Annotated in this window: 63 protein-coding genes (2 of these 63 only partly in view); 21 read left to right on the top strand and 42 right to left on the bottom strand. The window is 60.8% G+C overall.

Annotation, left to right across the window (positions count from 1 at the left end; all coding sequences use genetic code 11):
- The 6 genes from C7H85_RS11875 to C7H85_RS11850 all read left to right on the top strand — a co-directional run.
- A protein-coding gene (locus C7H85_RS11875; protein ID WP_106729913.1) for an SPOR domain-containing protein crosses the window boundary here: on the top strand, positions 1-516 show its 3' portion. 66 nt of this gene lie to the left of the window's left edge; the window shows 516 of its 582 coding nt (coding positions 67-582); its start codon lies beyond the left edge, outside the window; it ends in the stop codon at positions 514-516.
- 81 nt (positions 517-597) lie between these two features.
- Positions 598-1,128 carry an ATP-dependent protease subunit HslV gene (hslV, locus tag C7H85_RS11870; RefSeq protein WP_106729912.1) on the top strand — a complete coding sequence of 177 codons (531 nt, stop codon included), beginning with the start codon at positions 598-600 and terminating at the stop codon, positions 1,126-1,128.
- A gap of 49 nt (positions 1,129-1,177) precedes the next feature.
- Positions 1,178-2,506: an ATP-dependent protease ATPase subunit HslU gene (hslU, locus tag C7H85_RS11865; RefSeq protein WP_106729911.1), complete on the top strand. Its 1,329-nt coding sequence runs from the start codon at positions 1,178-1,180 to the stop codon at positions 2,504-2,506.
- A gap of 96 nt (positions 2,507-2,602) precedes the next feature.
- The gene (gene rraA, locus C7H85_RS11860; protein ID WP_106729910.1) at positions 2,603-3,088 is read left to right on the top strand and encodes a ribonuclease E activity regulator RraA; all 486 of its coding nucleotides are present in this window, start codon (positions 2,603-2,605) and stop codon (positions 3,086-3,088) included.
- Between the two features lie 132 nt (positions 3,089-3,220).
- Positions 3,221-4,012, top strand: coding sequence for a threonine/serine exporter family protein (locus C7H85_RS11855; protein WP_106729909.1), 792 nt, complete (start codon positions 3,221-3,223; stop codon positions 4,010-4,012).
- Positions 4,009-4,476: a threonine/serine exporter family protein gene (locus tag C7H85_RS11850; protein ID WP_425445069.1), complete on the top strand. Its 468-nt coding sequence runs from the start codon at positions 4,009-4,011 to the stop codon at positions 4,474-4,476. Before C7H85_RS11855 ends, C7H85_RS11850 begins: the two co-directional genes overlap by 4 nt.
- Positions 4,477-4,509: 33 nt before the next feature.
- On the opposite strand, the gene C7H85_RS11845 is transcribed toward C7H85_RS11850, so the two are convergent.
- The 11 genes from C7H85_RS11845 to C7H85_RS11795 form a co-directional block, all read right to left on the bottom strand.
- Positions 4,510-4,719: a cell division protein ZapB gene (locus C7H85_RS11845; RefSeq protein WP_106729907.1), complete on the bottom strand. Its 210-nt coding sequence runs from the start codon at positions 4,717-4,719 to the stop codon at positions 4,510-4,512.
- Positions 4,720-4,860: 141 nt separating this feature from the next.
- A complete protein-coding gene (gene cysE / locus C7H85_RS11840; RefSeq protein WP_106729906.1) occupies positions 4,861-5,643 on the bottom strand; it encodes a serine O-acetyltransferase in 783 nt (260 codons plus the stop codon).
- A 3-nt stretch (positions 5,644-5,646) separates the two neighbouring features.
- Positions 5,647-6,582: a cation efflux pump FieF gene (fieF, locus tag C7H85_RS11835; protein WP_106729905.1), complete on the bottom strand. Its 936-nt coding sequence runs from the start codon at positions 6,580-6,582 to the stop codon at positions 5,647-5,649.
- 154 nt (positions 6,583-6,736) lie between these two features.
- Entirely contained in the window at positions 6,737-7,039 is a 303-nt protein-coding gene (locus C7H85_RS11830) for a hypothetical protein (RefSeq protein ID WP_106729904.1), read from the bottom strand.
- 121 nt (positions 7,040-7,160) lie between these two features.
- The gene (locus C7H85_RS11825; protein WP_106729903.1) at positions 7,161-7,625 is read right to left on the bottom strand and encodes a tRNA (cytidine(34)-2'-O)-methyltransferase; all 465 of its coding nucleotides are present in this window, start codon (positions 7,623-7,625) and stop codon (positions 7,161-7,163) included.
- Positions 7,618-8,991: an MATE family efflux transporter DinF gene (gene dinF, locus C7H85_RS11820; protein ID WP_106729902.1), complete on the bottom strand. Its 1,374-nt coding sequence runs from the start codon at positions 8,989-8,991 to the stop codon at positions 7,618-7,620. The genes C7H85_RS11825 and dinF overlap by 8 nt, the downstream gene beginning before the upstream one ends.
- Before the next feature lie 33 nt (positions 8,992-9,024).
- On the bottom strand, positions 9,025-9,672 hold the full coding sequence (locus C7H85_RS11815; RefSeq protein WP_106729901.1) for an SCO family protein: 648 nt from the start codon (positions 9,670-9,672) through the stop codon (positions 9,025-9,027).
- Positions 9,665-10,561 carry a heme o synthase gene (gene cyoE, locus C7H85_RS11810; RefSeq protein ID WP_106729900.1) on the bottom strand — a complete coding sequence of 299 codons (897 nt, stop codon included), beginning with the start codon at positions 10,559-10,561 and terminating at the stop codon, positions 9,665-9,667. The genes C7H85_RS11815 and cyoE overlap by 8 nt, the downstream gene beginning before the upstream one ends.
- Complete coding sequence (locus tag C7H85_RS11805; protein WP_106729899.1) at positions 10,522-11,529, bottom strand: COX15/CtaA family protein; 1,008 nt, start codon at positions 11,527-11,529, stop codon at positions 10,522-10,524. Before C7H85_RS11805 ends, cyoE begins: the two co-directional genes overlap by 40 nt.
- An 8-nt stretch (positions 11,530-11,537) precedes the next feature.
- Positions 11,538-11,969, bottom strand: coding sequence for a hypothetical protein (locus C7H85_RS11800; RefSeq protein ID WP_106729898.1), 432 nt, complete (start codon positions 11,967-11,969; stop codon positions 11,538-11,540).
- Positions 11,959-12,636 carry an SURF1 family protein gene (locus C7H85_RS11795; protein ID WP_106729897.1) on the bottom strand — a complete coding sequence of 226 codons (678 nt, stop codon included), beginning with the start codon at positions 12,634-12,636 and terminating at the stop codon, positions 11,959-11,961. The genes C7H85_RS11800 and C7H85_RS11795 overlap by 11 nt, the downstream gene beginning before the upstream one ends.
- A 26-nt stretch (positions 12,637-12,662) precedes the next feature.
- Here C7H85_RS11795 and C7H85_RS11790 point away from each other — a divergent pair, with 26 nt between their 5' ends.
- Positions 12,663-12,866 carry a DUF2909 family protein gene (locus C7H85_RS11790; RefSeq protein WP_106729896.1) on the top strand — a complete coding sequence of 68 codons (204 nt, stop codon included), beginning with the start codon at positions 12,663-12,665 and terminating at the stop codon, positions 12,864-12,866.
- Between the two features lie 18 nt (positions 12,867-12,884).
- On the opposite strand, the gene C7H85_RS11785 is transcribed toward C7H85_RS11790, so the two are convergent.
- The 7 genes from C7H85_RS11785 to C7H85_RS11755 all read right to left on the bottom strand — a co-directional run bounded on the left by C7H85_RS11785 (position 12,885) and on the right by C7H85_RS11755 (position 19,502).
- Complete coding sequence (locus tag C7H85_RS11785; protein WP_106729895.1) at positions 12,885-13,754, bottom strand: cytochrome c oxidase subunit 3; 870 nt, start codon at positions 13,752-13,754, stop codon at positions 12,885-12,887.
- Positions 13,755-13,767: 13 nt separating this feature from the next.
- The gene (locus C7H85_RS11780) at positions 13,768-14,295 is read right to left on the bottom strand and encodes a cytochrome c oxidase assembly protein (RefSeq protein ID WP_106729894.1); all 528 of its coding nucleotides are present in this window, start codon (positions 14,293-14,295) and stop codon (positions 13,768-13,770) included.
- Positions 14,282-15,907 (bottom strand): cytochrome c oxidase subunit I, encoded by a 1,626-nt coding sequence (gene ctaD / locus C7H85_RS11775; protein WP_106729893.1) that lies wholly within the window; start codon positions 15,905-15,907, stop codon positions 14,282-14,284. Before ctaD ends, C7H85_RS11780 begins: the two co-directional genes overlap by 14 nt.
- 9 nt (positions 15,908-15,916) lie before the next feature.
- Positions 15,917-17,041 carry a cytochrome c oxidase subunit II gene (gene coxB / locus C7H85_RS11770; RefSeq protein WP_342749338.1) on the bottom strand — a complete coding sequence of 375 codons (1,125 nt, stop codon included), beginning with the start codon at positions 17,039-17,041 and terminating at the stop codon, positions 15,917-15,919.
- Positions 17,042-17,288: 247 nt separating this feature from the next.
- A complete protein-coding gene (lexA, locus tag C7H85_RS11765; RefSeq protein WP_106729892.1) occupies positions 17,289-17,906 on the bottom strand; it encodes a transcriptional repressor LexA in 618 nt (205 codons plus the stop codon).
- A gap of 175 nt (positions 17,907-18,081) precedes the next feature.
- Positions 18,082-18,948, bottom strand: a complete 867-nt coding sequence (gene ubiA, locus C7H85_RS11760; protein WP_425445068.1) for a 4-hydroxybenzoate octaprenyltransferase — start codon at positions 18,946-18,948, stop codon at positions 18,082-18,084.
- A gap of 5 nt (positions 18,949-18,953) precedes the next feature.
- On the bottom strand, positions 18,954-19,502 hold the full coding sequence (locus C7H85_RS11755) for a chorismate--pyruvate lyase family protein (RefSeq protein ID WP_245879655.1): 549 nt from the start codon (positions 19,500-19,502) through the stop codon (positions 18,954-18,956).
- Positions 19,503-19,634: 132 nt separating this feature from the next.
- Here C7H85_RS11755 and C7H85_RS11750 point away from each other — a divergent pair, with 132 nt between their 5' ends.
- A complete protein-coding gene (locus C7H85_RS11750) occupies positions 19,635-20,036 on the top strand; it encodes a flagellar basal body-associated FliL family protein (protein ID WP_106729890.1) in 402 nt (133 codons plus the stop codon).
- On the opposite strand, the gene glpG is transcribed toward C7H85_RS11750, so the two are convergent.
- The 7 genes from glpG to C7H85_RS11715 form a co-directional block, all read right to left on the bottom strand.
- Entirely contained in the window at positions 20,030-20,863 is an 834-nt protein-coding gene (gene glpG, locus C7H85_RS11745; RefSeq protein ID WP_106729889.1) for a rhomboid family intramembrane serine protease GlpG, read from the bottom strand. The two genes, C7H85_RS11750 and glpG, sit on opposite strands and share 7 nt — an antisense overlap.
- Positions 20,863-21,180 (bottom strand): thiosulfate sulfurtransferase GlpE, encoded by a 318-nt coding sequence (gene glpE, locus C7H85_RS11740; protein ID WP_106729888.1) that lies wholly within the window; start codon positions 21,178-21,180, stop codon positions 20,863-20,865. The genes glpG and glpE overlap by 1 nt, the downstream gene beginning before the upstream one ends.
- A 55-nt stretch (positions 21,181-21,235) precedes the next feature.
- A complete protein-coding gene (locus C7H85_RS11735) occupies positions 21,236-21,940 on the bottom strand; it encodes an ABC transporter ATP-binding protein (protein WP_106729887.1) in 705 nt (234 codons plus the stop codon).
- A 2-nt stretch (positions 21,941-21,942) separates the two neighbouring features.
- Positions 21,943-22,707, bottom strand: a complete 765-nt coding sequence (gene livG / locus C7H85_RS11730; RefSeq protein ID WP_106729886.1) for a high-affinity branched-chain amino acid ABC transporter ATP-binding protein LivG — start codon at positions 22,705-22,707, stop codon at positions 21,943-21,945.
- On the bottom strand, positions 22,704-23,945 hold the full coding sequence (locus C7H85_RS11725) for a high-affinity branched-chain amino acid ABC transporter permease LivM (RefSeq protein WP_106729885.1): 1,242 nt from the start codon (positions 23,943-23,945) through the stop codon (positions 22,704-22,706). The genes livG and C7H85_RS11725 overlap by 4 nt, the downstream gene beginning before the upstream one ends.
- Positions 23,942-24,865, bottom strand: a complete 924-nt coding sequence (livH, locus tag C7H85_RS11720) for a high-affinity branched-chain amino acid ABC transporter permease LivH (RefSeq protein ID WP_106729884.1) — start codon at positions 24,863-24,865, stop codon at positions 23,942-23,944. Before livH ends, C7H85_RS11725 begins: the two co-directional genes overlap by 4 nt.
- A gap of 97 nt (positions 24,866-24,962) precedes the next feature.
- Entirely contained in the window at positions 24,963-26,078 is a 1,116-nt protein-coding gene (locus C7H85_RS11715) for a branched-chain amino acid ABC transporter substrate-binding protein (protein ID WP_106729883.1), read from the bottom strand.
- Between the two features lie 285 nt (positions 26,079-26,363).
- On the opposite strand from C7H85_RS11715, the gene C7H85_RS11710 reads away from it, so the two are divergent.
- A complete protein-coding gene (locus C7H85_RS11710; RefSeq protein WP_106729882.1) occupies positions 26,364-27,392 on the top strand; it encodes a substrate-binding domain-containing protein in 1,029 nt (342 codons plus the stop codon).
- Between the two features lie 200 nt (positions 27,393-27,592).
- Here C7H85_RS11710 and tdh read toward each other — a convergent pair whose 3' ends face one another.
- The 3 genes from tdh to C7H85_RS11695 all read right to left on the bottom strand — a co-directional run bounded on the left by tdh (position 27,593) and on the right by C7H85_RS11695 (position 30,581).
- Positions 27,593-28,618 carry an L-threonine 3-dehydrogenase gene (gene tdh, locus C7H85_RS11705; protein ID WP_210433636.1) on the bottom strand — a complete coding sequence of 342 codons (1,026 nt, stop codon included), beginning with the start codon at positions 28,616-28,618 and terminating at the stop codon, positions 27,593-27,595.
- 13 nt (positions 28,619-28,631) lie between these two features.
- Complete coding sequence (locus C7H85_RS11700) at positions 28,632-29,822, bottom strand: glycine C-acetyltransferase (RefSeq protein ID WP_106729880.1); 1,191 nt, start codon at positions 29,820-29,822, stop codon at positions 28,632-28,634.
- A gap of 96 nt (positions 29,823-29,918) precedes the next feature.
- Positions 29,919-30,581: a TetR/AcrR family transcriptional regulator gene (locus tag C7H85_RS11695; RefSeq protein WP_106729879.1), complete on the bottom strand. Its 663-nt coding sequence runs from the start codon at positions 30,579-30,581 to the stop codon at positions 29,919-29,921.
- Between the two features lie 143 nt (positions 30,582-30,724).
- On the opposite strand from C7H85_RS11695, the gene rfaD reads away from it, so the two are divergent.
- From rfaD to C7H85_RS19580, 3 genes are all read left to right on the top strand, one after another.
- Entirely contained in the window at positions 30,725-31,678 is a 954-nt protein-coding gene (gene rfaD, locus C7H85_RS11690) for an ADP-glyceromanno-heptose 6-epimerase (RefSeq protein WP_106729878.1), read from the top strand.
- Positions 31,679-31,692: 14 nt separating this feature from the next.
- Entirely contained in the window at positions 31,693-33,459 is a 1,767-nt protein-coding gene (locus C7H85_RS11685; RefSeq protein WP_106729877.1) for a bifunctional glycosyltransferase family 4 protein/polysaccharide deacetylase, read from the top strand.
- Between the two features lie 108 nt (positions 33,460-33,567).
- Complete coding sequence (locus C7H85_RS19580; protein WP_146140452.1) at positions 33,568-34,437, top strand: polysialyltransferase family glycosyltransferase; 870 nt, start codon at positions 33,568-33,570, stop codon at positions 34,435-34,437.
- A gap of 25 nt (positions 34,438-34,462) precedes the next feature.
- On the opposite strand, the gene C7H85_RS11680 is transcribed toward C7H85_RS19580, so the two are convergent.
- The 8 genes from C7H85_RS11680 to C7H85_RS11645 form a co-directional block, all read right to left on the bottom strand.
- Positions 34,463-35,152 (bottom strand): acylneuraminate cytidylyltransferase family protein, encoded by a 690-nt coding sequence (locus C7H85_RS11680; protein ID WP_106729876.1) that lies wholly within the window; start codon positions 35,150-35,152, stop codon positions 34,463-34,465.
- Complete coding sequence (locus tag C7H85_RS11675) at positions 35,149-36,201, bottom strand: nucleotidyltransferase family protein (RefSeq protein WP_245879654.1); 1,053 nt, start codon at positions 36,199-36,201, stop codon at positions 35,149-35,151. The genes C7H85_RS11680 and C7H85_RS11675 overlap by 4 nt, the downstream gene beginning before the upstream one ends.
- 12 nt (positions 36,202-36,213) lie before the next feature.
- On the bottom strand, positions 36,214-36,858 hold the full coding sequence (locus C7H85_RS11670) for an acetyltransferase (protein ID WP_106729874.1): 645 nt from the start codon (positions 36,856-36,858) through the stop codon (positions 36,214-36,216).
- Positions 36,851-37,924, bottom strand: a complete 1,074-nt coding sequence (gene neuB / locus C7H85_RS11665; protein ID WP_106729873.1) for an N-acetylneuraminate synthase — start codon at positions 37,922-37,924, stop codon at positions 36,851-36,853. The genes C7H85_RS11670 and neuB overlap by 8 nt, the downstream gene beginning before the upstream one ends.
- Positions 37,921-39,090 carry a UDP-N-acetylglucosamine 2-epimerase gene (gene neuC / locus C7H85_RS11660; protein WP_106729872.1) on the bottom strand — a complete coding sequence of 390 codons (1,170 nt, stop codon included), beginning with the start codon at positions 39,088-39,090 and terminating at the stop codon, positions 37,921-37,923. Before neuC ends, neuB begins: the two co-directional genes overlap by 4 nt.
- 5 nt (positions 39,091-39,095) lie before the next feature.
- Positions 39,096-40,244, bottom strand: coding sequence for a LegC family aminotransferase (locus C7H85_RS11655; RefSeq protein ID WP_106729871.1), 1,149 nt, complete (start codon positions 40,242-40,244; stop codon positions 39,096-39,098).
- An 8-nt stretch (positions 40,245-40,252) separates the two neighbouring features.
- Positions 40,253-41,434 (bottom strand): UDP-N-acetylglucosamine 4,6-dehydratase, encoded by a 1,182-nt coding sequence (locus tag C7H85_RS11650; RefSeq protein ID WP_106729870.1) that lies wholly within the window; start codon positions 41,432-41,434, stop codon positions 40,253-40,255.
- A gap of 125 nt (positions 41,435-41,559) precedes the next feature.
- The gene (locus C7H85_RS11645; RefSeq protein WP_210433635.1) at positions 41,560-42,033 is read right to left on the bottom strand and encodes a serine O-acetyltransferase; all 474 of its coding nucleotides are present in this window, start codon (positions 42,031-42,033) and stop codon (positions 41,560-41,562) included.
- A 148-nt stretch (positions 42,034-42,181) separates the two neighbouring features.
- On the opposite strand from C7H85_RS11645, the gene waaF reads away from it, so the two are divergent.
- A complete protein-coding gene (gene waaF, locus C7H85_RS11640; RefSeq protein ID WP_106729868.1) occupies positions 42,182-43,234 on the top strand; it encodes a lipopolysaccharide heptosyltransferase II in 1,053 nt (350 codons plus the stop codon).
- Between the two features lie 4 nt (positions 43,235-43,238).
- Complete coding sequence (gene waaA, locus C7H85_RS11635) at positions 43,239-44,507, top strand: lipid IV(A) 3-deoxy-D-manno-octulosonic acid transferase (protein ID WP_106729867.1); 1,269 nt, start codon at positions 43,239-43,241, stop codon at positions 44,505-44,507.
- On the opposite strand, the gene C7H85_RS11630 is transcribed toward waaA, so the two are convergent.
- Complete coding sequence (locus tag C7H85_RS11630) at positions 44,492-45,199, bottom strand: 3-deoxy-D-manno-octulosonic acid kinase (protein ID WP_106729866.1); 708 nt, start codon at positions 45,197-45,199, stop codon at positions 44,492-44,494. The two genes, waaA and C7H85_RS11630, sit on opposite strands and share 16 nt — an antisense overlap.
- A gap of 85 nt (positions 45,200-45,284) precedes the next feature.
- Between C7H85_RS11630 and C7H85_RS11625 the strand changes: the two genes are divergently transcribed.
- On the top strand, positions 45,285-46,346 hold the full coding sequence (locus C7H85_RS11625; protein WP_106729865.1) for a glycosyltransferase family 9 protein: 1,062 nt from the start codon (positions 45,285-45,287) through the stop codon (positions 46,344-46,346).
- Positions 46,343-47,122: a glycosyltransferase family 2 protein gene (locus C7H85_RS11620; protein WP_106729864.1), complete on the top strand. Its 780-nt coding sequence runs from the start codon at positions 46,343-46,345 to the stop codon at positions 47,120-47,122. The genes C7H85_RS11625 and C7H85_RS11620 overlap by 4 nt, the downstream gene beginning before the upstream one ends.
- Here the strand turns inward: C7H85_RS11620 and C7H85_RS11615 are convergent.
- Entirely contained in the window at positions 47,091-48,116 is a 1,026-nt protein-coding gene (locus C7H85_RS11615; RefSeq protein WP_106729863.1) for a glycosyltransferase family 9 protein, read from the bottom strand. The genes C7H85_RS11620 and C7H85_RS11615 overlap by 32 nt on opposite strands.
- A gap of 78 nt (positions 48,117-48,194) precedes the next feature.
- On the opposite strand from C7H85_RS11615, the gene coaD reads away from it, so the two are divergent.
- Entirely contained in the window at positions 48,195-48,674 is a 480-nt protein-coding gene (coaD, locus tag C7H85_RS11610; RefSeq protein WP_106729862.1) for a pantetheine-phosphate adenylyltransferase, read from the top strand.
- Between the two features lie 3 nt (positions 48,675-48,677).
- On the opposite strand, the gene mutM is transcribed toward coaD, so the two are convergent.
- The 4 genes from mutM to radC form a co-directional block, all read right to left on the bottom strand.
- Entirely contained in the window at positions 48,678-49,490 is an 813-nt protein-coding gene (gene mutM, locus C7H85_RS11605) for a bifunctional DNA-formamidopyrimidine glycosylase/DNA-(apurinic or apyrimidinic site) lyase (protein ID WP_106729861.1), read from the bottom strand.
- A gap of 93 nt (positions 49,491-49,583) precedes the next feature.
- Positions 49,584-49,751, bottom strand: a complete 168-nt coding sequence (gene rpmG, locus C7H85_RS11600; protein WP_094040656.1) for a 50S ribosomal protein L33 — start codon at positions 49,749-49,751, stop codon at positions 49,584-49,586.
- Between the two features lie 11 nt (positions 49,752-49,762).
- Positions 49,763-49,999 carry a 50S ribosomal protein L28 gene (rpmB, locus tag C7H85_RS11595; protein WP_014291125.1) on the bottom strand — a complete coding sequence of 79 codons (237 nt, stop codon included), beginning with the start codon at positions 49,997-49,999 and terminating at the stop codon, positions 49,763-49,765.
- 131 nt (positions 50,000-50,130) lie between these two features.
- The gene (radC, locus tag C7H85_RS11590; protein WP_106729860.1) at positions 50,131-50,805 is read right to left on the bottom strand and encodes a RadC family protein; all 675 of its coding nucleotides are present in this window, start codon (positions 50,803-50,805) and stop codon (positions 50,131-50,133) included.
- 112 nt (positions 50,806-50,917) lie between these two features.
- On the opposite strand from radC, the gene coaBC reads away from it, so the two are divergent.
- The 4 genes from coaBC to mscS all read left to right on the top strand — a co-directional run.
- Complete coding sequence (gene coaBC, locus C7H85_RS11585; protein ID WP_106729859.1) at positions 50,918-52,126, top strand: bifunctional phosphopantothenoylcysteine decarboxylase/phosphopantothenate--cysteine ligase CoaBC; 1,209 nt, start codon at positions 50,918-50,920, stop codon at positions 52,124-52,126.
- Positions 52,110-52,568, top strand: coding sequence for a dUTP diphosphatase (gene dut, locus C7H85_RS11580; RefSeq protein WP_106729937.1), 459 nt, complete (start codon positions 52,110-52,112; stop codon positions 52,566-52,568). Before coaBC ends, dut begins: the two co-directional genes overlap by 17 nt.
- Before the next feature lie 17 nt (positions 52,569-52,585).
- Positions 52,586-53,182: a nucleoid occlusion factor SlmA gene (gene slmA / locus C7H85_RS11575; protein WP_106729858.1), complete on the top strand. Its 597-nt coding sequence runs from the start codon at positions 52,586-52,588 to the stop codon at positions 53,180-53,182.
- A 101-nt stretch (positions 53,183-53,283) separates the two neighbouring features.
- Positions 53,284-54,066 carry the 5' portion of a small-conductance mechanosensitive channel MscS gene (mscS, locus tag C7H85_RS11570; RefSeq protein WP_106729857.1) on the top strand. Its footprint extends 93 nt past the window's final position, so 783 of the gene's 876 nt are visible here — the first part of the coding sequence; its start codon is at positions 53,284-53,286; the stop codon falls past the right edge of the window.

Raw genomic sequence — 54,066 nt, 5'->3', positions numbered from 1 at the left:
CGGACTCGCGCGCCCGAACCGCGGGTCCCCTGGCTGGCCGTAATCCTGGTACTGGTACTGCTGGCCGGCTTCGGCTACCTGATTTACCTGATCAAGGGTTCAGCGGACTCGCGCACTGTCGAACCGCCGGCCGCCGCCCGGACTCCGCCGCCCGCGGCGCCGGTGAATCCCATCGATCAGAAACCGGTGGAAAAGTGGCGCTACATCGAGCAGCTCGAAAACAAAGAGATCGTCGTCGATGTGCCGGAAACCGCCGCCCAGCGTGCCAAGCCCGAGGATGCCCCGGACAAGCGCTACATCATGCAGTGCGGCTCCTTCCGCTCCGCCGAGCAGGCCGAACAGCTCAAGGCGCGCATCGCCTTCCAGGGACTGGGGTCGGAAGTCCGCCGTTCCGAAGGCAGCAACGGAGTCTGGTACCGCGTCATCATGGGACCCTACCCCAGCCAGCGCGTGGCCGAGCAGGACAAGCACAAGATGAGCCGGCTCAATACCGATTGTGTCGTCAGACAGGGTTGAACTCTCCCGGCTCAGCCCCCATTTCTGTGATCATGACATTTCTGCCAGTCCCGCTGGCTACACCGTCAAGTGAGGTTCACAGTGACAACAATCGTTTCAGTTCGCCGTAACGGCAAAGTGGTCATCGGCGGCGACGGCCAGGTTTCCCTGGGCAATACCGTGATGAAAGGCAATGCCCGCAAGGTACACCGCCTGTTCAACGGCAAGGTGCTGGCCGGATTCGCCGGCGGCACCGCCGATGCCTTTACCCTGCTGGAACGCTTCGAAGCCAAGCTGCAGGCCCACCAGGGCAACCTCGAGCGTGCCGCCGTGGCCCTGGCCAAGGACTGGCGAACCGATCGCATGCTGCGCCGGCTCGAAGCCCTGCTGGCCGTCGCCGACGACAAACACTCCTTTATCATCACCGGCAGCGGCGACGTGGTGCAGCCCGAGCAGGATCTGATCGCCATCGGCTCCGGTGGCGCCTTCGCCCAGTCCGCCGCCCGCGCCCTGCTGGAAAATACCGAGCTGGAAGCCCGCGACATCGTCGAAAAGGCGTTGACCATCGCCGGTGACATCTGCGTCTATACCAACAGCAACCAGACCATCGAAGAGCTCGACTACAGTCACTGATTTTGTCCCGGGGCGGCCAGCCCCCGCGCCCGTACTACAGGAATTGATTATGTCTGAAATGACCCCGAGAGAAATCGTCCACGAGCTGGACCGCCATATCGTCGGCCAGTCCGAGGCCAAGCGCGCCGTGGCCATCGCCCTGCGCAACCGCTGGCGCCGCATGCAGCTCACTCCGGAGCTGCGCCAGGAAGTCACCCCCAAGAACATCCTGATGATAGGTCCGACCGGGGTGGGCAAGACCGAAATTGCCCGCCGCCTGGCCAAGCTGGCCAACGCGCCCTTCATCAAGGTCGAGGCGACCAAATTCACCGAAGTGGGCTATGTCGGCAAGGAAGTAGACACCATCATTCGCGATCTTACCGATATCGCGATGAAGATGACCCGCGAACAGCAGATGGAGAAATTCCGTCATCGGGCCGAAGAGGCGGCCGAAGAACGGGTGCTGGACGCGCTGTTGCCCAACCCGCGCAATACCTGGGGCGAAGAGGAAAAGGCCGACAACAGCAACAGCCGGCAGATCTTCCGCAAGAAGCTGCGCGAAGGCCAGCTTGACGACAAAGAGATTGAAATCAACGTCTCCGCCCCGCAGATGGGGGTCGAAATCATGGCGCCACCCGGCATGGAAGAGATGACCAGCCAGCTGCAAAGCATGTTCCAGAATTTGTCCGGCAATACCAGCAAGCAGCGCAAAATGAAGATCCGGGATGCGCTCAAGCTGCTGGTGGAAGAAGAAGCCGCCAAGCTGCTGAACCCGGAAGAGCTGAAGGAACAGGCCATCGCCGCGGTGGAAAACCAGGGCATCGTGTTTATCGATGAAATCGACAAGATCTGCAAACGTGGCGAAAGTTCGGGCCCGGACGTGTCCCGGGAAGGGGTGCAACGGGATCTGCTGCCGCTGGTGGAAGGTTGTACCGTCAACACCAAGCACGGCATGGTGCGCACCGATCATATGCTGTTTGTTGCCTCCGGCGCCTTCCAGGTGGCCAGGCCATCGGATCTGATCCCCGAGTTGCAGGGCCGGTTGCCAATCCGGGTGGAGCTGAACTCGCTGACCACCGATGATTTCGAGCGCATCCTCACCGAGCCCAGCGCCTCGCTCACCGAGCAGTACAAGGCGCTGCTGGCCACCGAAAACGTCACCGTCGATTTTACCAAGGAAGGCATTCGCCGGCTGGCTGAGGCCGCCTGGCGGGTCAACGAAACCACCGAGAACATCGGTGCCCGCCGCCTGCACACCGTGATGGAGCGGTTGCTCGACGAGCTGTCCTACGAGGCCACCGACAAGTCGGGCGAGACCATAGTGATCGACGAAAACTATGTGGATCGTTACCTCAAGAACCTGGTCGAAGACGAAGATCTGAGCCGTTTTATCCTCTGATCCGGCCAATAACGGGAGCGGTCACATTATTGTGATTGAAAACCGCTCCCGCCTCTTTATACTGAGGTTACCTTGTTTCCAGATGTGGCTGATTCCATGGAATACAATACTTCTGAACTGTGCGATACCTACATTGACATGGTGGACGTGGTCGAGCCCATGTTCTCCAGTTTCGGCGGCCGAAGCTCCTTCGGCGGCACCGTTTCCACCATCAAGTGCTTCGAGGCCAACGGCCTGATCATGGAAGCGGTCAAGGCCAACGGTGTCGGCCGGGTGTTGCTGATCGACGGCGGTGGCTCGTTGCGCCGGGCGCTGATCGACGCCGAGATAGCCGAAGTCGCGGCGGAAAACGGTTGGGAAGGTATCGTCTGCTATGGTTGCGTACGCGAAGTGGACGCCCTGGAAGAGCTGGACATCGGTATTCAGGCGCTGGCCTCCATTCCGGTCGGGGCCGACGACAGCGAGATCGGTGAACAGGATATCCCGGTCAACTTCGGCGGGGTCACCTTTCTACCCGAGGATCACCTCTACGCCGACACCACCGGTATCATCCTTTCTCCCGAGCCGCTGGACATCGAATAAGCCCTGCTCCCCATTTCAGCCCAAGGCCTGTCACGCGACAGGCCTTTTTGTTTTATTACCTACAAATTGATGACGGACAAGATAAACTGGGGAAGAATGGAGTAAAAGTACACCATAAAGCGGAGGCGTTTTATGCAGCAGAGTACCGAGTCTTCTTGTTCTTCCCCCTTCCCGCAGCGGGAGCTCACCCGGATCACCATCAGGATCGGTCAGCTGCTGATGCAGCACGGCGCCGAAAGCGCGCTGATTGAGACCCTGACCCGCCGCGTCGGCCTGGCCCTGGGCGTGGGCAGCGTCGAGGTCAGCCTGGCCAACGATGCGCTTATCGTCACCACCCTGTATCGGGAACACTGTGTGACCACCACCCGCCGCTGCCCCGATCGGGGCATCAACATGCAGATGGTGTCGGAGCTGCAGCGCATCTGCATCATGACCGAAAAGGGGCTGCTCGACGGCCGGGGCGTCCGCCGGCGGCTCGATCGCCTGCAGCCCCTGCATTACCCACGTCCCCTGGTGATCCTGATGGTGGGGCTGTCCTGCGCTTCCTTCGCCCGGCTGGCCGGCGCCGACTGGCCGGTGTTTGCCCTCACCTTCGTCGCTGCCGCCTGCGGCATCGGAGTGCGCCAGGAGCTGGCCTTACGCCATTTCAATCCCCTGCTCAATTTCGCCGTGACCGCCTTCGTCACCACTCTGATTTCCAGCCTGGGGTTGCTGTACCAATGGGGGGAACAGCCCTTTCTGGCGGTGCCTTCCGCGGTGCTGATGCTGGTGCCCGGCTTTCCCCTGATCAATGCCGCCGCCGATATGGTCAAGGGCTACATCAATACCGGCCTGGCCCGCTGGACCCTGGCCACCCTGCTGACCATGGCCACCAGCATCGGCATTATTTCGGCGATGAATCTGCTTGGTGTCCGGGGGTGGTGATGACGCTGATGACAGGGCTGGCCAACGACATGCTGTTTGCCACTGTGCCGGCACTGGGCTTTGCCCTGCTGTTCAATGTACCGTCCAGGGCGCTGAAATATTGCGCCCTGGGGGGAGCGCTCGGCCACGGCAGCCGCTACCTGCTACTGGATGCGGGCATGCCGATCGAGTGGGCCACCTTTTTCGCCGCCACGCTGATCGGCCTGCTGGGCTGGCACTGGGCGCGCCGCTTTCTGGCCCATCCCAAGGTATTTACGGTGGCGGCGGTGGTCCCCATGATACCGGGGGTTTACGCCTACAAGGCGATGATCGCCCTGGTGGAGATCAGCCAGCACGGCTATACCCCGGAGCTGTGGGGCAGCCTGGTGGCCAACGTGATCAAAGCGATGTTTATCGTGGCCGGACTGGCCATCGGGCTGGCGATGCCGGGATTGCTGTTCTACCGGCGGCGTCCCCTGGTGTAAAAAGATAACGCCGGCATGGCCGGCGTTCAGTACTCAGGCGTTTTCTTCTACCTGATCGATCTTGCCCAGCAACACCCGCAGGCGTTCCTGCCAGGCATCGTGTTGCTGCTTCAACTGCTGGTTTTCCTCACCCAGTTTGCCGTTCTGCTCTTTCAACTCTTCCACTTCCATTTGCAGCAAAGAAATGGTGTCAACCGCAGCCTGGATTTTGGACTCCAGTTTTTCCAATACATCAAAAGACATGCACTAACCCCTAATCATCATCAATCGGCCCGCAGGCCCCTCAGCGCCCGAGGATACCCCGGGCAATGTCAGACAACAAGCGGCCCCGGCGATGCACTCGCCATTTACCGCAAATTTATGTCGGGCACGTCAAGAAAAGTCTCAGATATTCTGGCTCATATCCAGCGACGGTTTGTCCGAACCGGGACGCCCCACCACCCTGGCCGGCACCCCGGCCACTGTGGTATGCGGCGGCACCGGCTCCAGCACCACGCTGCCGGCGCCAATTTTGGCGCCTTCGCCCACTTCGATATTGCCCAGGATCTTGGCCCCGGCGCCAATCATCACCCCTTCCCGGATCTTGGGATGGCGATCACCGCCTTCCTTGCCGGTGCCGCCCAGGGTCACGTTCTGCAGAATGGACACGTCGTCCTCGATCACCGCCGTCTCGCCCACCACGATACCGGTGGCGTGATCGAACATGATCCCCTTGCCGATCCTGGCCGCCGGGTGCACATCAACCCCGAACACCACCGAGATCTGGTTCTGCAGATAGGTCGCCAGCGAGCGGCGTCCGTGGCGCCACAGCCAGTTGGAAATCCGGTAGCCCTGCAACGCATGGAATCCCTTCAGGTAAAGCAGGGGCGTAGAAAACAGCTCGACCGCCGGATCCCGCTCCTGCACCGCACAAATATCCATGGCCACCATGTCCAGGATAGCGGGCTCTTCGTCCAGCGCCACCTCGATGACCTCTCGCAGGCTGATCGCCGGCATCACCGAGCTCTCCAGCTTGTTGGCCAGGATAAAACTCAGGGCACACTTCAGGCTGTCATGGTTGAGGATGGTGGAGTAGAAAAAGCTGCCGAGCATCGGCTCTTCGGTAATCATCCGCTGCGCTTCTTGGCGGATACGTGACCAGGTGCTGGATTGAATGCCGTCTTCCATGGATTAAACCTTGTTTTCTAGAAATTGATGTTCACTCATATCCTGAGAATGGGCCTCACGAGGCAGTACCGAAATGGGGTCCATATGAATAATGATGTCGGTATCGGGAAACAGCGACCGCAGTTCCCGCTCTGCTTTATCGGCGATGCGATGGGCCCGTACCAGGGGCAGCTGATCGTCAAGTTCCAGATGCAGCTGAATAAAACGGGTCTGGCCCGACTGCCGGGTACGCAGTTCATGCAAGCCGTGCACCCCTTCCACCGCCAAACAGGTATCAATAATGCGCTTTTGCTCTTCTTCCGGCAACTGCCGGTCCAGCAACATCTGCACCGAGTCATAACCGATTTTCAAGGCGCCCTTGAGAATGTAGCCGCCGAGCAGCACCGCAAAGACGCCATCGGCCCAGTGCCAGCCGTACCAGGCCAGGACGATGGCCAGCAGCACCCCGACATTGAGCAGGATGTCCGAACGATAGTGCAACTGATCGGCGCGGATCGCCACCGAGTGGGTGCGTTTGATCACATAGCTCTGATACAGCACCAGGCCGGCAGTCAGCACCAGTGAAAACAGCATCACCCAGATCCCCATGGCTGCATGGGTGACCTCTTGAGCATTCAGCAGCCGGGAAATGCCGTTGATGACCAGGAAGATCGCCGAGCCGCTGATAAAGGCCGACTGGGCCAGCCCCGCCAGGGATTCGGCCTTGCCGTGGCCGAAGCGGTGTTCCTGATCCGGCGGCACCAGGGCATAACGAATGGCCATCAGGTTGATCAGCGAAGCGCTGATGTCCAGCAGGGAGTCGGTCAGCGAGGCCAGCATACTGGCCGAACCGGTATAGAACCAGGCCAGCAGCTTGCCCAGGATCATCAGGCCGGCCACCACCGCGGCGGCGATGGCGGCGGAGGTGACCAAACGGGAATAAGCAGAGGTGTGCGTCATGGGTGAGCCGGGTCGGAAGCGTTATCCTAGTATACCGCCGCCGCCGTCCGAATGTGACCCCGGGTGTAACTCCCGTGGCCGAGCGTAAAAAAGCCCCGTGCGCACACGGGGCTTTGCAGTACGGCTATGGCACTCCGGCCGTGGGCCATACCGGCTATAAATCACACAGCAGGCATTCCAGTTCCTGCTTGGCATCATCGATCATCTGATACAGTTCGAACGCATCCTGCCGCTGCAGGTTGAGGCTGACTTCTTCTTCGGGAGCGTTGTCGCAGTGCTCGCAGATCACCTGCATGCCCTGCCCGTCCCCCTTGAAATGAACATGTTCGAAGTCACTGGTGAAATGCTGATCGCGCTCGATGATATCGACTTCCAGCAAACCCGTGGGGTTGACCACTATGTGGGCATGAAGTGGTTCCGCCCCCGAAAGGGTATAGCTGCATTGCTTGGCTAACATCTCCGTCTCCTTCTGCCTGTTCAGTCCCACCACCATTGTAGAACAGCGTCGATGAGGTCAATAAATAATCAATGCAAGCTAATTACTATGCCTCAAATAACCACGGCATCTAACCGCAGGGTCAAACGGCCCCGGAAAAACCCTGCTGCCGCCAGGCCTCGTAACTGATAATGGCCACCGCGTTGGACAGGTTCAGGCTGCGGCTGTCCGGCTGCATGGGGATGCGGATACGGTACTCGGGGGCCACCGCCTCCAGCACCGCCATCGGCAGGCCACGGGTTTCGGGTCCGAACAGCAGCACGTCCCCGGGCCGATAGGCCGGTTCGTGGTGATGCCGGCTGCCCTTGGTGGTGCAGGCAAACAGCCGCCGCCCGGCCATGGCCGCCAGAAACTCCACATAGTGGGAGTGCAGTTGGATCCGACCAAAATCGGCGTAATCCAGCCCGGCACGGCGCAGTTTCTTCTCTTCCAGGTCGAAGCCGAGCGGTTCTATCAGGTGCAGGCGACAGCCGTTGTTGCGCACCAGCCGCATGATGTTACCGGTATTGGGGGCGATTTCCGGCTCATAGAGCGCAATTTCAAACATCTTGTTTCTCCGTCATTGCGTGGTCTTCGGCGATAAACCGCTGCCGCCGTTCGAGCCGCCACCAGGCCCAGCCCAGGGTCAGGCCCCGGGCCAGCATAAAGCACAACATGGCCAGCCAGAGGCCATGATTGTCCAGCTCCCGGACCAGCCACCACACCGGAAAAAACACCCCGAAGGTCGACAACAGCATCATGTCGCGCATTTCCCGGCCCCGAGTGGTGCCGATAAAAATGCCGTCCAGGATAAAGCACCAGCAGGCGGCCAGCGGCATCAGCACCAGCCAGGGCAAATAGGCCGCCGCCTGGCTGCGCACCGCCGGGATATCGGTGATCAGGGCGATCAGGCTCTCGCCGCCCAGGGCGAACACCAGGGTGAACAGCACCGCCACCAGGGCGCCCCAGAACAGATTGAGGCCGCAGGCCAGGCGGAAACAGGCCCGGCTACGCTCCCCCACCGCCTTGCCCACCATGGCCTCCACCGCATAGGCGAAGCCGTCTAGGCCGTAGGAAATGAACATCAGGAAGTTCATCAGCACCGCATTGGCCGCCACCACCGCATCCCCCAGGCGGGCGCCCTGGAAGGTCATGAAGGCGAAGGTCAGCTGCAGGCAGAGCGCACGGAGAAAAATATCCCGGTTGAGGCCGAGCAGGCGCCGGAAGGCGGTGCGGTTCAGGGCCCGATCCCAGAAGCCGGTCGCCGGCCTGAGCCCCCGCGCCGCCAGGGTGCGCCACACCAGCCAGGCGCCCAGCAGCATGGCCAGATAATCGGCCAGCACCGAGGCCGCCGCCGCCCCCTTCACTTGCCAGCCCAGACCCAGCACGAACCAGATATCGAGCAGAATATTGACACCGTTGCCCAGGATCAGCAGCCACATGGGCGCCCGGGCGTTCTGGTTGCCGAGCAGCCAGCCCAGCAACACCAGGTTGGTCAGCGCCGCCGGGGCACTCCAGATGCGGATGGCCACATACTGGCGGCCGTAAAGCTGGACTTCGGCGCTGCCGCCGGCCAGCCAGAACGCCAGCTCCAGCAGCGGCCGCTGCAGTACCAGCACCGCCAGCGCCAGCGCCCAGGCCAGCAGCAGGGCTCGCGCCAGCACCTGCAACAGCCGTTCACCGTCGCCGGCGCCGAAGGCCTGGGCGCTGAGCCCGGTGGTCGACATGCGCAGGAAGCCGAGCAGCCAGAAGATCAGGCTGATGATGGTGGCGCCCACCGCCACTCCGCCCAGGTAATAGGCCTGCTCCAGATGGCCGATGACGATGGTGTCCACCAGGCCGAGCAGGGGCACGGTAATGTTGGACAGCACCATGGGCAGGGCCAGGGCAAACACCTGCCGGTGCCTGGCCCCGTTAAAGAAGGATGACCGCATGATGGGCTCTGATTGGAAACAGCAAGATGGGGGTTATCTTTCCCAGTGTTTGAGGATGCGGGCGAAATCCCGGACCAGCTCGTCGCCGTTGACCATGGGCACCTGGCTCTGTTCATCGAAGCCGGGGCGGAAGGAGGCGTGCAGCCGGCCCTCGGGATTGACCAGGGCGATGGAGGCGGAGTGGTCCACCAGATAGTCGCTGGTTTCCCGCTCGTGGATGCCGTAAATCAGCCCCAACTGCTGTACCGCCGGCATCAATGCCTCGTGCCCGGCGGTCACCGCCACGAACTCGGGATGGAAGTAGGCGGTATAGGCCTTGAGCCGCTCGGGGGTGTCCCGCCCCGGATCCACCGAGACGAACACCACCTGTACCCTGTCGCTCAGTTGCTTGAGCTCGGGATAGATACGCGCCAGATCCGCCAGGGTGGTGGGACAGATATCCGGGCAGAAGGTGTAGCCGACGAACACCAGGCTCCAGCTGCCGGCAAAGCGCCGTTCGGTAAAGGCCTCGTCATCGGCATCGCGCAGCACGATGTCCCGCAGCGGCCGGGGCTCGGGATAGACCACCACCGCTTCGGTCAGGCTGTTTTCCCTGTCGTTATACCAGGCGATCCCGCTCAGGGTTCCCGCCACCAGCAACATTGCCGCAAACACCCATATCAGCTTGTTCGTATTAGCCATAGTCTATCCAGTGATCCGCCAGTATCAGCACGAACAGCCACATCAGGTGGCTGATTGAAAAGCGGAAACATTGTAGTGCGGTTTGCGGCCCAGGTCTAAACTTCAGCCGCCAGGCCCACTGGATGAAGCGCAGGTTGAGCGCCATCGCCCCCAGCAGGTAGAGCGGACCCGACATGCCCACCACCCAGGGCAGCAGGCATACCAGGGTCAGCAGCAGAGTATAGAGCAGCACGCAGGTCTTGGTGAACTCGATGCCGTGGGTCACCGGCAGCATGGGAATATCCGCCTTGGCGTAGTCGTCGCGCCGGTGGATGGCCAGCGCCCAGAAATGGGGTGGCGTCCAGGCGAAGATGATCATCACCAGCAGCAGCGCATGGCCGTGGAACTCCCCGGTGATGGCGGTCCAGCCCAGCAGCGGCGGCATGGCGCCGGCCAGGCCGCCGATCACGATGTTCTGCGGCGTGGCCCGTTTCAGCCAGACCGTGTACACCACCGCATAGCCCAGCAGGGACGCCAGGGTCAGCCAGGCGGTCAGCGCATTGACCCACAACAGCAGTATCGCCAGCCCCGTCGCCGACAGCAGAAAGGCGAAGGCCAGCGCCGCCCCGGTGTGCACCCGCCCCTGTGCCACCGGCCGGTGGTAGGTGCGCGCCATCTTGATGTCGATACGCCGATCCAGCACATGGTTGATGGCGGCCGCGCCACCGGCCATCAGCCCGATGCCGGCGGTGGCCGCCACCGCCACCTGCGGCGCGGGCAGGCTGCCGGTGAGCAACATGCCGACCACGGCAGTCAGCAGGATCAGCAACACCACCTTGGGCTTGGTGAGCGCAAAATAGTCCCGCCAGCTCAGTTCCCAGGTTCTGGGCAATAACGCGCTTCTTGCCATCTTTCCTCCCTGTAACGCCACAGGCGTTCACCCGTTCCAGTCAACATCAACAACAGCACCGCCGCTCCGGCGTTGTGGGCCACCGCCACCGCCAGCGGCAGGTGCAGCACCACGTTGGCCATGCCCAGCGCCAACTGCACCATCACCCCCAGCGCCAGCGCCAGACCCCAGCCCCGCATCGGCGGATGGCGCCACAGGCGCCCGGCCAGCCACAACAGCAGCAGGACGGTCACCACGGCCCACAACCGGTGGGCGGCGTGAATGGTCACCCGCTCCTCCTGGCTCAGCACCCCGTACTGGTAAGTCTCGGCCGATACCCCATGGGGATGAAAGGCGCTCCACTGCCACTGGGCCGGCCAGTCGCCCTGGCACACCGGCAGTTCGAGACAGGCCATGGCCGCGTAGTTGGCCGCGGTCCAGCCGCCCAGGGCGATCTGCAGCACCAGGGCACCCAGGGCCACCCGGTAACAGCGGCCCAGGCCGCTAATCCGGGGCGATTCGAGCAAGGGAGGACGCCCCCTGCAGAGCAGTAAAAAGAGCAGCGCCAGTATGGTAAAACCGCCCAGCAGGTGCCCCATCACCACCAAGGGCAGCAGGTTGAGGGTGACCGTCAGCATGCCCAGGGTGGCCTGGCCGGCCACCAGTGCCAGCAGCAGCCAGGCGGGAAAACGGTAGGCCCGGTGCGCCGCCTTCAGCGACCACAGCGCCATCAGCAGTATGGTGACGCCCAGGGTGCCCGCCGCGTAGCGATGCACCATTTCATTGCGCGCCTTCACCGGCTCCAGCGGGTTGTCGGGAAAGCGCTCCGCCGCCAGCCGCTGGGCCTGTTCCGAGTTGGGAATGCCGTGAAAGCCGTAGCAGCCGGGCCAGTCGGGGCAGCCCAGCCCGGCATCGGTCAGCCGGGTATAGGCGCCCAGCACCACCACCACCAGGGTCAGGGCAAAGGCAAAGAGACCGAGTCGATGCATGGCGCCTCCTACCCGGCCCGGGAAAACTTGAGCAGGCGGCGCAGGTCGCCGAGCAGCGCCTTGCCGGTCAGCCGATCCCGCTGCTCGTCGCCGCTCAGCGGATAGCGCATGATCAGCAGGCCCGGTGGATCCGCGATATAGACGAACCCGGCCTCGAGCTCGGCGCTGGCCGGCAGCCGCACCACCGTAACCCGTTCCGAATCCCGCCCCAGGGCGGTGTCGATATTCTCCAGCAGTTGCCCGGCCACGGCGCAGGAGGCGCACTCCGGGACGACCGGCAGCACCAGCCGCCACTGCTCGTCTCCGGCGATATGCCCTTCGACCCACTCTCCCCGGGCCTTGACCCCGGGGGTAAACCAGCCCTGCTGCAGGGTGAGCCAGGCCAGAGCCACCGGCAACAGAAACACCCCCAACAACGCCAATACCGGTTTATGCTTCATGCCGCCTCCGATAAAACACCAATGCCGCCAGCCACACCGCCAGTGCCATGGCAAACCATTGCACCGCATAACCAATATGGCGCTCCGGTCCCATCACCACCGGCACCTCGTCGGTGCCCCCGCCGCCGGCCTTGAGCACGAACGGCAACACCCCTTGCCCCCAGGCGCTGGCCAGCCGTTCCGGATCCAGAGCGGCAATGCGCCGGCGCTGCGGATCCTCCCCCGCCCCCCCGAAAGACAGGGGCGGCAGGTAAGGCCGGACCAGATTGCCGCTCAGCCGGACCAGCCCGTCCGGCAACGCTACCTCCGGCAGCCGGCGCCGATCCGCGTCGGCCGGCCACCAGCCGGTATCCACCGCCAGCAGGCCGTAAGGGGTCTGCAGCGGGCGGATAAGGCGATAGCCCGCCCTGCCCCCTTCAATCTGGTTGTCGAGGAAGAGATCGCCCCCGGCCAGGTAGACCCCGCTCACCTCCAGCCGGTAGCCGAAGGGCGCGCTGATGGACAGGGCTTCCTCCAGCGCCAGGCTGATCCCACTGCGTTGCCGCCATTCCTGCTGCAGCTGACGTTTTTCGTCGGCCCGGGACAACTGCCACACCCCCATGAAGATCATCAGGAGGGTCATCAGCGCCGTCAGTGCCAGCAGCCCCCAACTTTTTCCTATACTCAAGAGCCAGTCTCTCCAGGAAACGAGTAATGCTGCTCAAACTGTTGATTGTGTTGTTGTTGCTGATGATGATCGGCAACCTGCTGCTGGGCCTGAAAGCCATGCTCTCCAACCGGGATCCGCTGCTGATGAGCCGTTACATCGGCCGCCGGCTGCTGTTTGCCGCCATTATCCTGCTGATTCTGATCCTGGCGATGGCCACCGGCCTGCTGGTGCCCAACCCCACCCCATGACAGACTCATACGAACTCACTACAAAATATAGACAAACACGAACAGGCAGAGCCAGACCACGTCCACGAAATGCCAGTACCAGCTGCTGGCCTGAAAGCCGAAATGCTGGGCCGGGGTGAAATGCCCCTTATTGACCCGCAGCCACATGATCAGCAGCATCAGGGTGCCCAGGGTGACGTGGGCCCCGTGAAAACCGGTGAGCAGGAAGAAGGTGTTGCCGTAGATGCCGGAGTCCAGCCGCAGGCCCAGGTCCTGGTAGGCGTGCACGTATTCCCAGGCCTGCAGCGCCAGGAACAGCACCCCCAGCAGCACGGTGCCACCCAGCCACTGCTTCAGCCGGGCCCGCTGCTCCTGCAGCAACGCCAGATGGGCGAGATGGGCGGTCACGGAAGAGGTCAGCAGGATGACGGTGTTGATCAGCGGCAGGCCGAACCAGCCCATGGCGGTGGTTTCCATCCCGCCCGGGGTCAGCAGCAGGGGCCAGCTGGCGTTGAAGTCGGGCCACAGCACCTCATTGGTCATGGCGTTGTTGCCGGCCCCGCCCAGCCAGGGCACGGACAGCACCCGGGCATAGAACAGGGCGCCGAAAAAGGCGCCGAAGAACATCACCTCCGAGAAGATGAACCAGCTCATGCCCTGGCGGAAGGAGCGGTCCATCTGTTCGCTGTACAGCCCGGAATGGGACTCGTCGATCACGTTGCCGAACCAGCCGAACAGCATGAAGGTCATCACCAGGGTGCCGGCGGTAAACACCAGAGGACCGGTGATGCCGGCGATGCCCGCCGCCCACATGCCGGCCCCCGAGGCCAGCAGAAACAAACCGATGGCACCGACTATCGGCCAGGGACTCTGGGCCGGCACATAATACTGTTGGGTCTTGACCGCCATGACTGCCTCCTTGCTAGCTGCGTTTGGCAACCTGCTCGCTGATGTCGTAAAGGGTGTAGGACAGGGTGAACACCTCGATGTCCGCCGGCAGGCCCTGATCCACGTAGAAGCGCATCGGCATCACCGCCTCGGCCCGGGCCGCCATGGGCTGCTCCCGGAAGCAGAAACATTCGGTCTTGCGCAGGTAGCCCGCCGCCACCCCGGGGGACACCGAGGGAATGGCCCGCCATACCCGTTCCTCGGCGTCGTGGCTGGTGACCACGAAGTCCACCTGATGCATTTCGCCCGGATGCACCTGCAGCCGCCGCACCGAGGATTCGAAGTCGCCGTTGAGACCCTTGGCCTTGTAGGTGACGAACTCCACGGTGACCAGCCGGTTTTCGTCCAGGCTCTGCGAGGCCGCCGCCGCGCTGTTTTCGGTCTTGCCGTTGAGGCCGGTGAGGTCGCAGAACACGTCATACAGCGGCACCAGGGCGAAGCCGAAGCCGAACATGGCGACCGCCATCAGGGCAAGCCTGAGTGCTTTTTTACCGTGATCCATTGCCTTCGATCTCCGGAGGGGTGCTGAAGGTGTGGTAGGGCGCCGGCGACGGCACCGTCCACTCCAGGCCGTGCGCTCCTTCCCAGGGACAGGCCGCCGCCTGTTCGCCGCCGCGGATGCACTTCACCAGTACCGCCACGAAGATCAGCTGGGACAGGCCGAAGGCGAAACCACCGATGCTGACCAGGGCGTTGATGTCGGCAAACTGCAGCGAGTAGTCGGGAATGCGCCGGGGCATGCCGCCCAGGCCGAGGAAGTGCATGGGAAAGAACAGGATGTTGACCGAGACCACAGAGCACCAGAAGTGCCATTTGGCCAGCCGTTCGTCAAACATGTGGCCGGTCCATTTCGGCATCCAGTAGTAGGCCGCCGCCATGATCGAGAAGATGGCGCCGGACACCAGCACATAATGGAAATGGGCCACCACGAAATAGGTGTCGTGATACTGGAAGTCGGCCGGAGTGATGGCCAGCATCAGGCCGCTGAAGCCGCCGATGGTGAACAGCACGATAAAGGCCAGGGCAAACAGCATGGGCACCTCGAAACTGATGGAGCCACGCCACATGGTGGCCACCCAGTTGAATACCTTGACCCCGGTAGGCACCGAGATCAGCATGGTGCAGTACATGAAGAACAGCTCCGCGGCCACCGGCATGCCCACGGTAAACATGTGGTGCGCCCACACCAGGAAGCTCAGGCCGGCGATGGAAGCGGTGGCGTACACCATGGAGGCGTAGCCGAACAGCTGCTTGCGGCTGAAGGTGGGCACGATGGCCGAGATGATGCCGAAGCTCGGCAAGATCATGATGTACACCTCGGGGTGACCGAAGAACCAGAAGATGTGCTGGAACAGCACCGGGTCGCCGCCGCCGGCCGCCTCGAAGAAGCTAGTGCCGAAATACTTGTCGGTGAGCACCATGGTCACCGCCCCCGCCAGCACCGGCATCACCGCGATCAGCAGGAAAGCGGTGATCAGCCAGGTCCAGCAGAACAGGGGCAGTTTCATCCAGGTCATGCCCGGCGCCCGCAGGTTCCAGATGGTAACGATGACGTTGATGGCCCCCATGATCGAGCTGATGCCCATGATATGGATGGCGAACACGAACAGGGCGGTGCTGTCCGGGGCATAGGTGGTGGACAGGGGGGCGTAGAAGGTCCAGCCGAAGTTGGGGCCGCCGCCGGGCATGAACAACGAACTCAGCATCAGCAGGAAGGCGAAGGGCAGGATCCAGAAGCTCCAGTTGTTCATCCGCGGCAGCGCCATGTCGGGAGCGCCGATCATCATCGGGATCATCCAGTTGGCCAGGCCGACGAAGGCGGGCATGACAGCACCGAACACCATGATGAGGCCGTGCATGGTGGTCATCTGGTTGAAGAAGTTGGGATCCACCAACTGCAACCCAGGCTGGAACAGCTCGGCGCGGATCACCATGGCCATGCTGCCACCCAGCAGGAACATGGCCAGACTGAACAGCAGGTAGAGGCTGCCGATGTCCTTGTGGTTGGTAGTCAACAGCCACCGCATGATGCCCCTGGCCGGGCCGTGGTGGTGATGGTCGTCCGCCACGCCCAACTGGTCGTCCACGGTCTGAGTACGGTCTAACTGCGTCATCCCTGCCCCCTATTGTTGTCCCTGCCTGGCTTGATGGATGTCCCTGGGCTGCACCAGATCACCGGTGTCGTTGCCCCAGGCGTTGCGCTCGTAGGTGATCACGGCGGCCAGCTCCTTCAGCGCCAGCTGCCGGTCGAAGCTCTGCATGGCGGTGCCCGCCTTGCCGTAGAGCACGATGTCGATATGGGCCGCCCTGTCGTTCAGCACCATGGCGCTGCCCCTGAGTGCGGGGAAGGCGCCGGGTATCCCCTCGCCATTGGCCTGGTGGCAGGCGGCGCAACTGCGCTGATACACCTGCTCGCCCAGCGTCATCATCTCTTCCATGGTCATTTCCATCGCCAGCAATTCCTGCTCGGCGGCCCTGGCCTCGGCCTGCTCCACCTTGACCCGGCTCAGCCAGCCGTCGAATTCCTCGGGGGAGCGGGCGTCCACCACTATCGGCATAAAGCCATGGTCCTTGCCGCACAATTCGGCGCACTGGCCCCGGTACATCCCGGGCTGGTTGATGCGGGTCCAGGCTTCGTTGATAAAACCGGGAATGGCGTCCTTTTTGACCGCGAAGGCAGGCACCCACCAGGAGTGGATGACGTCATCGGAGGTGATCAGGAAGCGGATCTTGCGATCGGTGGGCAACACCAGCGGATTGTCGACCTCCAGCAGGTAGTTGTCGCGCTTGCCCAGGCTGCCGTCGATTTCCTGGGGCAGGGTGGCGAGCAGGCTGAAGAACTCGACGCCTTCATCGAAATAACGGTAATGCCATTTCCACTGGGAGCCGGTAACCTGGATGGTCAGTTCCGACTGGCTGGCGTCCTCCATGGCGATCAGGGTGCGGGTGGCGGGAATAGCCATGGCCACCAGGATCAGGAAGGGAATGATGGTCCAGAGGATCTCCACCTTGGTGCTTTCGTGGAACTGGGCGGCCTTGGCCCCCTTGGACTTGCGGTGATGAAGCAGGGCCCAGAACATGGCCCCGAACACCACCAGACCGATGATCGCGCAGATGATGAGTATGGTCATGTGCAGGCCATACACCTTCTGGCTGATATCGGTGACCCCCTGGGTCATATTGAGACGGCTTTGCGCCCACACGGGCAGCGATGCCACTAGCGACAGCAGCAGAACAATCGGCTTCACACGCACCCCCAAAAATTTTGATCCTTTATTTTGGCGCACTCGCAAGAGAGTCAGTGCTTACTGGGCTACTGCATCCATCGGCCCAGTACACACTAAGTAAAGCATTGATTATGAAAAAGTAAAAAAATGAAAAAAGGAAGCGGGAAGCGGGAAGCGGGAAGCGGGAAGCGGGAAGCGGGAAGCGGGAAGCGGGAAGCGGGAAGCGGGAAGCGTACGCTAGGTCCCCACTCCCCGGAAAGCAAGTAGCTTAAAAGTCGGTATTGCGGATCACGCCCACCGCCAGGCCTTCGATAATCAACTCCTGCTGGCGCAGATCGACCTCGATGGGCGACAGCTCCTCGTTTTCGGGCAACAGGCTGACCCGGCTGCCCTGGCGCTGGAAGCGCTTGACCGTGACTTCGTCGTCGAGCCGGGCCACCACCACCTGGCCGTTGCGGGCCTCCTGGGTCTTGTGCACCGCCAGCAGGTCGCCGTCCATAATGCCGATATTCTTCATGCTCATCCCCTTGACCCGCAGCAGGAAATCCGCCGGCGGATGAAACAGGGCCGGGTCGAGCCGGTAATGGCTTTCGATGTGCTGCTGGGCCAGGATCGGTTCGCCAGCGGCCACCCGGCCGATCAGCGGCAAGCCGTCCTGCTCTTCCGGCTCCTCTTCCTGGGTCAGTCGAATGCCGCGGGAGGTACCGGGCATCATGGTAATGACCCCTTTCTTAGCCAGCGCCTTCAGGTGCTCCTCGGCGGCGTTGGCGGACTTGAACCCCAAGGACTGGGCAATTTCGGCGCGCGTGGGTGGCATCCCCGTCTGCTGGATATGCTCTTTGATGATATCCAGCACCTGGGACTGGCGGGGAGTAAGGAGTTTCATAGTCTGACCTGTTTTTTTATACAGCTAACTGTCAGTATATCCAGTAAATCCGGCGGAGCAAGGACTAAATCCCGCCGGCAGCAGCGAAGACACGGAGGCCCTGCGTCCTGATACCGCACAGGCTCGCACTCATGAAAACCCCGCCGTCATGAGCGCGATCCGGTGCCGTCCGCCATCATCCCCACAGGGCGAGCACCAGGCCGGCAAAAACCACCATGCCCGCGTAGTTGTTGTTTAAAAAGGCCTGGAAACAGGCCGTCCGCTCCCGATCCCGGATCAGCCGCTGCTGATACACAAACAGCGCGGCGGCGGCCAGCACACCCCAGTAAAAGGCCGCGCCCAGGGCGAACACCTGGCCGGCCCATACCAGCAGCAACAGGGTCAGCAGTTGCAGCAGGCCGATGATCAGCTTGTCGTGGCGCCCGAACAGGATGGCGGTGGACTTGACCCCGATCTTCAGATCGTCGTCCCGGTCGACCATGGCATACATGGTGTCGTAGGCCACGGTCCAGGTCAGTTTGGCGGCGAACAGCAGCCAGAGCCCGGCCGGCAGACTGTTGCCCTGGGCGGCGAAGGCCATGGGAATGGCCCAGGAAAAGGCGATGCCCAGGAACAGCTGAGGCAGATGGGTGTAGCGCTTCATGAAGGGATAGAGCGCCGCCCAGCCCAGGCCGGCGAAGGCCAGCTGGATGGTGAGGGCGTTGGTGGTCAGCACCAGCAGGAAGGAAATGCCCACCAGCAGGGCGAAAAAACCCAGCGCCTGGCGTTCGGTCAGCTCGCCGGCGGGCAGCGGCCGGGCCCGGGTGCGCTTGACGTGGCCGTCGATGTGGCGGTCCGCATAGTCGTTGATCACGCAGCCGGCGGAGCGCATGGAAAACACCCCGGCGGTGAAGACCAGCAGCAGCCAGGGTGAGGGCACCCCGTCGGCGGCGATCCACAGGGCCCACAGGGTGGGCCACAGCAGCAGCAGGCTGCCGATGGGCTTGTCGAGCCGCGCCAGCGCCATATAGGCGCGCCAGCGCGGGCGGGCGGGAGAAGTCATGGTCATCATCCTGATTGCTCCTGATAGGCCTGTGCCGCCGGCAGATACAACTCGGTCACCAGCACCCGGGCCCGGCCGGTGGCCAGCATGGAACGCCGGCCCCAAAGGGAGCGTCCGCCCGTCGCCGTACCGGAGAGTCCGGCGACGGCCTCCCCCTGGGCCGAGTCGAGCACGGCAAATTCGAAGGAGCTGCGCACCAGATCCGGCGCATCGAACATCAGCTCCCCTAGCGCACGCTGCCCCAGCCCGGTCAGGGCGGGCAGGGCGGCGCGGGTGGCGGGAGAATACAGCGAGCTGGCGTAGACCCAGGGTCGCTCGTCGCAGTAGAGCAGCACTTCCCGGCAAAAGGCCCGGTCGCAGTCCAGCAACGCGGCCTGGGAGGGGCCCAGCGCACACAGCGACACCTCGGACAGCAAGGCCACCCGAAAATGCCGACAATGGCGGCGCAGCCGCTCGGTCAGCGAGCCGGGATCCTGCAGCCAGTCACACAACAGCGGGGGCCGGGCCGGCAAGGCGGCTCCCCAGCCCCAGTCATGATCGGCGGATTGAATCACGATTTATTCCTAAAATGGCAAACACCCATAACACAGGCGGTACTGTTACTTTAAAACACACTTATTCACTTGACCGGGCCGGTATTTGTTTAAACAATGCGCCCTCGATCACAAAGGCTGGAGACACTATTCATGTTACGGTTTGTTGCGCTGTGCATCTGCCTGGCCACGGCGGGCCAGCTCAGCGCCCAGCAAGCACCGCCGGCGCCCGAAGGGCCCTTATACTACACCATGACGCCGGACATTATTACCAACTACCAGAATTCCGGCCAGACCCTTGGCTATATCCGGGTGTCCGTCGATCTGATGCTGGAACGCACCGACCAGATGCCGCTGGTGGAGCAGCACATGCCGCTGCTGCGCGATGCCCTGAACGGCCTGCTGGCGGAAAAAAACCAGCAGGAAATCCGCTCCTTGCCGGTACGCAGCGAATTGGCGGCGGAAGGACAGCGGCGGCTCAACGACCTGCTGCTGCAGGAAACCGGCCAGGCGCCGATCCGCCGGCTGCTGTTCACCAACTTCCTCTATCAGTAACGCCGCCGCCCGTTATCGAGCAGAGCCTGCAGCAGGCCGATCAAGAGCCCGCCGAGGTGGGCCAGGTTGGCCACCGGCCCCAGCACCCCGGCAAAGCCCAGCACCAGCCACACCACCATGACCACCGCCATGCCGTCCGGCAGGCCGATGCCCCGGAGCGGGTTGAGCCGGCCGCTGAGCCAGACGTAGGCCAGTAGCGCGTAAACCACCCCGGAGAGGCCGCCGAAACGGGGGCCGCTGGCCCAGAACTGCATCAGGTTGGGCAGCACCGCCGCCACCAGCAACAGGGTCAACAGCTTGCCGTGGCCCAGCCGCCGTTCCACCATGCCGCCCAGATACCACCACCAGAACAGGTTGAACACCAGGTGCATCAGGGAGAAATGCAGCAGCGCCGGGGTAAAGGCGCGCCAGAATTCCGCGCCCGCCAGCTGTTCCCAGCGGGGCGGAAAGGACAGCAGCCCGAACATCGGCAGCCCCAGCCAGCTCAGGCCGTACACCGCCAGGCAGGCCACCAGCACCGCCATGTTCACCGGTCCGGTCTGGCGCAGCAGATCGCTCAGCCAGCCCGGCTCCTGGCGACCGTGGGCGAAGCGCACATGGGTGTCGCCCTGGCGCCAGGAGGCGTCCTGGTAGCGGGGATGCAGCGGCTCGGCCAGGAAGCGTTTCACCTCCTGCTGTGCTTCCTGGTAGCGGGATTCGTTGACCAGCCAGATGCTGACATTGTTGTCGTCATCCAGGGTCAGTTCGCACTTGAGCCCGATATCCGCCAGGTAATCCACGAAAGCCTGGGCCCGGCGCGGATCCTTGAGCACCAGCAACAGCTTCATTACCCTTCGACCACGGCCTGGGTACGGCGCCAGGCCTCGAAGCCGCCGTCCAGGCTGTAGACCTCCTCGAAGCCCTGGTGGATCAGATACTGGGCGGCGCCCTGGCTGCTGATGCCGTGGTAGCACATCACGATCACCGGGGTGTCGAAGTCGACCTCGTTGGTGAACCGTACCAGGCTGTCGCCGGTGAGATGAAAGGCGCCCTCGGCATGAGCCAGGGCAAAGGACTGGGGATCGCGGATATCCACCAGCCAGGCGCGGCCTTCGGCCAGCATGGTGTCGGCCTCGGCCACCGAAATATGGGCAAACTGCTCCATCACTCACTCCTCGCATGAATTTAGGGCAGTTTACCCAATCCGGGCGGCCTTGGCATCATCCGCCCAGATAGGCGTGGCGAACCTGCTCGTTGCTCAGCAGGGCGGCGCCGCTGTCGGCCAGCACCACCCGGCCGTTTTCCAGCACATAGCCCCGGTCCGCCAGCTTCAGCGCCTGGTTGGCGTTTTGCTCCACCAGGAAGATGGTCATGCCCTTTTCATCCCGCAGCCGGGCGATGGTCTCGAAGATCTGGGCGATGATGATCGGCGCCAGCCCGAGCGAGGGCTCGTCGAGCAGCAGCAGCCGGGGCTTGCTCATCAGCGCCCGGCCGATGGCCAGCATCTGCTGCTCGCCGCCGGACATGGTGCCGGCCCGCTGGTGTATGCGCTCCTTGAGGCGGGGGAACATCTGGTACACCTCGTCCAGCAGGCCCTGGTGCTCGGCCTTGTCCACGAAGAAGGCGCCCATGTGCAGGTTTTCCTCCACCGTCAGCCGGGAGAAGATGCGCCGTCCCTCGGGCACGATGGCAATGTCCTGCCGCATAATGGCGGCGGTATCGAGGTCGCTCAGCTCCCGGCCCTCGTACAGCACCCGGCCCCGGGTCGGCTTGGGGTCGCCGCAGATGGTCATCATCAGGGTGGTCTTGCCGGCGCCGTTGGCGCCGATCAGGGTCACTATCTCGCCCCGCTTGATCTCGACGGTCACGTTTTCCAGCGCCTGGATCTTGCCGTAGCTGGCGCTCACATTCTCAACTTGCAGCATGCTCAGGCTTCTCCCAGGTAGGCTTTGATCACGTCGGGGTGGTGGCGCACCTGCTCCGGGGTGCCCTCGGCCAGGGGCCGCCCCTGGTTGACCACGTAGATATGATCGGAGATACCCATCACCAGCTTCATGTCGTGCTCGATCAGCAGGATGCTGATCCCCTCATTGTCGCGCAGATCGCAGATCAGCCGATCCAGCTCATGGGTCTCAAAGGGATTGAGCCCCGCCGCCGGCTCGTCCAGCATCAGCAGCCGGGGCCGGGCCGCCATGCAGCGGGCGATCTCCAGCCGGCGCTGCTGGCCGTAGGCCAGGTTGCCGGCGGTGCGGTTGGCGAACTCGGTCAGCCGCACCTTCTCCAGCCAGTAGTGGGCCCGCTCCAGCCCTTCCCGCTCCGAGCGGCGAAAGGCCGGGGTCTTGAGCAGGCCGGCCAGGAAGCCGGTGTTCAGGTGGAAGTGCTGGGCCACCAGCAGGTTTTCCAGCACCGTCATTTCCTTGAACAGGCGCACATGCTGGAAGGTGCGCACCATGCCGAGGCGGGCGATTTTGTGGCCGGGCATGCCCTGAATCTCCTGGCCGCCGAACTTGACGCTGCCGCCGCTCGGCCGGTAGAAACCGGACAGGCAGTTGAACACCGTGGTCTTGCCGGCGCCGTTGGGGCCGATCACCGAGACTATCTGCCGCTCCTGCATGCTCAGCGCCACCTGGTCCACGGCCACCAGGCCGCCGAAACGCATGGTCAGGCCGGATACGCTCAACAAGGCACTCATGATTTCAGCTCCATGTGCGGTCGGTGCATCGGCAGCAGCCCCTGGGGCCGCCAGATCATCATCAACACCATCAGCAGGCCGAACAGCAGCATGCGGTATTCGTTAAACTCCCGGGTCAGTTCCGGCAGTATGGTCATGACGATGGCCGCCAGCACCACCCCGATCTGCGAACCCATGCCGCCCAGCACCACGATGGCGAGGATGATGGCCGACTCGATGAACACGAAAGACTCGGGACTGATGAAGCCTTGGCGCGCGGCGAAGAAGCTGCCGGCGAAACCGGCGAAGGCGGCGCCGATGGTGAAGGCACTCAGCTTGATCAGGGTCGGATTGAGGCCGAGGGAGCGGCAGGCGATCTCGTCCTCGCGCAGCGCTTCCCAGGCCCGGCCCAGGGGCATGCGCAACAGCCGGTTGATGATGAAGATGGTGAACACCACCAGCACCAGCGCCAGCAGGTAGAGGAAGATCACCTTGTACCCGGAGTGGTAGGCGATATCGAAGAACTGGTGGAAGGTATTATCCCCCCGCCGCTCGAATTCCAGCCCGAACAGGGTCGGCTTGGGAATGCCGGCGATGCCGTTGGGGCCACCGGTCACTTCCGTCATGTTATTGAGCAGGATGCGGATGATCTCGCCGAAGCCCAGGGTGACGATGGCCAGGTAGTCGCCGCGCAGGCGCAGCACCGGAAAGCCGAGCAGGAAGCCGAACAGCGCCGCCATGCCGCCGGCGATCGGCAGGCAGGCCCAGAAGTCCAGCCCCAGGTAGGCGTTGAGCAGGGCGTAGGAATAGGCACCCACCGCATAGAAGGCGACATAGCCGAGATCGAGCAGGCCGGCCAGGCCCACCACCACGTTCAGCCCCAGCCCCAGCATCACGTAGATCAGGGTCAGGGTGGCCAGGTCGACCGCCCCGCGGGAGCCGACGAAGGGCCAGATGATAAGCGCGCCCAGCACCAGCACGGTGACGATACGGTACAACCCGGGCCGCTCTTCCGGCGCCGGCAGGGCGAAGCTGCCCTTGCGGTCGGACAGGTAGCGAAAGGGCTTGCGCAACTGGGTCTGGAACAGCTGGGCCAGAAACACCAGGGCGGCGCCCAGGACCAGCCATTCCCAGGTGGCGTCCAGGCGGTTGCTGACCACCAGCCGGGTACCGGCGGTTTCCAGCCTAAAGCCGAGCAGCCAGCCGGCCAGCAGCAGGAACAGGGCGGCGGCGATGAGGGCAGGTTTGAGCTTGTTCATACCTTTTCCACCTCCGGTTTGCCCAGGATACCGGTGGGCATGAACAACAGCACCGCGATCAGCAGCCCGAAGGACACCACATCCTTGTACTCGGTGCTGAAGTAGGCGCCGGTCATGGCTTCGGTCACACCCAGCAGCAGGCCGCCGAGCACAGCGCCGGGGATGCTGCCGATGCCGCCGAGCACCGCGGCGGTAAAGGCCTTGAGCCCGGCGATGAAACCGATGTAGGGGTTGATGACGCCGTAATAGGCGCCCAGCAGCACCCCGGCTACCGCCGCCAGGGCGGCACCGATCACGAAGGTGAGGGCGATGACGGTGTTGCTGTTGATGCCGAGCAGGTTGGCCATTTTCAGATCTTCGGCGCAGGCGCGACAGGCGCGGCCCATGCGCGAACGGGAGATGAACAGCGACAGCAGGGTCATGGCGACGAAGGTCACCAGGAAGATAATCAGCTGCATGTAGGACAGGGACGCCTGGAAGCTGCCCTCGCCGAAAGTCCAGCCGCCGGGGATCAGGCTGGGCATGGCGATATCGCGCGAGCCCTGGGACAGGCGCATCATGTTCTGCAGGAAGATGGACATGCCGATGGCGGAGATCAGCGCAATCAGCCGCTTGCTGCCCCGTAACGGCCGGTAGGCTACCCGTTCGATGGAATAGCCGTAGACGCTGGTCAGGGTGATGCTCACCAGGAAGGCCGAGGTCAGCAGCAGGAAGCTGCTGTCGATGCCCGCCATCATCAGGCCGGTCATCACCATGAAGGCGGCGTAGGCACCGATCATGTACACCTCGCCGTGGGCGAAGTTGATCATGCCGATGATGCCGTACACCATGGTGTAGCCGATGGCGATCAGGGCGTAGGTACTGCCGATGGTCAGGCCATTGAGCAGTTGCTGGACAAAATAAAGCACGGGCTCGGACATACAACCTTTCCTTGTCGTAAGAGCGGTCGGGACAAATAGCCTTTATATCAAAGCGGGGCCGCCGGGCCCCGCTCGCTTCAGAAGGGGCAGCCTCCCCTTACAACTGGCTCGAGGAGCCGTCCTTGTGCCATTCGAACACCCCGAATTCGAAGCCGACCAGGTCGCCCTTCTCGTCCCAGGACAGCGGCCCCATCACGGTGTTCACCGGCTCGGCGCGCAGCGCCTCGGCCACCGCTTCCGGCTCGGTCCCGGCCCGCTTGATGCCCTCGGCAATGGCTTCCACCGCCGCGTAGGTGGTCCACACGAAGGGACCGGAGGGATCCTCACCCTTGGCCTGAATGGCTTCCACCACGGCGGCGTTGGCCGGATCCAGGTCGTACTTCTTGGGCAGGGTCACCAGCAGCCCCTCGGAGGCCTCACCGGCGATGGAGGTGATGTCCTTGTGGCCCACGCCTTCCGGGCCCATGAAGCGGGCCGTGAAGCCTTTCTCGGCGGATTGCCGCAGGATCAGCCCCAGTTCCGGGTGATAGCCGCCGTAATAGACGAAGTCTACCTGCTCCCGCTGCAGCTTGGCGATCAGCGCGGAGAAATCCTTGTCGCCGGAGGTCACCCCTTCGTAGGCCACCACCTCGACGCCGGCCTGCTGCAGCGCATCGCGCACGCTGGAGGCCAGGCCCTCGCCGTATTGCTTCTTGTCGTGGATCACCGCGATCCGCTCGGGCTTGACCTGTTCCATGATATAGCGGGCGGCAGTGGGTCCCTGGTCGCTGTCGAGACCGATGGTTCGCATCACGAACTCCAGATCGCGCTCGGTGATGGTGGGGTTGGTGGACGCCGGGGTCACCATCAGTATGCCTTCGTCGTCGTACACGTCGGAGGCCGGCAGGGTACTGTCGGAACACAGGTGGCCCACCACGAACTGGATACCGTCGTTGACGATGCGGTTGGCCACCGCCACCGCCTGCTTGGGATCGCAGGCATCGTCGTATTCCACCGCCTCCAGGCTGTATTCGCCCAGGGCGCCGGACTGGTTGAGCATCTCGACCGCCATGCGGCCACCGGTAAACTGCATGTCACCGTATTGCGCCACGGCGCCGGTAACCGGCCCGGCAATGGCCACTTTCACCGTTTCCGCCGAGGCGGAAAAGGCCGCCCCGTAACCCAGGGCGGCGAACACCGCCACCGCTACCGCCTTTTTATTCCATGTGCCCATGTAAATTCCCTCTGTCCAGTTATAGAGCCCACCGGAGATGATCCGGTCTGCTCTTTTTTCTAACCCTAGTCCGGCATTTGCACAAGAGAAAAATGCTCCAGATGGGGCTTGTAACAAGATAAAAACAAAGATTCTGAAGCCGGATCCCATCTCCGCCACCGGCCATCAACGGCGTGGCAGCACCGCACGGTTCATGCCGCTGCCGATGACATTTTATGCGCACAAAGTAAGCACCCGGCAGATTAGTTTTGTTAATATGCGGTTTTTCCAGCGCGAGGTTTCAGCATGGCGACAATCAAAGATGTGGCGGCGCAGGCAGGTGTCTCCATCTCCACCGTATCACACGTGCTCAATCGAACCCGCAAGGTCAGCGAGGCCGCCCGGAGTCGGGTGGAGCAGGCGGTGCGCGAGCTCAATTATGCGCCCAACTCGGTGGCGCGCAGCCTCAAGGTCAACAATACCCGGACCATCGGCATGCTGGTGACCACCAACGCCCACCCCTTTTTCGCCGAAGTGGTGCAGGCGGTGGAAGAACTCTGCTTCGAGCTGGGCTACAGCCTGATGTTATGCAATACCGAGAACAAGCCCGAACGGCAGTTGATGCACCTGCGCATGCTGCTCGAGAAACGGGTCGACGGCCTGCTGGTGATCTGTACCGATACCCCGCCGTCGCTCACCGAACTGCTGCAGCAGCATGCCCAGATCCCCCTGGTGATGCTGGACTGGAGCCGGGATAATGCCTTCGCGGACATCATCCATGACAACGCACAAATTGGCGGCTATCTGGCGGGGAAATACCTGGTTGAGCAGGGACACAAAGACGTTGCCTGTATCACCGGCCATCTGCACAAGGGCACCAGCCAGCTGCGCCTCGGCGGCTTTGTCAAGGCGCTGGAAGAAGCCGGCCTGAGCCTGCCACCTGCCCAAGTGGTCGAAGGGGATTTTGAAAGCGAAAGCGGTTACAGAGCCATGCAGCAGCTGCTGCGGCAAGGGTTCGGCTGCACCGCCGTTTTCGCCTTCTGCGACACCATGGCGTTCGGCGCCATCTGCGCCATCACCCAGGCCGGGCTCAGGGTGCCGCAGGATATCTCGGTGATCGGCTACGATGACGTCAATATGGCGCGCTTTACCAGCCCGCCGCTGACCACCATCTCCCACCCCAAGCGCACCCTGGGCCGCTGGGCCCTGGAGCTGCTGCTGAAGCGGATCAGGGAGAAGGACCACCAGCCCGAACAGCTGGAGCTCCAGCCCCGGCTGGTGGTGCGGGAATCAGTCTGCCCGCCCGGGAGCAGGGATGAGAGGCTGGAAGCCTGACTCTTGGTCACAAGTCCGGCTGCCTGATTTAATGTAGAGAAGGGGCAACAGAGCCACCTCCGCCGACACGCTGTAAATACGTCCCTGTACACTCGCACATGCCATCCCTGGCATGTGACGGTCGGCGGAGGCGATCCCTGTTGCCCTTTCAAGCCCCGATGCCGTCTGATAGTTGTGCCAGCAGGCGACTGCGGGGCGGCTTACCGCCAGTCCAGTATCACCTTGCCGGACTGGCCCGAGCGCATCACGTCGAAGCCCTGCTGGAAGTCGTCCACCTTGAAGTGGTGGGTGATGATGGGCGTCAGATCCAGGCCGGACTGGATCAGGCTGGCCATCTTGTACCAGGTTTCGAACATCTCCCGGCCGTAAATCCCCTTGAGCACCAGGCCCTTGAAGATCACCTGGTTCCAGTCGATGGCCATGTCGGAGGGCGGGATGCCCAGCATGGCCACCTTGCCGCCGTGGTTCAGCTTGGCCAGCATGTCGCGGAAGGCCGCCGGCACCCCGGACATTTCCAGGCCCACGTCGAAGCCCTCGGTCATGCCCAGCTCGGCCATGATGTCGTCCAGCGACGCCTTGGCCACGTTGACCGCCCGGGTCACCCCCATCTTGCGGGCCAGCGCGAGCCGGTACTCGTTGACGTCGGTAATCACCACATGGCGGGCCCCCACGTGGCGGGCCACGGCGGCGGCCATGATGCCGATGGGGCCGGCGCCGGTGATCAGCACGTCTTCGCCCACCAGATCGAAGGACAGGGCGGTGTGCACCGCGTTGCCGAAGGGATCGAAGATGGACGCCAGATCGTCGGAGATCTCGTCCGGCAGCTTGAAGGCATTGAAGGCCGGGATCACCAGGTATTCGGCGAAGGCGCCCTCCCGGTTCACCCCCACCCCGACCGTGTTGCGGCACAGGTGGGTACGGCCGGCGCGGCAGTTGCGGCAGTGGCCGCAGGTGATGTGGCCCTCGCCGGAGACCCGGTCGCCGACGTCAAAACCACGCACTTCCTGGCCGATGGCCACCACCTCGCCCACGTATTCGTGACCCACCACCATGGGCACAGGGATGGTCTTCCGGGCCCAGTCGTCCCAGTTGTAGATATGGATATCGGTGCCGCAGATGGCGGTCTTGCGGATCTTGATCAGCAGATCGTTGTGACCCAGCTCGGGCTCGGCCACCTCCGTCATCCAGATGCCGGGTTCCGCTTTCAGTTTTGCCAGTGCTTTCATCGTCATACTCCCCTCAGATCACGCCCAGCTCGCGGCCGACCTCGGTAAAGGCGGCGATGGCCCTATCCAGTTGCTCGCGGCTGTGGGCCGCCGACATCTGGGTGCGGATGCGGGCCTGGCCCTTGGGCACCACCGGGAAGGAGAAGCCGATGACGTAGATGCCCCGTTCCAGCAGCTGATCGGCCATGTTGGCCGCCAGGGCGGCGTCGCCCAGCATCACCGGGATGATGGCGTGATCCTTGCCTGCCAGGGTAAAACCGGCGGCGGTCATCTGCTCCCGGAAATAATCGCTGTTTTCCCGCACTTTTCGCCGCAGATCATCGCCGTTTTTCAGCATTTCCAGCACCTTGATCGAGGCGGCGACGATGGCCGGCGCCACCGAGTTGGAGAACAGGTAGGGACGGGAGCGCTGGCGCAGCCAGTCGATCATCTCCTTCTTGCCGGAGGTATAACCGCCGGAAGCGCCGCCCAGGGCCTTGCCCAGGGTGCCGGTGACGATGTCGACCCGGCCCATCACCTCGCAATACTCGGGGGTGCCCCGGCCCTGCTCACCGACAAAGCCCACCGCGTGGGAGTCGTCCACCATCACCAGGGCGTCGTACTTGTCCGCCAGGTCGCAGATGGCCTTGAGGTTGGCGATGACGCCGTCCATGGAAAAGACGCCGTCGGTGGCGATCAGCTTGAAACGGGCGCCGTCGGCGCTGGCCTGCTGCAGACAGGCTTCCAGCTCGGCCATATCGTTGTTGGCATAGCGGTAGCGCCTGGCCTTGCACAACCGCACCCCGTCGATGATGGAGGCGTGGTTGAGGGCATCGGAAATGATGGCGTCTTCCTGCCCCAGCAAGGTTTCGAACAGGCCGGCGTTGGCATCGAAGCAAGAGGTGTAGAGGATGGTGTCCTCCATGCCGAGGAAGGCGGACAGCTCCGCCTCCAGCCGCTTGTGCAGATCCTGGGTGCCGCAGATAAAGCGCACCGAGGCCATGCCGAAGCCGTGGCTGTCCAGCCCCTGCTGGGCCGCCTTGATCAGCTCGGGATGATTGGCGAGCCCCAGGTAGTTGTTGGCGCAGAAGTTAATCACCTCGCGATGACCGACCTCGATGGCCGCGCTCTGGGGCGAGGTGATCACCCGCTCCTGCTTGTAGAGCCCTTCCGCTTTGGTTTGAACCAACTGCTCGGTTAGATGAGCATAAAATGCCGACGACATACTGAACTCCCGTTATCCATCTGGCTGACTGGGTTTATTTCAGGTCATTTTACTAGCGTTAATCTTATTTAACACAATATATTCTGCTCTATATGGCTATTTGTGAAAGGGATCACTGGGTGCACGGGCCAGAGCCTGATAATGCTCCGACAAGGTGGCCAGCTCGGCCCCCTTCTCCGGGTGGAAATAGGGCTTGAGCAGCAGCAGCACCCGGGCCACCCCTTCGTAGAGCACCGCCTGCCCGATACGGGGATTCAGTGATTGCGCCGACTGATAGCTGACCCAGAACGACACCACCATCTTCAGGGTCTGTGCCAGGGGTTCCACTTCGTGGTCGGGAATGGTCAGCACCTGCTGCGCGTTCAGCTCCCGCAACAGGGCCTGAAGGTTGGTCGCCAGCTCGCGCTGTACCGCCAGGTACTTCTTGTGCAGCTCCGGATCCCGCTGGAGGATGTCGTTGAGATTGGCGTAGAAAAAACGGAATTCCCACATCACGTAGAAGATGGCATCCAGGTAATGGAACCACACCGCCGGGCTGGCACTGGCCGGGCCGGTGATCGGCGTGAAGCTTTTATGCAGATGCTCGGCATATTGCACAAAAATGCAGTGAATAATGTCGTTCTTGTTGCGAAAGTGATAGTAAAGATTGCCCGGGCTGATACCCAGATGGGCGGCGATATGATTGGTAGTGACGTTCGCCTCGCCCTGCTCGTTAAACAGCTGCAAGGCGGCGGCGACGATACGATCCTTAGTCTTCATCGACGATACCACATGGGATGAACATAACCTGAATAGTAACACAGCCCTGCGGGTTAGTTTTCCCCGGCCGAACCATGGTAAACTTTCGGCCCAATTCACTTCGTTTTGCCGGACAGGTTCCGGCCAGCAAGAGGCAGCAAGCGATGATCATTGTGACTGGCGGCGCCGGCTTTATCGGCAGTAATCTGGTGAAAACCCTGAATGGCCAGGGGCGCACCGACGTGGTGGTGATCGATGACCTGACCGACGGCACCAAGTTCGTGAACCTGGTCGACCTGACCATTGCCGACTACCTGGACAAGGACGAGTTCCTCCATCGCATCGTGTCCGGCGACGAATTCGAGGAATGGGGCGGCATCGAGGTCATCTTCCACGAAGGCGCCTGCTCCGCCACCACCGAGTGGGACGGCAAGTTCATGATGGAGAACAACTACGAGTACTCCAAGGATCTGCTGCACTACTGCCTGGAGCGGGACATTCCCTTTATCTACGCCTCCTCCGCCGCCACCTACGGCGGGCGCAACGACAACTTTATCGAAGAGCCGCAATACGAACAGCCGCTCAACGTCTACGGCTACTCCAAACAGTTGTTCGACCAGTACGTGCGCCGGCTGATGCCGGAGATCGGCTCCCAGGTCGTCGGCCTCAAGTATTTCAACGTGTACGGCCCGCGGGAGCAGCACAAGGGCGGTATGTCGAGCGTGGCCTTCCACCTCAACACCCAGTTGCACAAAGGCGAGAACCCCAAGCTGTTCGAAGGCTGCGACGGCTTCCCCGATGGCGGCCAGATGCGCGACTTCATCTACGTGGACGATGTGTGCAAGGTCAACCTCTGGTTCTGGCAGAATCCGCAGGTCTCCGGCATTTTCAACTGCGGTACCGGCCGTGCCGAGCCCTTCCGGAACGTGGCCGAGGCGGTGATCAAGCACCACGGCAAGGGCCGGGTGGAATACATCCCCTTCCCCGATCAGCTGAAGGGCCGTTACCAGAGCTTTACCCAGGCCGATCTCACCCGGCTGCGCGCCGCCGGTTACCCCCACGAGTTCAAAACCGTGGCCGAAGGGGTGGCGGAATACATGGCCTGGCTGAACAAATAACGCCCGGGCCGCTCATGAATATACTGATGGCGTTGTCCCAGCTGGAAGTAACCGGGGCCGAGGTTTATGCCACCACCCTCGGCGACGAACTGAGCCGGCGCGGCCACCGGATGTTTTATGTATCCGACACCCTCACCAAGCCGCACCAGGGCCAGTACTTCCGGCTGCGCTTCAACAAGCGCAGCATCCCCCGCCGCTTCTGGCATGTAGGCTACCTGATTTATCTCATCAAAAAGCACCGCATCCAGCTGGTGCATGCCCACAGCCGCGCCTCCAGCTGGAGCTGCCATGTGGCCTGCAGGCTGACCGGCACGCCCATGATCACCTCGGTGCACGGTCGCCAGCCGGTGCACGCCTCCCGCAAGAAATTCCACGCCCTGGGCGACCGCGCCCTGGCGGTGTGCGAGGCGGTACGGGACCATCTGATCAGCGCCCTTGGCGTCGATCCCGGATTGATCGCCATCGGCCGCAACGGCATCGACATCCATCATTACCAGCCCGTGCCGGCACCGCTGAATGAACGGCCAGTTATCAGCATCGTCGGCCGGCTCACCGGCCCCAAGGGGGAACTCTGCTACCGGCTGCTGGAGGAATGCCTGGATGCCGACCGGTATCGGGTGCAGGTGGCGTCCGGTTCAACGCTTCCCGAACGCTTCCTGCGCTTCAAGGGCAAGGTCGACTTCCTTGGCTATGTGCAGGACGTGCCGGCACTGATGGCCCGGTCCGATCTGGTGATCGGTGCCGGCCGGGTGGCCATGGAATCACTCCTGATGGGCAGGCCCACCTTCGCCATCGGTGAAGCCAGCGCCCCGGGGCTGGTGATGCCCGACAATATCGATACCGCCATGGCCAGCAACTTCGGCGATATCGGGCCCAAGGACCTGGATATCGACTTTGCCGCCCTGCCCGAGCAGATAGCAACGGCGCTGGCGTGCAGGGGCACGGCTCCCGAGGTCATGAACCGGGTCCGGAGCAGCTACGAGCTCGCCACCGTGGCCGACGAGCTGGAGCAGCACTACCAGAGCGTGTACGTACACCGGCGGCGGCGGGAAGTACCCATCATCATGTATCACCGCTTTATCCGCGACGACGGCGAAAAGGGCGTCCACGGCACCTATCTGCACGTTAACATGCTGGAAAAGCACTTCAAAATGCTCAGCCGTCTGGGCTACCAGACCCTCACCTTTGCCGATCTGGCCAACAAGGGCCTGGCCAGCCGGCTGGAGCCGGGCACGAAGTACATCATCATCACGGTGGACGACGGTTACCGGGACAACTACGAACTGCTCTTCCCGTTATTGAAAAAGTACGGTTTCAAGGCGGTGATCTACCTGGTCACCGGCGAGCGCTTCAACCGCTGGGACGTGGAGCAGCCCGATAACCCGGAAAAGCGGGTCGAACTGATGACACCGGAGCAGATCAAGGAAATGGCCGCCTCCGGCTTGGTGGAATTTGGTGGCCATACCCTGACCCACCCGCATCTCGATACCCTGAGCAGGGAAGAGCAGCGGCTGGAAATCGCCGACAACAAGGCGCAACTGGAACAGCTCCTGGGCCTTCCCCTTGCCTCCTTCGCCTACCCCTTCGGCAGCCATAACGAAGACAGCAAACAACTGGCCAGGGAGCTGGGCTACCCCTTCGCCGTGGCCACCAACAGCGGTCCCCTGGCCATGCATGAGGATCCCTACCAGATCCGCCGCATCGCCATCTTTCCCAGAACCGATGCGTTCGGATTGTGGCGGAAGATCAAAGGGAACTACGTATTTAAGAAATTCGGATAGTGCATCATCATTATGAACATATTCCTAGTCACGTCTCCATTCCAATACATCTGTGCCAACGAAGCTCGGGTTTCTTATCAAACGACCAATAACGTATTGATACTGGAGGTGAACGACTCCAAAGTGGGAATATCCCAGCTGACTGACCTTGTCAATACATCTGACTGGGAACATATCATTTATGTTTCCAGCAAGAGTAGAACCATTACCACCCCCCGATTAATAAAAAAAATAATCAGGTTATCTGATGGCGGCACATTCGAACATTTCTTCTTTGCCGAATACAATGGTTGGCGTACCAACCTGATAAAGAGAAACATTAATTTCTTAAAGCATGTTTATTTTGATGATGGTACCGCGACACTTTTTGAGTATGACGATCATATCAAGCATAAAAAAACATACCATAGGCCGCGGGCATTGCAGGATTTTTTAGTCAGGGCGCAGGGATGTAAAAAAATAGGAAGACTGGAGTACAATACATCTCTTGAAATGTTCAGCATATTTAATATTACCGAACCCGTCTGCGACATAAAAAAAAATACACTCGCAGAATTGAGAAAAGCAATCCACGCCGAGCAATGTTATGACTCAAGCGCCCCCATCGGCATTATTGGTCAAGGAGCTGTTGGAGAGAAAGGTCACATATCGGTTTCCGATTATATAGAAAAAATAGAGGCTGTTACCCATAGTCAAGATACCGTTATTTATTTCCCTCACCGCTCGGAATCTGCGGAAGTAACTAATCGAATAAAATCATTTAAAAACATTATTTATCACCATTCAGAAAAACCACTTGAATTTGAAATAGCAGATAAAAAAATTAAACTTTCACACCTTTATGGCATAGCGTCAACAGCCCTCTATACCATGTCTATTATCTATAAAGAAATACCCATTTCCACTTTTGACATAAACAGTTCAAAAGAGACAAGGACATCAAGGATCTCTGAATACTTGCGGAATCATTTTAACTAGACTGGGGAGCAACGAATGGTTGCCCCTATCTCACCCTATGTTCGGCAATAGCACTGGCGAAAAAGAAATCAAATTCATCATCTATATCAACAGAAGACCATTTATCCATTATATAAGCGCAGGACGGCACACTGTATATTTCAGCAAGATTTCCTACCAGGTTTCTCTTGAAAAAATAGATAGCACCATTCAGCCGATAGTAAACTTCAAGATCCTGTGTTCGCTTGTTATTATTATCCCTGATGAAACCAAGCATGCTATGGTCCGGACCCAGTTTATTACAGAGCTGAAAGGGATGCTCAAGCTCACAGACAGACACTACCGCATCGACTTCCTTCTCAACAAACGTCTGCCAAGCTTCCCTTATATGGCTGGATCGCCTCAATGGTGAAGTGGGCTGAAGCAACGCAACAACCGACACGATCTCATGTGTATACTGTTCTACATAATCAACCAGGTGTGTGATCACATCATTACTGGTAGCCACATCTGTTGCCAGATGCTCTGGCCGCAAGAAAGGCACCTCGGCTCCAGCCTCCCTGGCTATTTGTGCAATCTGCTCACAATCGGTGCTGACATAAACATGCTCAAATAGCTCGCTGTCCAATGCAGCTTCTATACTCCAGACGATCAGCGGCTTGCCCGCCAACAACTTGATATTCTTTCCAGGCAGACGTTTACTGCCTCCTCGAGCCGGAATAACTGCAATTTTCATTGAAACAATCCTTTAACGTCCAGTTGTGCTTTATGGAAATCATCCATTCGTCCTATGTCGAGCCAATATTCATGGATAGGAAACATCAACACATCCTTACCATCTTCCAGCTGTTTTTCCAAGAGGCTCGGCATATCGATTCGGTGTTGAGAGGGCACAGCCCTGTATAGTTCCGGATCTACAACGTAAATTCCCGCATTGACAAAAAATCGTTGCACCGGTTTCTCTTCCATATGCGTGATCCTGTGGCCATCACCACTAACGACACCGTAGGGTATTTGGTAATCATATTCACGCACGCACATGGTAGCAATAGCATCATGCTGGTTATGGAACTCCAACAATCGTTCGAAGTCAACAGTTGTCAAGACATCACCGTTAATCATAATCAGTGGCAATTCGGGTATGTTCTCGGGCAGTAGTCCCAATGCACCACCGGTACCCAGAGGGACTTCTTCATGTACATAGGTGATATTGACTCCCCACAGGGCACCATCACCAAAATATGCTTCTATCTGCTCTGGCATATAGTGGGTAGAAATATAAAAGTTGGAAAATCCGGAGCGGATAAAGGTCAACAGTAATATTTCAAGAATGGGCCGTTCGCCCACCTTCAACATGGGCTTGGGGCAATGGTCGGTAAGAGGCCTCAAGCGAGTCCCAAATCCGCCAGCCATGATAAAAACAGGATTATTATAATTTGATGGCTTTAGCGCCTCTTCCAGGCTTTCCAGACTTTCCAAGCGTCCATCTTGATCAATGAGAGGAACTGAAAGGATACTGTATCGCTGCATTAGCGCCACCAGCTCCTTTTTTCCGGTTCCGGCCGCAGCCGTAATCGGATTAGGGTTCATCACTTGTTCAACCGAACTCTCCAGGGTGGCATTATTCAACAGGGCACGACGAATGTCGCCATCGGTAATCAATCCGAGCAGATGATGCTGGCCATCAACCACCACCGCCACCCTCAGGGCTTCGCTGTTAATAATCGTCAAGGCATCACGGATAGTATGTTCAGGTGAGAGCAACACCTTTTTCCAGTCTTTCATTATGCTTATTCCTCAATACTGGAACGGTTTTATGACGGGCCTGGGAGCATAAACGATGTGGCCGGCCGGTAAGTGGCGATTCAGCATGGCTCCGGCGGCAACGACGGCTTCGGCCCCAATGGATACTCCCTGGATGATACTGGCGCCGGTACCAATATGCACGCCGTCTCCGGTAGTCACCTGACCACTCAATACCGCACCAGGAGCAACATGGTTATGGGCACCGATGTGGCAATCATGCTCCACCACGGCACCACTGTTGATGATGGTGTTATCGCCAATAACGGCACCGGCATTCACGATGGCGCCCGGCATGATCTGCACGCCCTCTCCCAGAGTCACGCTACTGCTGATGATGGCGGATGGGGCAATCACGGATGCAAAACGATAGCCCTGCTGCCGAAAACTCGCAAAGAGCCTTTTGCGCAATATCTTGCCGGGGATCATCCCCACGCCGTTCACCAAACGAATACGGTCGGCCGAATACAAGAAAACCTCGTCATCCCTGGTCAGCACGGGAATGCCGGACAGCCCCGGTCGACCAGCGACCGAGTCCGGGCTCACCAGGGCAATGATGTCACGATTCGCCTGCCGAAGTATTTCGGCCAGCACCGCAGCCTGTCCGCCGCCACCGAGGAGGATGAGCGGCTCAGTCAAGGATCACCTCACCTTCGGCATAGTCCCGTTGCGCCGGCAGCCCGAGCAGTGTCCAGTAACGATAGGGGCTGCTCCCGGTTCCGGGTCGTTTCACTTCCAGGTTGTCTCGGCTGAAATGCTCCCCGGCACGAATGGCGCAAGCGGCCACCAGACTTTTTCTGGCCACGGCCTTGTTCTTGATTTCCGAAGGGCGTGGGCCTTTTACCCCATCTCCCAATGCGACGTCCACCTGACGGATGGCGGTCACCATGGCGGCCAGCTCCGCAGGCTCGAGAGAGGCCAGGTGGTCCGGCCCTTCCATTGTCCTGTCGAGGGTAAAATGTTTTTCAATCAACACGGCTCCGCGCGCCGCGGCCGCTATCGGTATCGTAATGCCCGCACTGTGATCGGAATATCCGGCCGCCAGACCAAAGGCCCGGGCCAGTGTATCCATGGCCTTGAGATTGATATCTTCCATCGGAGCCGGATATTCGGTTGTACAGTGCAACAGTGTCACTTTTTCTTGCAATGCCTGTTGCCCCGCCTCCGAGTAGTAAGCAGCCTGAAATGCTCCCTCTCCAGGCAGGGCGTCCGAGGCCGTCGTCAGGCCAAAGGCAATGACACCCAACACCGCTTCTACCTCGGCCAGGGTGGCCATCCCGGTTGAAACGATCAGATCACAGCCGGTACGGGCATGGGCCAGTACCAGTGGAGCATTGGTAATCTCGCCCGAAGGGATTTTCAACGTTTTAAGCCCGAGATCTGCCACCAGAAACTGCAGACTGTCTTCATCGAACGCGGTTGACAGGAATTCAATCCCCAGCGCCCGGCAATGTGCGGCCAGCCGGTGATGCATATCATGACTCAACTCCAGCCGGCTCAACATCGCCAGCTGTGATTCCTCTTTACCGGTGTTCTGAACCTGGTACTCGGCCTGGCGGGCAGTTGCCGTGACCAACTTGTTAGCTTTGAAAGTCTGAAATTTCACTACATCGGCGCCGGCGCGATGCGCCGCATTTACCAGTTCGAAAGCCAGTGCGGGATCACCATTATGATTGACGCCGGCTTCGGCAATAATACGAGTCATGACAAACTTCCACGTTGGATATCGTAAAAAGTTTTGATGGTTGCACCACCAAACAGTTTCAGCCTGGCAAGAATCTGGGAGCCGGCGTCCCCTTGACCGTAAGGATTGGTGATCGACTCCTCCGCCTCGAGGTAGCGGCCCGATATGGCGGAAGACATCGCCAGCCGGATAGCCTCCACCCGGGGCGGGCAGTGAATTACGCTGTTGGCCGCCATTCGACCCTGCTGCCGCTGGCCAATATTGACCGTGGGGATGCCAAATGAAGGCACTTCGATGATGCCACTCGAGGAATTGCCAATGACGGCTGAGGCATGACTGACCGCGCTGAGATAACGGCGCTGACCAAGGGAAGGAATTGCCAGTACTCGCGTCGGATTGGCTTTCGCATACTCCTCAAGCAACGGAATAATTTTTCGGCCACCATCGTCGGCGTTCGGATAGGTCAGAATCACCTGATGTTCGGGAAAAGAATCCAGGGCATTCAGCACAGCACCGAAACTGGCTGTTGCCGGTTCATTCGCCAGGGTGACCGGGTGATAGGTCACCAGGAAATATGGCTGTTGCAACGGAAAGGCAAGGGAGTCGGCCAGTTCGGCCACCGTCATCATAGGAGTGCGTTTAAGATGGTCGAGGCCGATGGCGCCGACATTGAATACCCGCTCGGGAGCTTCACCCAGCTGTATCACCCTCTGCCGATAAGATTCCGTTGCCGTAAAGTGGAGGTGGCTGAGCTTGGTAATGGCATGGCGAAAGGCGTCATCATAAGCACCTTCGGTGATTTCGCCACCATGCAGATGCACAACGGGGATACGCAAAATCATGGCTGTTTGTGCCGCGGCCAGCGCTTCAAACCGATCCCCGAGAATCACCAGCATGTCCGGTGACAGTCGGGCCAGCGCATCGGTGAATCCGAGCACTCCCAAACCGACACTTTTTGCAACACCGACCGGGCTGTCCGATGAAAGCAGAATTTCGATTTTTTCGTCAATATGGAAGCCATCCTGCTCTATCTGCCGATACGTCAGGCCGAACTCGGGAGAGAGGTGGGTACCCGAAACCAGCAACTGCAGTGTGAAATCAGGATCCTGCTGTATATCTTTCATCAACCAATACAACAAACCGTATTCAGCCCTGGTGCCGGTAAACAACGCTATTTTTTTAGCCACGGCCCTCACTCCAGCACCACGGGACTGCTGGGCAGGTTGAGCAGATGCCCTTCAAGCCACTCGGAAACCTTGAGCTCGTCACGCAAACAGTCGGCGTACATCGGCAGACGATGCATCAGGGTCCATACCGGGCGAGTCATCACCCCGGCCTGGTTGGTCTCTTCCAGCAGGACATCACGAGTAGTGGTGTCGGGACAAATGATCGCATTAAGCCAGTAGTTGGATTGCCCGTAGGACGGCTCCTGCACAAATGTCAGCTCGGAGCCGGCAAAAAAACCGGCGTAATGTGTTGCCAGCGCCCGTTTTTGGGACAGAAATCGTGGTAACACTTCCATCTGGGCACACCCCAGGGCGGCATTCAGGTTGGGAAGCCGATAATTGAAACCCGGCTCATCGTGATAAAACGCGTAGGGATGCGCCACCTTGGCCGTAGTGGTGACATGCTTCGCATGTTCGCCGCTTTTCTGATCGCGACACAGGACCATGCCCCCACCTCCGGTCGTGATCACCTTGTTACCATTGAAGCTCAAAGCGCCGAACTCGCCAATGGTGCCGGTATGCTTCCCTTTGTAAAAAGAGCCCAGGCTTTCGGCTGCGTCTTCGACGAGAACCAAATGCCACATTCGGCATACCGCCATCAGCTCATCCAGTTCACTCGGATGCCCGAAAGTATGCATGGGAACAACGGCTTTTATTGACTGCCGGCTCGATTTATGGATGCAACGACCATCATTATCCAGCGCGGCGTGCTCATCCAGCCAGTTGGCCAAGGCGACAGGGCACAGACCCAGACTCTGACGAGAAACATCAATAAAAACCGGTCTGGAACCCATATGATACAGCGCGTTGCAGGTTGCAACAAAGGTCAGCGCCTGGGTAATGACCAGATCACCCGCCCTAACGCCTGCCATATACAACGCGGTATGTAAGGCGGCGGTCCCATTTACCGTGGCGACCGCTTTGGCCGAGCCGGTAAAAGCCTCGATGTGCGTTTCAAACTCGGTCACATAGCGGCCGACACTGGATACAAAGGTACTATCAATGGTGTCGGTCACATATGCTTTTTCATTGCCAACAAACGTCGGTGCATGAAGAGGAATAAATTCCGATGTCTGATAAAGATCACGGATAAATCGGATCAGCTGTTGACTCATCAGGTTTCTCACATTTTACCATCAAGGTACTTTCCGGTTTCTTTATGCCCGAACCCCGGAATCATATCGTGGAACAAGGAGACAATTTCCATTTTCTCCCATTTCTTCCGACTTTTCATTTCATTAATGGATGAGCTAAAACGTTCTATTTTTTCAGCATCAAAAATTGGCTGATTCTTGACAATACCCAGGTTGGTAAAACGATCCATATCCAGTGTTTCATGCTCGGTGAAAAACTCTTCAAAGTCTTTTTCACCCGTAGTATCACTGATAGTAAACAGGCAGGGCCACTGCCCTTGTTTGGGAAGGGTTTTGACCAATTCGCGGGCTTCATCCTCACTTTGACAAAGGTAAGGCTCTAAGCCACGCTCACGCAGATACTTGACTGCAATATCTGCAAAGGTAATGAGATGTAATGCTTCACTCAACTTAGGAAAGAAAATGTCACGATTCTCCCCCAGCAGACAGGACATCAGACACAACTCCCCGGACTCCTGAGGTGTGACAAAATAACGTTTTATGTCATTAGGCGCAACAATAGGCTGGTTCTTTTGAAGGCGTTGATTAAAGCTGAATAATAAAGATCCGTCGGAGAATGCGACATTGGCAAAACGAGCGGTGGATATGGGAATGTGCTCGCTACGCCGCATCAGATACATTTCCATGATACGCTTTGATGCTCCCATCATATTGACAGGGTTGGCCGCCTTGTCGGTTGAGACACAGAAATATTTCTTGCAACCCTTGTCAATCGACTGCTGGATGGTTTTATCTGTATTAAAGATATTCGTTTCAATCATTCGCATCAGCGTATAAGGATCTTTTTCGCTACGGACATGTTTGAGTGCTGACAAGTTCAGGACATAATCATATCGACCATCTGCTTCGATAAAAGCATCATACTCTATAGAACCGATATCGAGCGCAAACGTCTGGAAATCACCATCAATATAACCAAACTCACTTCGAATGTCCCGTACCAGTTCAGCAAGATTATTTTCACTAATATCTACCACATGCAATTTTTTAGGATGACGTTTGAATATTTCTTTTGTCACGGCCTGCCCTATGGAACCGGCTCCACCTAGTACAAGAAAACTGCTTTCACTAACCAGATCATGTAACATTCCGGCATATTCATTAATATCTTCTGCAAAGAGAGGGGATTTCCGACCAATAAGATGAAGCATATCACACCATAAAATCAACGCGCTGAATATCTCACAATTATAGCATTAAAAAAAACACGTATAAAGCAGCCATACAATATCCAATCAACAGCAAAACTAAAAAAAACACTGGCATTATCACTGCTTCATCGATTACTGTTCTCTTGCTGCCTTCTCTTTATCTGGTTACAGCCGAATACTACTGAGTTATCCGGTATGTTTTTTGTTACCACCGCATTGGCTCCAACAAGACAATTTTCACCCACGGTGATCCCGCCTATTATCTTTGCCCCGGCCCCAACCATTGTATTTCTTTTTATTTTCGGCATGGCGTTACCGTCCATAAAATCAGAGCCAATAGTAACATGCTGATATATATAGCAACCCTCTTCAATCGTCGCTTTAGAACCGATCACAATCCCTAACGGATGAACGAAGGAAACCGATTCGTGAATGTTAGCCGACTGACTGATATCACATCCATATACGTAGTATATTCGCCGCTGAAATAACTTCCTAAGAAACCTGCCCCTGCTGGCAAACTTTCGCATCAGCGCAATTTCTATAGAAAATTTTCTGGAGGGTTTATTGGTTAGTAGCAACTCAACGAATTTATACAATCACGCTCTCCCAGTTAAACTGTTCACAACCGAAACGACAACAATATGTTCGATGTGCATGATGACAACGAGACGCCAGCCAGAGCTGAACTGATCATAAAATACTATGTATAATACCTCCCACACTCAATACAAGATGTGCTCAGTGATGAAAATTCTAGTCATAGGCCCCTCCTGGGTCGGGGACATGGTGATGTCCCAGAGCCTGTATATCACCCTGAAGCGGCTGCATCCGCGGGCGGAGCTGCACGTGATGGCGCCGGCCTGGTGCTGCGCCCTGCTGGAACGGATGCCGGAAGTGGACAGGGCCATAGTGATGCCCCTGGGCCACGGCGACTTCCGGCTCGCCGAGCGCTATCGTCTCGGCCGGGAGCTGGCGAAAGAAGGGTATGACTGGGCCATCGTCCAGCCCAACTCGCTCAAGTCGGCCCTGATCCCGCTGTTTGCCGGCATCAAGAGGCGCACCGGCTGGAAGGGTGAGTCCCGTTATGGTCTGCTGAACGACCTGCGCAGCAACAAGACCGATTTCCCGCTGATGGTAGAGCGCTATGTCTCCCTGGCCTATCCCGGGGTGCAGATGAAGGATAACCACTGCCTCCCCGAACTGCCCTGGCCGGCGTTGCGGGTCGACCCGAACAACCAGCAGCAGGCCCTGACCGAGCTGGCGCTCACCACTGACAGACCCATTCTGAGCCTGTGCCCGGGAGCCGAGTTCGGCCCGGCCAAGCGCTGGCCGGAGCAATATTATGCCGAGGTCGCCAGACACCAGATCGAACAGGGAGCTCAGGTATGGATTTTCGGCTCGGCCAAGGATATTCCGGTAGCCGAGGCGATAAAACATTATTTACCGGCAAAAATGCAGCAATATTGCCATATCCTGGCGGGCAGAACCTCGCTGCACCAGGCGATCGATCTGATGGCGCTCAGCGCCGCCGTGGTGTCCAACGATTCGGGACTGATGCATATCGCCGCCGCCCTGCAACGCCCGCTGGTCGGGATCTACGGGTCGACCTCCCCCCAGTACACACCGCCCCTGGCGGAGCGGGTAGCGGTAGTGCATACCGACATCGAGTGCCGCCCCTGCTTCAAGCGGGAGTGTCCGCTGGTTCACCTGAAATGCCTGAAAGAACTGCCCGCCGAACAGGTTCTGTCGGCAATCGCCAGGCTGAGCGACCCCAGCCTTATCCCGACCCGCCGGTAACCTCATGCCATACCGACTGCTCTACAACCTGTTGATCCACCTGTTCGGTCCCCTGTTGCTGGGGCTGTTGTACTGGCCCAGACGGGGCAAACCCGGTTTTGGTACCCGCTGGCCGGAACACCTGGGCCTGGTGGCGCCGTCGCCCCCGGCTTGCGCCCCGTTATGGCTGCATGCGGTGAGCGTGGGCGAAGTGGTGGCCGCCACCCCCCTGCTCAAGGCGCTGAAGGCCGCCCATCCCGAGCTTCCCATCGTGGTGAGCACCACCACCAGAACCGGCGCCGAGCAGGTAGCCAGACTGGGCGACCTGGTCGAGCATCGCTACGCGCCGCTGGACTTTCCCTGGGCGGTGGGCCTATTTCTGCGCCGCATCCGGCCCCGGGCGCTGCTGATCATGGAAACCGAACTCTGGCCCAATCTGCTGCACGCCTGCGGCCAGCGCCGGCTGCCGGTGCTGGTACTCAATGCCCGGCTGTCGGCCCGCTCGGCCGCAAGATACCGGCGCTTTCATGGCATCTTCAGGCTGTTGTCGGCCAACATCAGCCATATCGCCTGCCAGCACCGGGATGACGCCGAACATTTTTCCGCCCTGGGTGTGCCCCGGGAGCGGCTCAGCATCACCGGCTCGGTGAAGTTCGATATCGAGTACGGGGAGAATATCATCGAGCAGGGCCGGCAACTGCGCGCGCAACTGGGCACGCAGCGGCCGGTGTGGATTGCCGCCTCCACCCATGAAGGCGAAGACGAGCAGCTACTCGCCGCCCATCGCCAGTTGCTGCAACAGCATCCCGATGCCCTGCTGATCCTGGTGCCGCGTCATCCCCAGCGTTTCGAGCAGGTGGCGGAGCTGGTGGCACGGCAGGATTTCAGCCTGGGTCGCCGCACCGAAGGCAGCCCCGGGCCGCAAAACCAGGTCTACCTGGGCGATACCATGGGCGAGCTGCCCATCATGCTGGCGGCGGCCGATATCGCCTTTGTCGGCGGCAGCCTGATCGAACGGGGCGGCCACAACCTGCTGGAGCCCGCGGCCTTGGGCAAGCCGGTGCTGAGCGGGCCGTCCACCTTCAACTTCGGCGATATTGCCCGGCAACTGCTCGCGACCGGTGGTGCGCACCAGGTGCGGGATGCAGATGAGCTGACCGAGGAGCTGCGCCGGCTGCTGGCCTCGCCCGCCCTCGCCGGCGCCATGGGGCAGCGGGCACAGGCGGTGGTGGCCGCCAACAGGGGGGCCCTGGCCAACACCCTGCGCCGCATCGAGACTCAGCTCGACCTGTAGCCGCTCAGCAGCGCCTGCCAGTCCTGCTCACTCCAGTTAAAGTCGGGATGCAGGCGCTGCTCCTTGCGGAACGAACGCAGCAGCCGATCCATGTTCTCCCGGGACCAGCTGCCCGGCTGGCGGAAGTGGCACTTGTCGAAGTCGATCAGCCAGCTCTTGCCGCTGTCGTCCAGCAATACGTTGTGGCTGTTCAGATCCGCATGATAGAGGCCGGCATCGTGAAACTGGCGGATGGTCCGGCCGACGGCCTGCCACTGCCCCTTGTCCAGCGCCGTATCCTGGAGGATCGCCACCAGATCGCGGGCGTTGTTGATGCGGGTAAGGATGATGTCGGCCCGGTACACCAGATTGGAACGCACCATGCGCGCGGCGCAGGGCCGGGGCACCGGCAGCCCCCGGCGATGCAGCTTGGCCAGCACGGTAAACTCCGCCATGGCCCGGCTCTTGGACTCGGCCACGTGCAGGAAGGTGTCTTCCATCACCCGGCCGATCATGCCGCCCCGGTAGTAGTGGCGCAGCACCTTGTGGCCCACCTCGTCCTCCACGAACCAGGTGGTGTTGCGCCCGACCGCCTTGCCGCGAATGGCATTCTGCTCACGCCAGTAGTCAATCTCAAAAAAATCCCGGTTGAAATCCCCAAAGCACTCCTGGTCGTACCAGATAATCTCAGAGCCGTGCTCAATTCGTTCCATTACCATCCCCCCAGCGAAAACACAGATTTTACATGGCCCGAAAGCCTTTGCATAATGCCGGACTCAGTTTAACGAGAGTTCACCTATGGCACTGTTCACCACGGCTCCCGAGTCCCTCTGCGTATTGCGCTTGTCTGCCATCGGCGACTGTTGCCATGCGGTCGCGCTGGTACAGGCCATCCAGCGCCAGTGGCCCCGGACCCGCATCACCTGGGTCACCGGCACGGTCGAAGCCAAGCTGCTGCGGCTGCTGCCCGGGGTGGAAGTGATCACCTTCGACAAGAAGGCGGGCTGGCGCGGCTACCTGGCCATCTGGCGGGCACTGCGGGGGCGGCGGTTCGATGCCCTGCTGCATATGCAGGCGGCCTTGCGGGCCAGCCTGGTGAGCCTCGGCATCAGGGCGAATCACCGGCTGGGCTTCGAGCGGGAACGGGCCAAGGACGGCCAGTGGCTGTTCACCAATCGCAAGGTGGCCGCCACCGGCGATCACGTGGTGGAGGGCTTTATGGGCTTCGGCCTGGCGCTGGGGCTCGGGGAGGCCAGCCCCAGCTGGGATTTCCCGGTACCGGCCGACGCCATGGCATGGGCCGCCCCCTACCGAAGCGGCCGGCCGCTGCTGCTGATCTGCCCGGCCGCCAGCAAGGCCTACAAGAACTGGACCGCCGCCGGCTACGCCGCCTTGGCCGATCATGCCCATGCCCGCGGCATGAGGGTGGCGCTGATCGGCAGCCCGGCCAGGATAGAACAGGAACTGGCAGCGAACGTCTGCCAATTGAGCGAAAATATCGATGAAAACCTGGTCGGCCAGACCAGCCTGCCGCAGTTGCTGGCCCTCATCAAGATCGCCGCCCTGGTGGTGGCCCCGGACACCGGCCCCACCCACATGGCGACCCTGGTCGGCACCCCGGTCATCGGCCTCTACGCCCACCACAACCCCCGGCGCACCGGCCCCTACTGGTGCCGGGACTATGTGGTCAGCGTCTACGACGAGGCGCTGCTGGCGGAAACCGGTAAAACCGCCGACCGGCTGCCCTGGCGCACCCGGGTCAGGGATCCCCATGCCATGCAACGCATCACCCCGGACAGCGTCCTCGCCCAGTTCGACCGCATCACCCGGGATTTCAACCTGTTACAGGAGCCCTTATGAGCCAGCGCCCTACCCTCGCCGCCGTCCTGATCGTCAAGAACGAGGCGGACAATCTGGTCGATTGCCTGGCCACCCTGGACTGGGTGGATGAAATCGTGGTGCTGGACTCCGGCAGTACCGACCGTACCCGGGAAGTGGCCGAAGCCGCCGGCGTGCGTTTCTTCGAAAACACCGACTGGCCCGGCTTCGGCCGCCAGCGGCAGCTCGCCCAAGGCCATGTGCGCTCCGACTGGGTGCTGTGGGTAGACGCGGACGAGCGGGTCACCCCCGAACTCAGGGCCAGCATAGAGGCGGTGCTGGCCCGCCCCACCGACGACACCATCTATGCCATTTCCCGCCTGTCCTGGGTGTTCGGCCGTTTTATCCGTCACTGCGGCTGGTACCCGGATCGGGTGCTGCGGCTCTACCCCAGGGCGTTGACCGGCTACAACGACGCCCTGGTGCACGAAAAGGTCGAGCTACCGCCCGGCAGCCGTATCGCCCGGCTGGACGGCGATTTGCTGCATTACACCTACCAGGATCTGCAGCACTACCTGGTGAAGTCGGCGGGCTATGCCGCCGCCTGGGCGGAGCAGCGGGAACAAAGGGGAAAGCAAGGCTCGCTGGCCCAGGGCCTGCTGCACGGGGTGGGCTGCTTCCTCAAGATGTATCTGCTGAAGGCGGGCTTTCTGGACGGCCGGCAGGGGCTGTTGCTCTCCCTGCTGTCGGCCCACTCCACTTTCGTGAAGTACGCCGACCTGTGGATCAGGACAAGTACCCGCGGGCCCAGAGAGTAGCCGCCTCCACCACGGCGCCGATGTCCACCCGGCTCATGTCCTCGACCTGTTCGCCGTCCTCGCCGGGGGGATGAAACGCCAGGTGCCGCCCCTCGCTGTTGAGCGGCCGCCAGCGCAACGGGGTGGCCGAGCGGCGCAACGGGAAAAACCCCACCGTGGGCACGTCCAGGGCGGCGGCGATATGCAGGGGGCCGGTGCTGCCGGCCACGAACAGGCTGCCGCAGGCCAGCAGCCGGCAGAAGTCCGGCAGCGCCAGGCCATGAGCCACCACGGCGCCGCTTTCCGCCTCTGCCGCCACCTGCTCCGCCAGTGCCTGCTCACCGGGCCCGGCGGTCAGCACCGGCTGCACCCCGGGGAACTGGTCGCACAGGCCGCGGATCAACTGCCCGTACTGGCCCGCCAAGAGATTGTTGGCCGAGCCACCGCTGCCCGCATGCACCAGCAGCCAGGGCCGGTCGGCGGCGATACCCAGCGCCGCCGCCTGCTGCGCCCGGAAGCCGGCCAGGGCGGCAGCCTCGAAGCGCAGGTAGGGCGGCCGGGGCTCCACCACCGCGATCCCATTATGGCGAAGCAGGGCCCGGGCCAGATCCAGGTTGTATTCGTATTCCGGCTTGGCCGACTGCGAGCGGCGCTGGGTCACCCGGTGGTTGTAGAAGATCTGGGCCAGCTTGGTCGCCGGCGCCCAGCGCTGGCGGATACCGGCCTGCCACATCAGTTTGGCGTTGCGAAAATTGGAAAACAGGCAGACAACCGCGTCGAACCGGCCGGCCTGCAGCTGGTCCAGCAGGGCCCGTTGCGCGGCCGGCGGGGCCTGCTTGCCCGGATCCAGCATGATATGGTCGATATCCGGGCATAACTCGGCCAGTTCGCGGGTGTACCCCGGCACCAAGGCGGTGATTTCACCGCCGAGCGATGCCTTGAGCATGGCAAACGCCGGCCAGGCCAGCATAAAATCACCAATCTTGTCGTTGCGAACCACCAGTACCCGCTTCATCTCGCTCTCCCGCTTGCCGTCATGCTGCGCTATTCTACCCCAAACTCTTTACTTCCGTTTTGTTAATAAGGACATAGCATGAGCATCAGGGTTATTTATCCCGGCACCTTCGATCCCATCACCAATGGTCACCTGGATCTGATCGAGCGGGCGTCCAGGCTGTTCAACGAGGTGATCGTGGGGGTGGCGTTCAGCCCGAGCAAGCGGCCCATGTTCTCCCTCGACGAGCGGGTCGCGCTGGTGCAGGAAGTGACGGCATCCCTCGGCAACGTGACCGTGGTCGGCTTTTCCGGCCTGCTGGTGGATTTTGCCAGGACGCACCAGGCCAACGTGCTGATCCGCGGCCTGCGCGCCGTGTCCGATTTCGAATACGAGTTTCAGTTGGCCAACATGAACCGCCGGCTGATGCCGGAGCTGGAAAGCGTGTTCCTCACCCCGGCGGAGGAAAACTCCTTCATCTCTTCCACCCTGGTGAAGGAAGTGGCCATCCACGGTGGCGATATCGCCCAGTTCGTGCCGCCGGCGGTGGCCGAGGCGGTGGCGCAGAAGCTGAGCTGATCCTCAGCGCTGGCACAGGGGGCAGAACACGGTGCTGCGGCCGTTCATACGCAGCTCCCGCAGCAGGCCGCCGCAACTCGTGCAAGGCTGGCCGGTGCGGCCGTATACCTGCAGTTCCTGCACGAAATAGCCGGGCTTGCCGTCGCTGCCGGTAAAATCCTTCAGGGTGGTACCGCCCTGGCCGATGGCCCGCGCCAGTACCGCTTTGATCTCCCCGGCCAGTTTCAGGTAACGCTCCCGGCCGATATTGCCCGCCTCCCGCCCGGGGTGGATACCGGCGGCGAACAACGACTCGTTGGCGTAGATATTGCCCACCCCCACCACCACCTGGTTATCCATGATGAACTGCTTGATGGCGGTCTTGCGGCCCCGGCTGCGCCGGTACAGGTAGTCGCCGTCGAAGGCGTCGGTGAGCGGCTCCGGCCCCAGCCTGGCCAGCAGTGGGTGCTGCTCCGCCGGCGCCCGGGTCCACAGCAGGCAGCCGAAGCGGCGCGGATCGTTGAGCCGCAGCAGCTTGCCGTTGGCCAGCTCGATGTCCACGTGATCGTGCTTGCCCGCCGGTGTGCCGTGGGGCAGCACCTTGAGGTTGCCGGACATGCCCAGGTGTAGGATGGCGGTGCCCCAGTCGGTCTCCAGCAGCAGGTACTTGGCCCGGCGACGAACGCCGGTGATGGTGAGGCCGGCCAGCTCCTGGATGTCCGCCGGTACCGGCCAGCGCAGGCTGGGATTGCGCACCACCACCCGCATCACCGACTCGCCCAGAACAAAGGGGGTGATGCCCAAACGGCTGACTTCGACTTCTGGTAACTCCGGCATCTCGCTCTCCTGTTGCGCTGAGGCGGCAGTATAGCCAAGGTGGCGGCTATAAAAAAACCCGGCCGGGGCCGGGTTTTTTGCGAGGGCGCAATCTTACTTGATTTTGCCTTCTTTGTAGATCACATGCTGGCGGATAACGGGATCGAATTTTTTGATCTCCATTTTCTCGGGCATGTTGCGCTTGTTCTTGGTCGTGGTGTAGAAGTGACCAGTACCAGCGCTGGAGTTCAGGCGGATCTTCTCGCGAATACCTTTAGCCATGGGTTATCTCCTTAGACCTTTTCGCCACGGGCACGCAGGTCAGCCAGGACACTGTCGATACCTTTTTTGTCAATAATACGCATACCCTTGGTGGTGATGCGCAGTTTTACAAAACGCTTCTCGCTCTCAACCCAGAAACGGTGAGTCTGCAGGTTGGGCAGGAAGCGACGCTTGGTGGCGTTGTTCGCGTGAGAGCGGTTGTTACCAACAGCTGGCCGCTTACCAGTTACTTGGCATACTTTAGACATGTCAGTCTTCTCCAAAACTTACTTTTGCTCGAGCAATCAATCACCCCGTTGGCCGTCTATCGGGGCAAAATAAGGCGGCAATTTATACAGCATACTGAGCTCGAGATCAACAAAAAGCCAAGCGCCCGGCACTAAAGCCAGCCACGCTCGGCAAAAGATACGGTTTCACCATCACCAACCACCAGATGATCCAACACCCGGATATCCAGCAGCCCCAGAGCAGCTTGAATACGTTCGGTGATCATGCGATCCGCCCGGCTGGGCTCGGCCACTCCGGATGGATGATTATGCACCAAAATCACCGCCGCGGCACCCAGTTTGAGCGCCTGGGCCACGATTTCCCGCGGGTAGACCGCCGCCGCGTCCAGGGTGCCGAAAAACAGCTCGTGAAACCGGATCACCCGGTGCTGGTTGTCGAGCAACAGCAGGGCAAAGACTTCCCGGTCCTGATCCCGCAGTTGCGCCTGCAGGTACTGGCGGGTCAGCTCCGGGCTGGTGAGCGCATGCTCGCGCATCAGCTTTTCATCCAGGAAGCGGCGCATCAGCTCCAGGCTGGCCTGCAGCTGCACGTATTTGGCCAGCCCGAGACCCGGGCCCTCGCAAAACTGCTGCTGGTCCGCCAGCAGCAACTGGCGCAGGGAGCCGAACTGGCTCAGCAGGGTACGTGCCAGGGTCACCGCGTCCATGCCCCGGCTGCCGGTGCGCAGAAAAATCGCCAGCAGCTCGGCGTCCGACAGGCTGGCCGGCCCGCGGCACAGCAGTTTCTCCCGGGGCCGCTCCCCCTCCGGCCAGTCCTTGATGCTCATCCCGCTTCTCCCCCGACACCACCGTTAAAGCCTAGTCCAGCCGGCGGCCATGGCCGCACCCTTCACCCTTTTGTGGTAATCTGGTCCGCCTGTCAGCCTGTGGAACACAGCCATGTCATTAACGGGAAAACGCATTCTTATTGGGATCACCGGTGGTATCGCGGCCTATAAAAGTGCCGATCTGGTCCGCCGGCTGAAAGAACAGGGCGCCGCGGTGCGGGTGGTGATGACCGACTCCGCCAAGGCCTTTATCACCCCGCTCACCCTGCAGGCGGTATCGGGCGAACCGGTATCGGATACCCTGCTGGATCCGGCAGCGGAGGCCGGCATGGGCCATATCGAGCTGGCCAGGTGGGCCGACCTGGTGCTGATTGCCCCGGCCAGCGCCAACACCCTGGCCCGGCTCGCCGCCGGCCTGGCCGACGATCTGCTGACCACCCTCTGCCTGGCCACTCCGGCCCCGGTTGCCCTGGCCCCGGCCATGAACCAGCAGATGTACCTCAATGCCGCCACCCAGGCTAACCTGACGACCCTGGCCGGCCGAAAAATCCCCATCTGGGGCCCGGCCCAGGGCAGCCAGGCCTGCGGCGATGTCGGCCCGGGCCGCATGCTGGAGCCGCTGGAGCTGGTGGCGCTCATCGAGCAGCATCTTGCGCCCAAAATGCAGCCATTGGCGGGGATCAAACTGATGCTCACCGCCGGCCCCACCCGCGAGCCGCTGGATCCGGTGCGTTTCCTCTCCAATCACAGCTCCGGCAAGATGGGCTTCGCCCTGGCGGCGGCGGCGGCGGCGCTCGGGGCCGAAGTCACCCTGGTGAGCGGCCCGGTGGCCCTGGCCACTCCTGCCGGCGTGACCCGCATCGATGTGGAAAGCGCCCGCCAGATGCACCAGGCGGTCATGCGCCATATCGGCAGCCAGCATATTTTCGTGGCCTGTGCGGCGGTGGCCGACTACGCCCCCAGGACGGTGGCCGAGCAGAAAATCAAGAAGACCGACAGCGACACCCTGGTCATCGAACTGACCAAAAACCCCGATATCGTGGCCGAAGTGGCGGCCTTGCCGGGCAAGCCCTTTACCGTGGGATTTGCGGCCGAAACCCGGGATGTGGAAAAATACGCCCGGGACAAGCTCAGCCGCAAGGGGCTGGACATGATCGCTGCCAACGACGTGTCCCTGGCCGGGCAAGGCTTCAACAGCGACGACAACGCCCTCACCGTGTTCTGGCCCGCCGGTCGGGCCGAGCTGCCGCTGGCTGGCAAAACCGAGCTGGCCCGGCACCTTATGACCTTAATTGCAGAAAAATATAATGAAACCCATTGAACTGAAAATTCTCGACCCCCGCGTGGGCACCGACTTCCCGCTCCCCGCCTACGCCACCCCCGGCTCCGCCGGCCTCGATCTGCGCGCCTGCCTGGACGAAGCCCTGGAGCTGGCTCCGGGTGACACCAGACTGATCCCCACCGGCATTGCCATCCACATCCAGGATCCCGGGCTGTGCGCCACCATATTGCCCCGCTCCGGCCTGGGCCATAAGCACGGCATCGTGCTGGGCAATCTGATTGGCCTGATTGACTCTGACTACCAGGGTCAGTTAATGGTATCCTGCTGGAACCGGGGAAGGGACCATTTCACCGTGCAGCCGGGGGAGCGGATTGCCCAGCTGGTGATTTTGCCCGTGGTTCAGGCCCAGTTTACCCTGGTGGATGAATTTGACGCCAGCGAGCGGGGAGAGGGCGGTTTCGGCTCTTCCGGTCGTCACTAACACAGTCGAGCACGCCTATGGCCAATACCCAGAACAAGAAAAACCGTCGTGAACAAATCCTGCAGGCCCTGGCCCACATGCTGGAAACCAGCCCGGGGCAACGGATCACCACCGCCAAGCTGGCGGCGGCCGTCGGCGTGTCGGAGGCGGCCCTGTACCGCCATTTTCCGAGCAAGGCGCGGATGTTCGAAGGGTTGATCGATTTTATCGAGGAGACGCTGTTTTCCCGGATCAATCTTATTCTTCAGGATGAAAAGGACAGCGCCCTGCGCCTGCGTTACATACTGCAACTGGTGCTGGGGTTTTGCGAACGCAACCCGGGCATCACCCGCCTGCTCAACGGCGATGCCCTGCAGGGCGAGCACGAACGCCTGCTGCTGCGCATCAATCAATTGTTCGACCGGCTGGAAACCCAGCTCAAGCAGGTGATGCGTGAACGCCGCCTCTACGAAGGCGAAGGCTATGCCGAAGACGAGATCGTGCTTGCCAACCTGCTGCTGGCCTATGCCGAAGGCCGCATCAACCAGTACGTTCGCAGCCAGTTCAAGCTCAAACCCACCCACAATTTCGACAGCCACTGGCAACTGCTGCACCAGCAGCTGGTCGCCGTATAGTTGTCAACCGACTCCCGCCTGCCCTTGTCGGGAGTGTTCGCCGGCAAGCAGGGCCCGCCCTGCCCTTGCCAATACCGATAACGACCAAAAGGCACGAGTAAATGGAAACAGACATCATCAGCACCAATTTCCTGGAAGAGGCCCAGAGCTGGATTGTGAACAACCAGGGGCTGATCATCGAATACGCGGTAAACATCGCCGCCGCCCTGCTGACCCTGATCATCGGCTTTATTGCCGTGGGCATGCTGACCGGCGGCCTGAACAAGGTGATGCGGGCCCGCAAGATCGACAACACCATCTCCGACTTCGTCACCAGCCTGATCAAGTACGGCCTGCTCGCCTTCGTGATCATCGCTGCCATGAGCCGGGTCGGGGTGCAGACCGCCTCCTTCGTGGCCATCGTCGGTGCCGCCGGTCTGGCCGTCGGCCTGGCGCTGCAGGGCTCCCTGTCCAACTTCGCCGCCGGCGTGCTGCTGATCGGCTTCCGCTTCTTCAAGGCCGGTGACTACGTGGAGGCGGGCGGTACCGCCGGTACCGTGCACTCGGTGCAGATCTTCACCACCATACTGTTGACCCCGGACAACCGCATGATAGTGGTGCCCAACTCCAAGATCCTCAACGACAACATCATCAACTATTCCAGGGAAAAAACCCGTCGTATCGATCTGGTGATCGGCGTTTCCTACAGCGCCGACCTGAAAAGGACCAAGGACGTGCTGACCCGGGTTATCGAACAAGATCCCCGCATCCTCAAGGAGCCCGCCTGCACCATAGCGGTAAACAATCTGGGCGCTTCCTCGGTGGATTTCGTGGTGCGCCCCTGGGTGCAGGCTGCGGACTACTGGAGCACCCGCTTCGATCTGCTGGAAAAGATCAAGAACGAG

The organism is Zobellella endophytica (genome assembly GCF_003012775.1).
GTDB classification, from domain to species: Bacteria; Pseudomonadota; Gammaproteobacteria; order Enterobacterales; family Aeromonadaceae; genus Oceanimonas; species Oceanimonas endophytica.
The sequence above is the reverse complement of the archived record's forward strand: the minus strand, read 5'-3'. Positions and strand labels throughout refer to the sequence as shown.

Excerpts from the sequence above, each read along its gene's own strand:
- C7H85_RS11630 (WP_106729866.1), bottom strand. The coding sequence starts at position 45,199 with ATGGAACGAATTGAGCACGGCTCTGAGATTATCTGGTACGACCAGGAG.
- C7H85_RS11830 (WP_106729904.1), bottom strand. The coding sequence starts at position 7,039 with ATGTTAGCCAAGCAATGCAGCTATACCCTTTCGGGGGCGGAACCACTT.
- C7H85_RS11845 (WP_106729907.1), bottom strand. The coding sequence starts at position 4,719 with ATGTCTTTTGATGTATTGGAAAAACTGGAGTCCAAAATCCAGGCTGCG.
- radC (WP_106729860.1), bottom strand. The coding sequence starts at position 50,805 with ATGAGCATCAAGGACTGGCCGGAGGGGGAGCGGCCCCGGGAGAAACTG.
- C7H85_RS11735 (WP_106729887.1), bottom strand. The coding sequence starts at position 21,940 with ATGCTGCAAGTTGAGAATGTGAGCGCCAGCTACGGCAAGATCCAGGCG.
- C7H85_RS11855 (WP_106729909.1), top strand. The coding sequence starts at position 3,221 with ATGCAGCAGAGTACCGAGTCTTCTTGTTCTTCCCCCTTCCCGCAGCGG.
- C7H85_RS11650 (WP_106729870.1), bottom strand. The coding sequence starts at position 41,434 with ATGCTTCATCTTATTGGTCGGAAATCCCCTCTCTTTGCAGAAGATATT.
- C7H85_RS11805 (WP_106729899.1), bottom strand. The coding sequence starts at position 11,529 with ATGCATCGACTCGGTCTCTTTGCCTTTGCCCTGACCCTGGTGGTGGTG.
- tdh (WP_210433636.1), bottom strand. The coding sequence starts at position 28,618 with ATGAAAGCACTGGCAAAACTGAAAGCGGAACCCGGCATCTGGATGACG.
- C7H85_RS11700 (WP_106729880.1), bottom strand. The coding sequence starts at position 29,822 with ATGTCGTCGGCATTTTATGCTCATCTAACCGAGCAGTTGGTTCAAACC.
- neuB (WP_106729873.1), bottom strand. The coding sequence starts at position 37,924 with ATGACTCGTATTATTGCCGAAGCCGGCGTCAATCATAATGGTGATCCC.
- C7H85_RS11680 (WP_106729876.1), bottom strand. The coding sequence starts at position 35,152 with ATGAAAATTGCAGTTATTCCGGCTCGAGGAGGCAGTAAACGTCTGCCT.
- ubiA (WP_425445068.1), bottom strand. The coding sequence starts at position 18,948 with ATGACTTCTCCCGCCCGCCCGCGCTGGCGCGCCTATATGGCGCTGGCG.
- waaA (WP_106729867.1), top strand. The coding sequence starts at position 43,239 with ATGCCATACCGACTGCTCTACAACCTGTTGATCCACCTGTTCGGTCCC.
- C7H85_RS11695 (WP_106729879.1), bottom strand. The coding sequence starts at position 30,581 with ATGAAGACTAAGGATCGTATCGTCGCCGCCGCCTTGCAGCTGTTTAAC.
- C7H85_RS11815 (WP_106729901.1), bottom strand. The coding sequence starts at position 9,672 with ATGGCTAATACGAACAAGCTGATATGGGTGTTTGCGGCAATGTTGCTG.
- dinF (WP_106729902.1), bottom strand. The coding sequence starts at position 8,991 with ATGCGGTCATCCTTCTTTAACGGGGCCAGGCACCGGCAGGTGTTTGCC.
- fieF (WP_106729905.1), bottom strand. The coding sequence starts at position 6,582 with ATGACGCACACCTCTGCTTATTCCCGTTTGGTCACCTCCGCCGCCATC.
- rpmB (WP_014291125.1), bottom strand. The coding sequence starts at position 49,999 with ATGTCTAAAGTATGCCAAGTAACTGGTAAGCGGCCAGCTGTTGGTAAC.
- C7H85_RS11790 (WP_106729896.1), top strand. The coding sequence starts at position 12,663 with ATGCTGCTCAAACTGTTGATTGTGTTGTTGTTGCTGATGATGATCGGC.
- cysE (WP_106729906.1), bottom strand. The coding sequence starts at position 5,643 with ATGGAAGACGGCATTCAATCCAGCACCTGGTCACGTATCCGCCAAGAA.
- C7H85_RS11825 (WP_106729903.1), bottom strand. The coding sequence starts at position 7,625 with ATGTTTGAAATTGCGCTCTATGAGCCGGAAATCGCCCCCAATACCGGT.
- waaF (WP_106729868.1), top strand. The coding sequence starts at position 42,182 with ATGAAAATTCTAGTCATAGGCCCCTCCTGGGTCGGGGACATGGTGATG.
- hslU (WP_106729911.1), top strand. The coding sequence starts at position 1,178 with ATGTCTGAAATGACCCCGAGAGAAATCGTCCACGAGCTGGACCGCCAT.
- mutM (WP_106729861.1), bottom strand. The coding sequence starts at position 49,490 with ATGCCGGAGTTACCAGAAGTCGAAGTCAGCCGTTTGGGCATCACCCCC.
- glpE (WP_106729888.1), bottom strand. The coding sequence starts at position 21,180 with ATGGAGCAGTTTGCCCATATTTCGGTGGCCGAGGCCGACACCATGCTG.
- lexA (WP_106729892.1), bottom strand. The coding sequence starts at position 17,906 with ATGAAACTCCTTACTCCCCGCCAGTCCCAGGTGCTGGATATCATCAAA.
- C7H85_RS11750 (WP_106729890.1), top strand. The coding sequence starts at position 19,635 with ATGTTACGGTTTGTTGCGCTGTGCATCTGCCTGGCCACGGCGGGCCAG.
- rpmG (WP_094040656.1), bottom strand. The coding sequence starts at position 49,751 with ATGGCTAAAGGTATTCGCGAGAAGATCCGCCTGAACTCCAGCGCTGGT.
- C7H85_RS11625 (WP_106729865.1), top strand. The coding sequence starts at position 45,285 with ATGGCACTGTTCACCACGGCTCCCGAGTCCCTCTGCGTATTGCGCTTG.
- C7H85_RS11710 (WP_106729882.1), top strand. The coding sequence starts at position 26,364 with ATGGCGACAATCAAAGATGTGGCGGCGCAGGCAGGTGTCTCCATCTCC.
- slmA (WP_106729858.1), top strand. The coding sequence starts at position 52,586 with ATGGCCAATACCCAGAACAAGAAAAACCGTCGTGAACAAATCCTGCAG.
- C7H85_RS11725 (WP_106729885.1), bottom strand. The coding sequence starts at position 23,945 with ATGAACAAGCTCAAACCTGCCCTCATCGCCGCCGCCCTGTTCCTGCTG.
- C7H85_RS11620 (WP_106729864.1), top strand. The coding sequence starts at position 46,343 with ATGAGCCAGCGCCCTACCCTCGCCGCCGTCCTGATCGTCAAGAACGAG.
- rraA (WP_106729910.1), top strand. The coding sequence starts at position 2,603 with ATGGAATACAATACTTCTGAACTGTGCGATACCTACATTGACATGGTG.
- C7H85_RS11685 (WP_106729877.1), top strand. The coding sequence starts at position 31,693 with ATGAATATACTGATGGCGTTGTCCCAGCTGGAAGTAACCGGGGCCGAG.
- cyoE (WP_106729900.1), bottom strand. The coding sequence starts at position 10,561 with ATGGCAAGAAGCGCGTTATTGCCCAGAACCTGGGAACTGAGCTGGCGG.
- ctaD (WP_106729893.1), bottom strand. The coding sequence starts at position 15,907 with ATGACGCAGTTAGACCGTACTCAGACCGTGGACGACCAGTTGGGCGTG.
- C7H85_RS11675 (WP_245879654.1), bottom strand. The coding sequence starts at position 36,201 with ATGAAAGACTGGAAAAAGGTGTTGCTCTCACCTGAACATACTATCCGT.
- C7H85_RS11780 (WP_106729894.1), bottom strand. The coding sequence starts at position 14,295 with ATGGATCACGGTAAAAAAGCACTCAGGCTTGCCCTGATGGCGGTCGCC.
- C7H85_RS11715 (WP_106729883.1), bottom strand. The coding sequence starts at position 26,078 with ATGGGCACATGGAATAAAAAGGCGGTAGCGGTGGCGGTGTTCGCCGCC.
- coaBC (WP_106729859.1), top strand. The coding sequence starts at position 50,918 with ATGTCATTAACGGGAAAACGCATTCTTATTGGGATCACCGGTGGTATC.
- glpG (WP_106729889.1), bottom strand. The coding sequence starts at position 20,863 with ATGAAGCTGTTGCTGGTGCTCAAGGATCCGCGCCGGGCCCAGGCTTTC.
- C7H85_RS11800 (WP_106729898.1), bottom strand. The coding sequence starts at position 11,969 with ATGAAGCATAAACCGGTATTGGCGTTGTTGGGGGTGTTTCTGTTGCCG.
- coaD (WP_106729862.1), top strand. The coding sequence starts at position 48,195 with ATGAGCATCAGGGTTATTTATCCCGGCACCTTCGATCCCATCACCAAT.
- C7H85_RS11615 (WP_106729863.1), bottom strand. The coding sequence starts at position 48,116 with ATGAAGCGGGTACTGGTGGTTCGCAACGACAAGATTGGTGATTTTATG.
- livH (WP_106729884.1), bottom strand. The coding sequence starts at position 24,865 with ATGTCCGAGCCCGTGCTTTATTTTGTCCAGCAACTGCTCAATGGCCTG.
- rfaD (WP_106729878.1), top strand. The coding sequence starts at position 30,725 with ATGATCATTGTGACTGGCGGCGCCGGCTTTATCGGCAGTAATCTGGTG.
- livG (WP_106729886.1), bottom strand. The coding sequence starts at position 22,707 with ATGAGTGCCTTGTTGAGCGTATCCGGCCTGACCATGCGTTTCGGCGGC.
- C7H85_RS11785 (WP_106729895.1), bottom strand. The coding sequence starts at position 13,754 with ATGGCGGTCAAGACCCAACAGTATTATGTGCCGGCCCAGAGTCCCTGG.
- C7H85_RS11655 (WP_106729871.1), bottom strand. The coding sequence starts at position 40,244 with ATGAGTCAACAGCTGATCCGATTTATCCGTGATCTTTATCAGACATCG.